The organism is Pseudomonas sp. TAA207, from assembly GCF_001529285.1.
GTDB classification, from domain to species: Bacteria; Pseudomonadota; Gammaproteobacteria; order Pseudomonadales; family Pseudomonadaceae; genus Aquipseudomonas; species Aquipseudomonas weihenstephanensis.
Genome location: NZ_LLWJ01000059.1, coordinates 1 through 57,671, shown reverse-complemented (window position 1 = coordinate 57,671; position 57,671 = coordinate 1). Strand labels below are relative to the sequence as shown.

Annotated in this window: 48 protein-coding genes, 1 tRNA gene and 2 pseudogenes (1 of these 51 running past the window's edge); 15 read left to right on the top strand and 36 right to left on the bottom strand. The window is 56.0% G+C overall.

What is annotated here, in order from left to right; translation table 11 throughout:
* The 12 genes from AP059_RS06560 to sctW all read right to left on the bottom strand — a co-directional run.
* On the bottom strand, nt 1-827 hold the 5' end (the start) of the coding sequence (locus AP059_RS06560; RefSeq protein ID WP_059762420.1) for an AvrE-family type 3 secretion system effector. The gene continues 3,388 nt to the left of window position 1, outside the view; the window shows 827 of its 4,215 coding nt (coding positions 1-827); it begins with the start codon at nt 825-827; its stop codon lies beyond the left edge, outside the window.
* Nucleotides 828-1,098: 271 nt separating this feature from the next.
* On the bottom strand, nt 1,099-2,196 hold the full coding sequence (sctU, locus tag AP059_RS06555; RefSeq protein ID WP_059762419.1) for a type III secretion system export apparatus subunit SctU: 1,098 nt from the start codon (nt 2,194-2,196) through the stop codon (nt 1,099-1,101).
* Nucleotides 2,193-2,990 (bottom strand): type III secretion system export apparatus subunit SctT, encoded by a 798-nt coding sequence (gene sctT / locus AP059_RS06550; protein ID WP_059762418.1) that lies wholly within the window; start codon nt 2,988-2,990, stop codon nt 2,193-2,195. The genes sctU and sctT overlap by 4 nt, the downstream gene beginning before the upstream one ends.
* A 9-nt stretch (nt 2,991-2,999) precedes the next feature.
* Nucleotides 3,000-3,263 carry a type III secretion system export apparatus subunit SctS gene (gene sctS, locus AP059_RS06545; protein WP_048363087.1) on the bottom strand — a complete coding sequence of 88 codons (264 nt, stop codon included), beginning with the start codon at nt 3,261-3,263 and terminating at the stop codon, nt 3,000-3,002.
* 10 nt (nt 3,264-3,273) lie between these two features.
* Nucleotides 3,274-3,927 (bottom strand): type III secretion system export apparatus subunit SctR, encoded by a 654-nt coding sequence (gene sctR / locus AP059_RS06540; protein WP_059762417.1) that lies wholly within the window; start codon nt 3,925-3,927, stop codon nt 3,274-3,276.
* A complete protein-coding gene (locus tag AP059_RS06535) occupies nt 3,924-4,934 on the bottom strand; it encodes a FliM/FliN family flagellar motor switch protein (protein WP_059762416.1) in 1,011 nt (336 codons plus the stop codon). The genes sctR and AP059_RS06535 overlap by 4 nt, the downstream gene beginning before the upstream one ends.
* Nucleotides 4,931-5,137 (bottom strand): type III secretion system HrpP C-terminal domain-containing protein, encoded by a 207-nt coding sequence (locus AP059_RS22435; protein WP_165599918.1) that lies wholly within the window; start codon nt 5,135-5,137, stop codon nt 4,931-4,933. The genes AP059_RS06535 and AP059_RS22435 overlap by 4 nt, the downstream gene beginning before the upstream one ends.
* Before the next feature lie 233 nt (nt 5,138-5,370).
* On the bottom strand, nt 5,371-5,700 hold the full coding sequence (locus tag AP059_RS06525; RefSeq protein WP_238938497.1) for a type III secretion protein: 330 nt from the start codon (nt 5,698-5,700) through the stop codon (nt 5,371-5,373).
* A gap of 85 nt (nt 5,701-5,785) precedes the next feature.
* Nucleotides 5,786-7,144, bottom strand: a complete 1,359-nt coding sequence (locus AP059_RS06520) for a FliI/YscN family ATPase (protein ID WP_059762413.1) — start codon at nt 7,142-7,144, stop codon at nt 5,786-5,788.
* The gene (locus tag AP059_RS06515) at nt 7,141-8,049 is read right to left on the bottom strand and encodes an FHA domain-containing protein (protein ID WP_059762412.1); all 909 of its coding nucleotides are present in this window, start codon (nt 8,047-8,049) and stop codon (nt 7,141-7,143) included. Before AP059_RS06515 ends, AP059_RS06520 begins: the two co-directional genes overlap by 4 nt.
* A gap of 17 nt (nt 8,050-8,066) precedes the next feature.
* Complete coding sequence (gene sctV, locus AP059_RS06510; RefSeq protein ID WP_059762411.1) at nt 8,067-10,160, bottom strand: type III secretion system export apparatus subunit SctV; 2,094 nt, start codon at nt 10,158-10,160, stop codon at nt 8,067-8,069.
* The gene (sctW, locus tag AP059_RS06505) at nt 10,157-11,269 is read right to left on the bottom strand and encodes a type III secretion system gatekeeper subunit SctW (RefSeq protein ID WP_256209744.1); all 1,113 of its coding nucleotides are present in this window, start codon (nt 11,267-11,269) and stop codon (nt 10,157-10,159) included. Before sctW ends, sctV begins: the two co-directional genes overlap by 4 nt.
* Before the next feature lie 266 nt (nt 11,270-11,535).
* Here sctW and AP059_RS06500 point away from each other — a divergent pair, with 266 nt between their 5' ends.
* Nucleotides 11,536-12,075, top strand: a complete 540-nt coding sequence (locus AP059_RS06500) for an RNA polymerase sigma factor (RefSeq protein ID WP_059762410.1) — start codon at nt 11,536-11,538, stop codon at nt 12,073-12,075.
* 80 nt (nt 12,076-12,155) lie between these two features.
* On the opposite strand, the gene AP059_RS06495 is transcribed toward AP059_RS06500, so the two are convergent.
* A complete protein-coding gene (locus AP059_RS06495; RefSeq protein ID WP_059762409.1) occupies nt 12,156-13,373 on the bottom strand; it encodes an MFS transporter in 1,218 nt (405 codons plus the stop codon).
* A gap of 173 nt (nt 13,374-13,546) precedes the next feature.
* Between AP059_RS06495 and AP059_RS06490 the strand changes: the two genes are divergently transcribed.
* The 6 genes from AP059_RS06490 (at nt 13,547) to AP059_RS06465 (ending at nt 19,966) form a co-directional block, all read left to right on the top strand.
* Nucleotides 13,547-13,623 (top strand) — tRNA-Met (locus AP059_RS06490).
* A gap of 211 nt (nt 13,624-13,834) precedes the next feature.
* Nucleotides 13,835-14,365 (top strand): fimbrial protein, encoded by a 531-nt coding sequence (locus AP059_RS06485; RefSeq protein ID WP_048363078.1) that lies wholly within the window; start codon nt 13,835-13,837, stop codon nt 14,363-14,365.
* Between the two features lie 99 nt (nt 14,366-14,464).
* Nucleotides 14,465-15,193, top strand: coding sequence for a fimbrial biogenesis chaperone (locus tag AP059_RS06480; protein WP_059762408.1), 729 nt, complete (start codon nt 14,465-14,467; stop codon nt 15,191-15,193).
* Nucleotides 15,194-15,209: 16 nt separating this feature from the next.
* Nucleotides 15,210-17,849, top strand: coding sequence for a fimbria/pilus outer membrane usher protein (locus AP059_RS06475; protein WP_059762407.1), 2,640 nt, complete (start codon nt 15,210-15,212; stop codon nt 17,847-17,849).
* 39 nt (nt 17,850-17,888) lie between these two features.
* Nucleotides 17,889-19,202 carry a fimbrial protein gene (locus AP059_RS06470; protein WP_059762406.1) on the top strand — a complete coding sequence of 438 codons (1,314 nt, stop codon included), beginning with the start codon at nt 17,889-17,891 and terminating at the stop codon, nt 19,200-19,202.
* Nucleotides 19,203-19,204: 2 nt separating this feature from the next.
* Nucleotides 19,205-19,966, top strand: coding sequence for a fimbrial biogenesis chaperone (locus tag AP059_RS06465; RefSeq protein ID WP_059762405.1), 762 nt, complete (start codon nt 19,205-19,207; stop codon nt 19,964-19,966).
* A gap of 12 nt (nt 19,967-19,978) precedes the next feature.
* On the opposite strand, the gene AP059_RS06460 is transcribed toward AP059_RS06465, so the two are convergent.
* From AP059_RS06460 to AP059_RS23020, 7 genes and pseudogenes are all read right to left on the bottom strand, one after another.
* Nucleotides 19,979-20,626: a response regulator gene (locus AP059_RS06460; protein WP_059762404.1), complete on the bottom strand. Its 648-nt coding sequence runs from the start codon at nt 20,624-20,626 to the stop codon at nt 19,979-19,981.
* Between the two features lie 70 nt (nt 20,627-20,696).
* Nucleotides 20,697-23,909 carry a hybrid sensor histidine kinase/response regulator gene (locus tag AP059_RS06455; protein WP_059762403.1) on the bottom strand — a complete coding sequence of 1,071 codons (3,213 nt, stop codon included), beginning with the start codon at nt 23,907-23,909 and terminating at the stop codon, nt 20,697-20,699.
* A gap of 116 nt (nt 23,910-24,025) precedes the next feature.
* A complete protein-coding gene (locus tag AP059_RS06450) occupies nt 24,026-25,216 on the bottom strand; it encodes an EAL domain-containing response regulator (protein WP_059762402.1) in 1,191 nt (396 codons plus the stop codon).
* Nucleotides 25,206-28,037 (bottom strand): response regulator, encoded by a 2,832-nt coding sequence (locus AP059_RS06445; RefSeq protein WP_059762401.1) that lies wholly within the window; start codon nt 28,035-28,037, stop codon nt 25,206-25,208. The genes AP059_RS06450 and AP059_RS06445 overlap by 11 nt, the downstream gene beginning before the upstream one ends.
* 92 nt (nt 28,038-28,129) lie before the next feature.
* Nucleotides 28,130-29,014, bottom strand: a complete 885-nt coding sequence (locus AP059_RS06440; RefSeq protein ID WP_059762400.1) for a Dyp-type peroxidase — start codon at nt 29,012-29,014, stop codon at nt 28,130-28,132.
* Between the two features lie 97 nt (nt 29,015-29,111).
* Nucleotides 29,112-29,543 (bottom strand): annotated as a pseudogene (locus AP059_RS23025) (methyl-accepting chemotaxis protein); the annotation flags it as partial.
* Nucleotides 29,544-29,651: 108 nt separating this feature from the next.
* Nucleotides 29,652-30,338 (bottom strand): annotated as a pseudogene (locus AP059_RS23020) (PAS domain-containing protein); the annotation flags it as partial.
* A 303-nt stretch (nt 30,339-30,641) separates the two neighbouring features.
* On the opposite strand from AP059_RS23020, the gene AP059_RS06430 reads away from it, so the two are divergent.
* Both AP059_RS06430 and AP059_RS06425 read left to right on the top strand, forming a co-directional pair.
* Complete coding sequence (locus AP059_RS06430) at nt 30,642-30,872, top strand: DUF6555 family protein (protein ID WP_059762398.1); 231 nt, start codon at nt 30,642-30,644, stop codon at nt 30,870-30,872.
* 129 nt (nt 30,873-31,001) lie between these two features.
* Entirely contained in the window at nt 31,002-32,420 is a 1,419-nt protein-coding gene (locus AP059_RS06425) for a short-chain fatty acid transporter (protein WP_059762397.1), read from the top strand.
* A gap of 54 nt (nt 32,421-32,474) precedes the next feature.
* On the opposite strand, the gene can is transcribed toward AP059_RS06425, so the two are convergent.
* Nucleotides 32,475-33,119 (bottom strand): carbonate dehydratase, encoded by a 645-nt coding sequence (gene can, locus AP059_RS06420; protein ID WP_048363065.1) that lies wholly within the window; start codon nt 33,117-33,119, stop codon nt 32,475-32,477.
* Between the two features lie 152 nt (nt 33,120-33,271).
* Between can and AP059_RS06415 the strand changes: the two genes are divergently transcribed.
* Nucleotides 33,272-33,685 (top strand): hypothetical protein, encoded by a 414-nt coding sequence (locus AP059_RS06415; RefSeq protein ID WP_059762396.1) that lies wholly within the window; start codon nt 33,272-33,274, stop codon nt 33,683-33,685.
* 57 nt (nt 33,686-33,742) lie between these two features.
* On the opposite strand, the gene rimI is transcribed toward AP059_RS06415, so the two are convergent.
* Together rimI and AP059_RS06405 are read right to left on the bottom strand one after the other, a co-directional pair.
* On the bottom strand, nt 33,743-34,195 hold the full coding sequence (gene rimI, locus AP059_RS06410; protein WP_059762395.1) for a ribosomal protein S18-alanine N-acetyltransferase: 453 nt from the start codon (nt 34,193-34,195) through the stop codon (nt 33,743-33,745).
* Nucleotides 34,188-34,970 (bottom strand): SPOR domain-containing protein, encoded by a 783-nt coding sequence (locus tag AP059_RS06405; protein ID WP_082706764.1) that lies wholly within the window; start codon nt 34,968-34,970, stop codon nt 34,188-34,190. The genes rimI and AP059_RS06405 overlap by 8 nt, the downstream gene beginning before the upstream one ends.
* Before the next feature lie 168 nt (nt 34,971-35,138).
* Here AP059_RS06405 and mksB point away from each other — a divergent pair, with 168 nt between their 5' ends.
* From mksB to AP059_RS06380, 5 genes are all read left to right on the top strand, one after another.
* Nucleotides 35,139-36,419 carry an Mks condensin complex protein MksB gene (mksB, locus tag AP059_RS06400; RefSeq protein ID WP_059762393.1) on the top strand — a complete coding sequence of 427 codons (1,281 nt, stop codon included), beginning with the start codon at nt 35,139-35,141 and terminating at the stop codon, nt 36,417-36,419.
* Nucleotides 36,409-37,071 (top strand): Mks condensin complex protein MksE, encoded by a 663-nt coding sequence (gene mksE, locus AP059_RS06395; RefSeq protein WP_059762392.1) that lies wholly within the window; start codon nt 36,409-36,411, stop codon nt 37,069-37,071. The genes mksB and mksE overlap by 11 nt, the downstream gene beginning before the upstream one ends.
* The gene (mksF, locus tag AP059_RS06390) at nt 37,068-39,908 is read left to right on the top strand and encodes an Mks condensin complex protein MksF (protein WP_059762391.1); all 2,841 of its coding nucleotides are present in this window, start codon (nt 37,068-37,070) and stop codon (nt 39,906-39,908) included. The genes mksE and mksF overlap by 4 nt, the downstream gene beginning before the upstream one ends.
* A gap of 496 nt (nt 39,909-40,404) precedes the next feature.
* Nucleotides 40,405-41,034, top strand: coding sequence for a response regulator transcription factor (locus AP059_RS06385; RefSeq protein ID WP_059762390.1), 630 nt, complete (start codon nt 40,405-40,407; stop codon nt 41,032-41,034).
* The gene (locus AP059_RS06380; protein WP_082706763.1) at nt 41,031-44,660 is read left to right on the top strand and encodes a transporter substrate-binding domain-containing protein; all 3,630 of its coding nucleotides are present in this window, start codon (nt 41,031-41,033) and stop codon (nt 44,658-44,660) included. Before AP059_RS06385 ends, AP059_RS06380 begins: the two co-directional genes overlap by 4 nt.
* 70 nt (nt 44,661-44,730) lie before the next feature.
* Here AP059_RS06380 and AP059_RS06375 read toward each other — a convergent pair whose 3' ends face one another.
* The 13 genes from AP059_RS06375 to AP059_RS06315 all read right to left on the bottom strand — a co-directional run bounded on the left by AP059_RS06375 (nt 44,731) and on the right by AP059_RS06315 (nt 57,447).
* A complete protein-coding gene (locus tag AP059_RS06375; RefSeq protein WP_059762388.1) occupies nt 44,731-45,660 on the bottom strand; it encodes a fimbrial protein in 930 nt (309 codons plus the stop codon).
* A gap of 102 nt (nt 45,661-45,762) precedes the next feature.
* Entirely contained in the window at nt 45,763-46,704 is a 942-nt protein-coding gene (locus AP059_RS06370; RefSeq protein WP_059762387.1) for a fimbrial protein, read from the bottom strand.
* Between the two features lie 68 nt (nt 46,705-46,772).
* Nucleotides 46,773-47,315, bottom strand: coding sequence for a fimbrial protein (locus AP059_RS06365; RefSeq protein WP_059762512.1), 543 nt, complete (start codon nt 47,313-47,315; stop codon nt 46,773-46,775).
* A gap of 24 nt (nt 47,316-47,339) precedes the next feature.
* On the bottom strand, nt 47,340-47,819 hold the full coding sequence (locus AP059_RS06360) for a fimbrial protein (protein ID WP_059762386.1): 480 nt from the start codon (nt 47,817-47,819) through the stop codon (nt 47,340-47,342).
* Nucleotides 47,820-47,832: 13 nt separating this feature from the next.
* Complete coding sequence (locus AP059_RS06355) at nt 47,833-48,327, bottom strand: fimbrial protein (protein ID WP_059762509.1); 495 nt, start codon at nt 48,325-48,327, stop codon at nt 47,833-47,835.
* 10 nt (nt 48,328-48,337) lie between these two features.
* Nucleotides 48,338-48,913 carry a fimbrial protein gene (locus AP059_RS06350; protein WP_059762385.1) on the bottom strand — a complete coding sequence of 192 codons (576 nt, stop codon included), beginning with the start codon at nt 48,911-48,913 and terminating at the stop codon, nt 48,338-48,340.
* 21 nt (nt 48,914-48,934) lie between these two features.
* The gene (locus AP059_RS06345; RefSeq protein ID WP_059762384.1) at nt 48,935-49,696 is read right to left on the bottom strand and encodes a fimbria/pilus periplasmic chaperone; all 762 of its coding nucleotides are present in this window, start codon (nt 49,694-49,696) and stop codon (nt 48,935-48,937) included.
* Entirely contained in the window at nt 49,693-52,263 is a 2,571-nt protein-coding gene (locus AP059_RS06340; protein WP_082706762.1) for an outer membrane usher protein, read from the bottom strand. Before AP059_RS06340 ends, AP059_RS06345 begins: the two co-directional genes overlap by 4 nt.
* Entirely contained in the window at nt 52,264-52,830 is a 567-nt protein-coding gene (locus tag AP059_RS06335; RefSeq protein ID WP_371260624.1) for a fimbrial protein, read from the bottom strand.
* A 57-nt stretch (nt 52,831-52,887) separates the two neighbouring features.
* Nucleotides 52,888-53,421, bottom strand: coding sequence for a fimbrial protein (locus AP059_RS06330; protein ID WP_059762382.1), 534 nt, complete (start codon nt 53,419-53,421; stop codon nt 52,888-52,890).
* A gap of 460 nt (nt 53,422-53,881) precedes the next feature.
* Nucleotides 53,882-56,185, bottom strand: a complete 2,304-nt coding sequence (locus AP059_RS06325; protein ID WP_059762381.1) for a PqiB family protein — start codon at nt 56,183-56,185, stop codon at nt 53,882-53,884.
* A complete protein-coding gene (locus AP059_RS06320; protein ID WP_059762380.1) occupies nt 56,178-56,801 on the bottom strand; it encodes a paraquat-inducible protein A in 624 nt (207 codons plus the stop codon). The genes AP059_RS06325 and AP059_RS06320 overlap by 8 nt, the downstream gene beginning before the upstream one ends.
* The gene (locus tag AP059_RS06315; RefSeq protein WP_059762379.1) at nt 56,788-57,447 is read right to left on the bottom strand and encodes a paraquat-inducible protein A; all 660 of its coding nucleotides are present in this window, start codon (nt 57,445-57,447) and stop codon (nt 56,788-56,790) included. The genes AP059_RS06320 and AP059_RS06315 overlap by 14 nt, the downstream gene beginning before the upstream one ends.
* Nucleotides 57,448-57,671 lie beyond the last annotated feature (224 nt).

The window sequence follows — 57,671 nt, the reverse complement described above, 5'->3', positions numbered from 1 at the left end:
GGGTTATCCGTTAATGGATTGCTATGCAGTTGCTTGTAGTTGTCAGCCACCAACGCATTAAGCTGGCCATTATCGTCATGCATGAAGCCTTTGACATGAGCGCCGCTTTTGGGCAACTCGACGGGCACCTGGTGCATCTGCAAAAGGCTTTTATCAGCACTTCGCAAATCTGCGCGAAGCAGCTCGCCGTCTTCAGTGGTGGCAAAGAGCGTATGACCTGCCAACCCGATTCGGGTCAGTGCAACAGGCTCTCCAGACTCACTGACAGGTGTCAGCCGTGCAGGAGCACCACCTGTTGCAGTGTTAGCAATTTCAAGGGACATGTCGTCTTCTGATTGCATCAGGCTCACCTGCGTGGTGCCCTCAACACTCATGTCACTGATGCCCTGCGGCACCTTCATCAACGCGCCCTCATTGGTCAAACCAAGTCGTTGGTACTGCCCCTGATCTTTGTCGGGTAACCAGGTGTCCGTTTGAGGTTCAAAGCGATGCAAACGCTGTTCTATCAAACGAAACTGATCACCTTCTTGCGTTGTGTGTACACCGCTGACTTGCCCTAAATGCGCTCTCCCCGGGTTATTTATGACCTCAGGACTGGCAGCCTGAGTGCGGCTGCTTTTGAACACAGCCGCAGCGGCCGGCGTACATGAAAGATGAAAAACATTGAGTTTTTGATCCACTAAACGTAGCCCTTGGCCTTTGTCTACCCCCGCAGAGTCTTGCATAAAGCGCTTGGGGAGCTGATTGAGTCGATCGGCCATTTCTCGGCCGGCTTGCGACCCTTGCACAACGACTTTTCCGTGTTGCAACGTTGCGTTGAACGCCATTGAGGACACGTGATAGTGACGAAACTGAGTCAATGCGACAAGTTGCTTGCTGGCTCGCCCTCGTTGAAAGAGGTCACTGCAGCATTTAACAAAACCACGAGAGGCTGGCTTTTGCGCTATGGCGTCATGGCCAGGCTTCGCTGCGCTTGACGTATTGAGCTGACTCAGATTAGGAATGATGCAATCTAAAGGACTTAAGGGCATGAGACACTCGATTGACTGGCTGATATAGCCTGAGTGACCGTTAATTAACACTCGGTTCCCTTAGCCCTTACAACCGATCAAGCTCCGGCAGCTCAAGGGTTTCACGAAGTGCCTCGGCATCCAGTTCATGCAAAGTACGATAAATCACAGCCACAGCCTGTAATGTCTCTCGACTGATGCAATGGCCCAGCTCTTCGCGATACAACGTTCGGGCCAACCATACACATTGAACAACCGGAACATCCGCAGCCTTGGCTCTGACGATCATGTCCCGCGCCTGAGCATCCGTGCCTTTGTCGATTAACACTGGCAATGGGGTGTGCGGAGGACGGTAATACAGCGCTACAGCAAAATGGGTCGGGTTCACCAGCAGCATGTCCGCGTCCTCGAGCGGCGGCGGTTTGGCCGACTCTCCCTCTTGCGACATCTCTTGGGCCAATGCCCTGCGCATCATTTTCACGTGAGGGTCGCCTTCCATATCTTTGTATTCCTTGACCACATCGACATAAGTCATGCGCATACGCTTTGCAAAAAAGTACCGTTGAAGCGATAAATCGATCATCGCCAGAACCAACAGCATCCCTAGACAAACGTGCAATAAATGCCGAAACAACACAATCAACGCATCGATGTAACCCGGTAAATCACCGTTGACCAAACCCACCAAGGCGCCCAGGGAAGGCCCGATTACCCGATAGAGCACAAAACTGATCAATACGGCTTTGAACAGCCCCATCAACATGTTCATCACCGACTGGGCCGAGAACATTTGCTTGGCCTGGTTAATCGGGTTGAGGCGGTTGAAGTCCGGCTTGAGCGTTTCGGGGGCAAAAAGAAAACCAAACTGAAACCAACTGCTGATCAGCTTCATCAAAATGGCGCCGCCCGTCATCAACAACGCCAAACCAAGAAACACCTGAGTGACCTCTGCCACGACCTCTTGTAAAGCACGGATAAAGGGCTGTCCGATCAGGGAAGCAGGCAATACCAATAATTGTTGAAGACGCTGCATGACCCCGTGAGCCGTCATCATCGCCAACTCACTCAACAACGCCAAAACCAGCAACTTGCCGACATCCTGGCTCTGTGCCACTTGCCCTTTCTTGCGTTGGTCCTGAAGCTTTTTTTGGCTCGCTTCATATTTTTTTTCGCCAGAGTCACTCATGAGGCGGGCACTGTGAACAACAACGCCAGTGAGTACTTCAAGTCATCCAGCAGCCCCATACGTCCCACAATCAAATCCTGCAGCTGGGGTAAGTAAATAATCAAAAAACATAACCCGGCCAAACTCTTGGCTGGCATCGATAACACAAAAACCTGCAATTGCGGGCTGTAAAGACTTAGCAGGGCGATGGCGAACTCAACAATCAACAGTAATGCGATAAAAGGCGCTGCGTACAACACCATATGCGTGATGGTATCTCCCAGCAGGGTTAAAAAAACTGCATACCCATCTGCTGCCAGATTCGGCACCCACAGGGTCGGTGGCCAGATCAAATAACTGTCCCATAGCACCTGAGTCAGGCTGGTCAAACCCAGTGTCACAATCAGCAGAAAAATGCTCAATTCCTTGAACATATGTCCAATGGGCGTGGCATCCGGCCCCAACGAGGGGTTGAGTTGACCACCGATCAGCGCACCTCGTTGATTATCGAGCAAAGCGCCCACTGACTCGAAAAGCCAGAAAGGCATGGACAGCAGCATGCCCAACAAAAAACCTAAAATCGCTTCTTTGAATACCAGGCCACAGAGTGCCAACAAGGTGTAATCAAACGCCATCAAATGGTGATGAACCCCCGGGACGGGCATAAGGGCGACTGAAAAAACAATGACGTGACGCGGCATACCGCGCACATGCTGAAAGCAAAAGGCCGGAACCATGTAAAAACAGGGATACAAGCGCGCCATGGCAATGGCCATGCTGGGCAGGTATTCAAGAAAGGGGATGTGTGGCGTCATGACCGCTCCCTATCCGCGCGCCGAGCGCGAAACCATGTCGAACATGAGGTTAAGGAGTTGAATCATCTCGACCCCGATCCAGCGTCCCGTCAACGCCAACGTAATGCCCACAGCCACCAGTTTGATCCCGAACGGCAGGGTTTGATCCTGTATCTGCATCAATGCCTGGACCAGGGACGTCAAGACGCCCACCACCACAGCCACAATCAGCGGAGGCGCAGACAGCAGCACCACCAACAACATGCCTTGTTTGAAAAGCAGCGTAGGGTCCATAGGGCATCTCTCACAGGTACGAAAGAAAAAGACTGTCGAGCAGGCGCGTCCACCCCGATACCAACACAAACAGCAGTAGTTTGAGTGGCAGTGAAATGGTCATGGGTGAAACCATTTGCATACCCAACGCGAGCAACAGGTTTGACACAATCAAGTCGATGACAATGAACGGGATATAAATCAAAAAACCTATCTCGAACCCGGCCTGTAATTGCGAAAGTACAAAAGAGGGCACTAACAAAATCAGGTCATCACGTTGAACATGTTGCGCCATTTCGGGGGGCCACATGCGCTTGGCACTTTCCTGAAGATGAGTCAGCACATCCGGGTCTGTGTTGCGGTTCATAAAAGCCTGCAGCGGTTTTACCGCTTGCAATCCACTTTCTTGCAGTGCTTTTACGCTGCTTAAATCAACAGGTGTCTCTTTGAGGTTTTGTGCAATTTCATACCCCACCGGAGCCATCACGAACATTGTTGCCGCGAGTGCAACGCCATACAGCGCCATGCTTGGAGGCACTTGCTGAACGCCAATGGCATTGCGGGTGATCATCAGCACAATACATATCTTCAAAAACGCTGTGCACACCACCAACAGCATGGGCATCAACGACAAACTGCCAAGAAACAGCGCCAGCAATAGGGGATCAACCCCTTGAACGGTCATTGCGAAAAAATGATGCGTGACAGTTGCAAGCCCAGGCGTCCATCCACCTCCACCAATTGCCCCAGACCAATCGGCCGATCCCCGTAATAGAGTCCCGCCATGCCGGGGCTATAACCTTCAATGTTCAATACCACGCCCGGCGCCAGCTGGCGCAGCTCTCCCAGACTCAACTTCAGTGCGCCACACCTGACGCTCAACGCCAAGGGCAGGTGTTCAAGCGACTGGTCCTCATCCAGCACTCGTTGCGCCTGTGCATTTGCATCAACGTCCGTACTTGCAAAAAAAACATCATCCACAGCCACTTCCTCGATAGAACAAATGTTCAAGCACCTGCGTGCACCTTCATCGTCAATCATCACGTGCAGCCGAAGTTTCCCAACATTCAGTTGGCCAACGCCCTCACCGTCCAATTGCGTGTTCTCCAGCAAGACAACGTCTCCCGGTTGAACGGAGCGCAGTTGCTCAACGGACACTTGCAACTGCCCCAAAATAACTGGGATCAGAAATGGAAAGCGATCTGCCACAGATGCTTTAAGGGGGTGCCAAGGGCCGGACTCATACAGCGCCAGTAACGATTCAGGCGCCATCCTCAGCCGACTGACGCTACGCGCTTGCCCCAACGCAATGCTGGCCCGACATTCAAAAGTCTGCGGTTGCACGTCGCCAATCGGCCGCACATAGCCAAAAACGGAGACCAGTTGCGTACTCATGCGCTGCTCAAATAAAGCCCAAAACCATGAGCAGGGATCATTCTCAGTATCAGCCAGCACCACAGGGCAATCGCCCATCAAACTCAGCAGAGGGCCCGCATCGCTGAATGTCATCACGCCACAACGCGTCTCTAATGAGAGCGACACGCCACACTCTGGAGCCCTCCCTGGCTCAAGCAATAGTTCGCCCACCTCACCGGCGACCTCGAACGAAAAACGCAAACCTCGCCCCAACCGGCGGTAAGCCTGGACAGTCAGGCTGTCCAGCACCGGAAGTTTGATCACCGGCGCGCTCACTGCACACGCTCCTGTATCACCAACACTCTGACCGATTGACCCAACGTGCGTGAAAGTCGCGCTTGGCAGTCTGGCTGCTGGCCGATAAGCCATTGATGGGTTGCTGATTGCTCGGCCTCCAACGAGAACGTCCACCCGGCATATTCATGGTGCGCGCGGACATTGATCCGCCCGCGCCGCGCCAGGCTAATCACAAATTGCATGGGTGTGCTAACACCTCTGGTCCAGCGAGGACCACAACGCTCACCGATGGCCTGAAGCAGATCGCACCCCGTACCAGCCCGCGTAAATGATTCACTGCAACCCCAACTTTTTTCAGTGCCCTGTTGCGCCACAAAGCGAGCGAACAGACTGCTGTCAGTCATCCGGGCAGTCGCGGGATGAGCCTCAAACGACAGTGCTTGTACGCGTAAAGAGGTTAAGTCAGGCCGTTGGGTCATTCCTCCTCCTGCGCCAGCAACGCAGACAACTCGCGGAGTTTTTCAACTTGTCGCGAACAGATGCTCGATTGCAATCGAGCCTGTTCAAGCTGTTCGTTCTCGCGTGCCTGTTGATCAAACAGTTCCTGCAAATGTGCTTTTTGCTGAGTCGTTTGTGCCGACAATTTGCGTTCATCCTCATCCCAGCTCGTCAGGGCCTGGGGCGAAAGAACCTGTCCACGGTGACGATTGAGCAACTCATTGCATTGCCGGGTTTCAACCCCTCGCACCTGCTCAACACGCTCGCGGGCCTGTTGGATGCGCCCGCTCAACACACGCTGTGCCATGTAAGCTCTTTGTAACTGCCGAGCGGCCCTGTCTGCGCGATGCTGACGCAGTTGCTGCAAAGCCTGTATTTCACACAAAAACATTTCAGGATGGGACATAGGCAGTCAGTTCACTCAGTTGGTCCAGAGTTGCCAAAAACGGCGTAGGTTCACGCAGGTCCTGGCGCAGAAAAGCATCCACTTGATGTCGGCTCTCTACAGCCATATCGGTCAGCGCATCATTGCCTGCTTGGTACTCACCCAATTTGAGCATCAGCTCGATCTGCTGATGCGCTGACAGCAGTCGCCTTAAAGCCGTCATGTTTTGCACATGGCCCGGCTCGGCAACATTGCTCAGAATCCGCGACAAACTGGCCAGCACATCAATCGCCGGGTAGTGACCGCGCTCTGCCAATTTGCGCGACAACACAATGTGGCCGTCCAGCAGAGAGCGCACTTCATCCGCAACCGGGTCATTCATGGAGTCCTGCTCAATCAGCACGGTGTAAATCGCGGTAATCACCCCTTGCTGGGTCAGCCCTGCACGTTCAACCAAGCGCGGTAACAGGCTGTATACGGAGGGCGGCAAGCCCCCTCGCCCCAAAGGTTCGCCAGCCGCCAGGCCAATTTCACGCTGGGCACGGGCAAAGCGCGTCAACGAGTCAATCAACAATAAAACTCGCTGGCCTTTACGACGAAACCCCTCCGCCAGAGCCGTCGCCGTAAAGGCGGCGCGCGCACGTTCCATACTGGAGCGATCAGACGTTGCACACACCAGAACGGCTTTGGATCGCAACTCATCATCGAGTTCATGATCAAGAAACTCGCGCAATTCACGCCCACGCTCGCCGATCAACCCGAAGACGATGACATCGCAATCAACATTGCGAGCTATCTCAGCCAGCAGAGTGGTTTTACCGCAGCCGGCGCCCGCAAAAAGCCCGACCCGCTGCCCTTCACCCAAGGTCAGCAGACCATCAATTGCGCGTATGCCTGTGGATAAGGCACGGTTGATACGAGGTCTTTCGGTGGGCAGCGGTGCTTCACACATCACAGGACCCGCGTCGGCGCTGGACGGTGTTGCAAATGCACCCCAGCCGCTACCTGTGAGTGGGCGACCAAAGCCATCCAGCACCTGCCCCAATAAACTATCTGCAACGCAAATCTGATGCGCTCCGCCCAGTCGCTTGACCGCAGCACCCACACAAATACCTTCCAGGCTCCCCAATGCACTGAGCATCGCGTCTTGTTGATCAAAACCAATAATCTCAGCCAGGATCCAGCTGTTATCAGCCGTCTGAACCTCACACAGATCGGAGATACGCGACTGCGGCAAGCGACATTGCAACAACGTGCCATTGACCCGCTGGATCCGGCCGCACACAGTCACCGGTGAAAAACGAGCCAGATAAGCCGACTGGCGTTGCTGCCAGGACTCAAGTCTTTCCTCAAAAGCCTGACTCACCAACTCACCTCATAGCGCTGGCGCCCTTCAAACAACAGACGATTATTTTCGATAACCGTCAGGCGCACCCCATCCACTTCGTCACCAAAAAACAGACGGCGCCCATCCCCTAACACCACATGGGCCTTAGGGCCGCCAATGATTTGAACAATTTTGAAAGGCAACTCACGGCTAATGAGCTGAACCTTGTTATGAATGGTTATCGAGGTATCGAATTGAAGCTGGAATCGTTTGAGCATCCGCGAGACCAGCGCTAACTGCTCAACCTGAACGTCCCCCCTCAGCGTCACTTGATGGTTTGTGGACTCCAGAATGACGTGGGCACTCAGTTCACGGTCGCTGAGCATGGAAAGCAGTTGCCGATGAACGTCGATGGCCGTCAGGAGAACGCGTTTTTCATTAACGACAGGGACCGGCACCTCCAAGGGTACGTCCTCATCGCGCGACAGAAAAAAAGAGCCGGCCAGCACCAGTACAAGCGCTGCCAATGCGCCTGCTATTGGTTTTTTTGCTGCCTTTTTCGACGTTTCTGGCACCTTGCCAGTCAGCGTATCGCCAGGTTCAAAGGGCGAATGGCTTGGCGCTTGCGGCCAACTGCTTTCGGTATGAGCAACGCAGAGACGAATGCCACCCAATGAAAACTCGGCTCCAGGAACAAGGTTTGAGATGTACGCCAAGGTAGCGCCCGCATCGTCCTGCAAAAGGCCTTCTTGAGCTTGCAACGACCAGTGCTCGCCAGTGCGCTGCAACTGCGCATGTCGAACATGAACGCCAGGATCATATAAACCCAGGTCAGCTTCTTCGCTGGCACCGATGCTCCAACACTCACCAAACAGAGGCAAAGCCGCGCCCTGATGCAAACCGCTGAGTACGCGTAGCTCGAATATCTCGCAAGACGTATCCATGCTGTACGTTAGAACGTTCAAAAATCCGCCTCGTGTTCGTCACTGTCGCCTTCAAAATCAAGACGACCCAATACTTTTACCTTTGCCGTGCCCATCAACTCAGCAAAGGACAAAACAGGTACATGGTTAAACTCATCGAACAACAAAGTCCGTATGGGGCTGCGTAAATCATGGGCAACCAACAGCACCCTTTGCTCACGCTGATAGGGTAAAAATGCCTCTTTGAGCAAGTTGATCAGCTGTGCACTGGGACCGCTTTCCAGGGCCAGAAACACACCGGTTTGAGTCTGGCGCAGCGCTTCACGAAAAATGTTTTCGGCGTTGGATGAAAACAGCCAGGCATGCAGCCCGTCGCTTTCACTGTACTGATGATAAATCTGCGACTTCAGAGCAATCCGTGCGTAGTCCGCAAGCGCATTGACCTCACGCTCATGCTGCCCATACTCATTCAACGCTTCGATAATCAGGCGCACAGCTCGCAGTGGTACACCTTCACTGGCCAAGCGTTGCAGTACGGCAGAAAAACGTGAGAGCGGCATGATGCGCTGCAACTCTTGAACCAACTCTGGCTGACTCTGCTCTAGCCAGGAGAGGATGGATTTACATTCTTGAATACCCAGAAACTGCGGCCCACTGATCATCATGGCCCGCTGCATGCGCACGACGATCAAGTCGTGTGCAGTGAACGGTTCGATCTCTTCACCAGCCAAGAACGGATCTTGCGGTTGCAGCCATAACCACTCCTGCTCATCCCGCTCTTCACTGCCTCGTGGAGCCTCAGGGCATTGGTCCAGATAGCGACTGCGCATCAGTGCGATCAACGGCGAGAAAGTCGCCTTGATCATCGGTACTTCGTGCACACAAAAGCGAAACTCATCATCGGCCAGCGAGGCGCTGTATTCGATCTCAAAGGGAGGGAGGGTTAAACCGATTGCAGTGACAATGCTGTTTCGAGCCTGGCGGATGGAATGAATCAGCTGAAGAGCGCGCTGATCGTCCTGCTGCAGAGCTGAAAATTGCAGCACATAGGGGCGCGTGGGTGTAAAACTGCGCAGGTCCTCATCCCCATTCAACTCAGGGGTGGTCTGGGGCACAGACGCAGACTCGACTGACTCACCCTTAGTGCCGCGAAACCACAGGTAAAAACCCAGCGCAAAGGTGTTCAGTGCAATAAAAATGAACACCAGGGTCGGCATACCCGGGAGTGCGGCAAAGGCCAGCATGCCAGCCGAAGCGATCATCCAGCTCTTGGGCTCACTGGTGATCTGCTGCCCTATTTGCGTACCAATGTTTGCTCTTTCTGAGTCATCATCAGGCGCAACACGGGTGATGATCATGCCGGCGGTCAATGCAATCAGCAGCGCCGGGATCTGCGCAATCAAGCCATCACCAATAGTTAATACCGAATACAGCGTAATGGCGTCCCCAGCGCTCATCCCGTGTTGAATCATCCCGGTGGAAAAACCACCCAATATATTGATAACCACAATAATCAGTCCGGCAACCGCATCGCCTTTAACAAACTTCATGGCGCCATCCATCGCACCAAACAACTGACTTTCGCGCGACAGTTGTTCGCGTTTATAGCGAGCCTGTTTACCGTCTATTAAACCGCCTCTCAAATCGCTGTCGATGGACATCTGCTTACCCGGCATCGCATCCAGACTGAAACGCGCTGCCACTTCAGCGACTCGCTCCGATCCTTTAGTAATCACCAGAAAGTTCACCAGCGTGATAATCAAAAAAATCACCAACCCGACGGCAAGGTTCCCCCCCACTACAAAGTTACCAAACGCTTCCACAATGTCGCCCGCGTCTTGTTCCAACAAGATCAGGCGCGTGGTCGCAATCGACAGCGCCAGGCGAAACATAGTGGTTAACAGCAACATCGAGGGAAAGGAGGAAAAAGCCAACGGGTTCGGTAAATAGAACGCGAGCACAATTAACAAACAAGAAATACAAATATTGACCGCAATCAGAATATCAATCAGCCAGGTGGGAAGCGGGACAATAAAAATAAAGACAATGCCGAGCACGACCATCGCCCCCAGGACTTCCCCTCCCCCGGAGACTTTGGAGAGCACTTTATTGAAGGTGCCAGCCCACGTCATTTAACGATGCTCGAGTACCCGAATGCCTGTGGTACAAGTCCTTCGGACTGAGTCTGCTCATCCATCAAGCCCATCAGAAAACGCAACGTATCCTGGCGGTTTCGCTGATCACACCATATGCCCAACGGAAGACGCTGAATCAGTGGGTAGACACGATTGAGCATGAGCAAATGACTGTCAGGGCTGGTTGCGCCCAAATCACGACCCAACGATTGGCTCTCGCGCAGGTCAATGCCCTCGCTGGCATACCCCAGCAAACGTTGTAACAGCGAAACCGCAGCCTGTTCGATTGATTTTTCGTGCCTGGGCATTTGCTCAATAAATCGGCGACAACTGTTCAATACACTGCCTAATTGCCTGCAACTTTGCAGACCCAACATAACGGCCCTTAACTTGTTGGTCGGCAACGATGGGCGCTGCGCTGCCATGTCGTCAGCCAGTGCCCGACTCATCATTTTTAACCCTACGCTGAACCCTTTGTCCCCAAACATTCCCAGCAGTGCCTGCATGATGATCGCCGGTGACTGGCGCCTTACCACATTGGCGTAATACAGCGTGCGAACTGCCTGGCGCAAAGAAGCATCATCACTGATAGTGCTCAGCCCACGCGCGATGTTCATCCCCGCTTGAACAGGCCCTGCGTGCTGCGTGTGCAGCTGATCCTGATAGCTGTGCGACAACGCAACATCAGCGTCATGACCTTCTGATTGTGCCCATGCAGTTACGTAACTCAGCACTACACTGGTCCGGGCCGGATCACCTCCGGTCAGTTCCATCAGATTGTCCAGGCTAGACCTGGACGACATCTCCTGACGGACCTGTCTGGCTACCTGGCTCAAGTTGGCCTGACCGGCATGGCCCAACTGCTCGTACAAAGCCATGAGTTGCTCGATGCCCTGAATTCTGCGCACTCGAATCTCGGCCCCCGAGGCACGCACCGTTCGCTGCGCCATTTCTTTGCTGCTGCTCTCGGTCTTTTGACTAAACAGCATGCCGACCTCTTCGGCAGAACTTTGCTGAGTGGCCTGAGGTACCGGCGGTCGAACGTTTGTCGCAGCGAGCAAAGAGCTCACTGCTCGCGAGGGGTCATGTCGCACGTCAACTTTCATAGCGTAATCGCCCATCAGAGAAGTTTCGATCTTCTGTGTGGCCAAGTACGCGTGAACAGTTCCTTATTAATGTGCCTATTTTTTAAATTGAAAAAGTTGGCGCAGGCGTACGCATGATTATGCAAATAGCGGCACAAAAATAACCGTGCCATTTATAAAAACATATATAAATCAACTTGATAAATCACTTCAAAAGATTGGCACACGCAGTGCTTAGGAGGTCTTCCTCGAAATTATTTCGAGGCCGCTTATCCTGAGGATGAATAATGAATCAGCGTAAAGATGCTTCACTCACCCGACCTGTGGACGCGCCGCAGAACGTGTTGGACATATCACCCGAGCTGCAACGAAAATTGAAGGCATTTATCCACAAACGTGTATTGAACCCCGAAGATGCAGACGACATCTTTCAATTAACCTGCCTTGAAGCATGGCGCGGTAAAGACCGATACAGTGGCCAGGCAACTATCAGCACGTGGGTGTGCGGGATTGCACAAAACTTGATCCGCAATCACTTTCGCCGCCTTTACGCAAAACCCATTCATTGCGAATTTGATGAAGCGCTGTGTACGGACATGGATAACGCTCAAGACTTGGGCGGGCAGTTCGAGATCAAGCAACGCCTTGAGCGCACCCTGATTGCCATTGACCACCTGCCCAAAGAGATGCGCAATACGCTCTATGCCTCTCTGGAAACCGGCGGTAATTACCGAGACACCGCGCTCGCCCTTGAAATCCCCATCGGCACGGTTCGCTCACGCATCTCTCGAGCGAGAGAACAACTCAAGATAGCCACCCACCGTTAAAGACGATTACCGGCGTGAAGGTACTGACTCACCACGGGACTGTTCTGCCAAGTCCCGTGGTTGTGAGTCAGGCAATGGCCTCACGCTTTTTGCGAGCGTGGCAAGAAAATAGCCAGTACACCCAACAGCGGCAGATACGAGCACAAGGTGTATACGTACTCGATGCCATGAATATCAGCCAAATGCCCGAGCAGCGCGGCACCAATCCCTCCAAAGCCAAACATCAGGCCGAAGAAAATACCTGCGATCATGCCCACGTTGCCCGGCACCAGCTCTTGGGCATACACCACAATGGCCGAGAACGCCGAGGCCAGAATAAAACCGATGACCACACTCAGCACACTGGTCCAGAACAGATCGGCATACGGCAGCAGCAAGGTGAACGGCGCCACGCCCAGAATCGAGAACCAGATCACCGCCTTGCGTCCGATACGGTCACCGATTGGCCCGCCAAAGAAGGTGCCCGCCGCCACTGCGCCCAAGAACAAAAACAAATACATTTGCGAGCTGGCGATCGACACCCCGAACTTCTCAATCAGGAAGAACGTGTAGTAACTGGTCAGGCTGGCCATGTAAAAGTATTTGGAGAACACCAACAGCCCCAGCACGACGAGTGCCGCCAATACCCGTTGTTTCGATAACCCGTGGGTCGCCTTTTGTCCGGCCTTGAGCTTGAACAGGTTCAAGTGGCTGCGATACCAGCGGCTGATGGCATACAACAATCCGACCGCGAACAGCGCAAACAAGCCAAACCAGGCGACATTGCCCTGCCCGAACGGAATGATGATCGCGGCGGCCAACAACGGCCCGAACGCAGAACCCGCATTGCCACCGACCTGGAAAGTGGACTGCGCAAAACCATAGCGCCCGCCTGAAGCCAGCCGCGCCACTCTGGAAGCCTCCGGGTGAAAGGTCGACGAACCGATGCCCACCAATGCCGCGGCCAGCAGAATCAAAGGAAAACTGCCCACCTGAGACAACATCAAAATCCCGACCAGTGTGCACACCATGCCCGCAGGCAGCAGCAACGGGTTGGGGTGTCGATCCGTGTAATACCCCACCCACGGCTGCAACAGCGACGCGGTCATCTGGAAGGTCAGGGTAATCAGGCCGATCTGAGTGAAGGTCAGGTCATATTTAGCCTTGAGCATCGGATAGATCGAAGGCAGAACGGCTTGAATCAAATCGTTGATCAGATGCGCCAATGCGACTGCGCCGATGATGCGCAGCACTAACGGGCTGGTTTGAGCGGGTGGCGAGGCTGTCGTAGTTTTTGTTTGAGCGTTGCTAAGGGCCATAAGCGTTTCCGTACATCAGGTGAATGCGCACTTGCGGGGGGCGTCAATGTGCCACTTTTTTACAACATATTTCCATTCAAACGCTGGAAAACCTTAAGCGGTTGATAGAACAGCAAATTTTTTAAGATATTTGCTTGACACATGCCCCACTCGAGGGAATAATGCGCGCCATTGGCTACATAGCTCAGTTGGTTAGAGCATAGCATTCATAATGCTGGGGTCCGGGGTTCAAGTCCCTGTGTAGCCACCAATACTAAAAATGGCTTACCGCAAGGTAAGCCATTTTTTTATGCCTGTAGAAAAGTAGCGCCTCTGAACCGCCGCCCGCGGGCTTTTAAGAATCGTCTGATTAAAGCTCTGCCCCCCGCTCGATAACCTGAACTGGCTAAACCTGCTCCTGACCGACTCCACGAAGAATGGGTTGGGCTCGAGCCTCATCTCCAGTTATCAGGATTATTACTATGAAGCGTACTGCTCTGCTCATCGCGATGACGGCATTCCCGGCGATCTCTTTCGCTGCCGCCAGCCAAAACACCATCACCTTCAAGGGCCAGGTGTCTGACCAGACATGCCAGGTGTCGGTCAACGGTAACTCCGGTAGCCCGATCGTGGTTCTGCCCACCGTTGCTTCCAGCGACCTGGACACCGCCGGTAAATTTGCAGGCGAAACGCCGTTCACCATCGCTGTGACCGGTTGCACGGCACCGACCACCGGCGACTTGAACATCAAGACCACGTTCCTGGGCGCTGACGTGAACGCCGGCGGCAACCTGGGTAACACCGGCACCGCACAAAACGTCGCCATCCAACTGCTGGATGCCACCGGCGGCAACCCGATCGCGCTGAGCGGCATGACCTCGGTTTCCGGCCTGATCTTGAAAAAAGACGAGACCGCGACCAGCCACGACTTCGCTGCGCGCTACATCAGCACGGGCGCTGCAACGGCCGGTACCGTATCGGCTTCGGCTCAGTACGCCCTCGACTACCTGTAAGCGTAACCCTCTGACCTGCCGACTTCGCACCTCGCGAAGCGGCGGGTCCGCACCTCGATTGTCCTTATCTGATCCCCAGCCTTTCGGAAGGAGTTGGCCATGACCTGCCTGAAACGCTTAGCCCTGTCCGTGGGTGTGCTGATCGGCGTCACCGTTGCCCAAAACGCGCTGGCCAGTGTGGTCATGAGCGGCACACGGGTGATCTACCCCGCCAGCATTCGCGAAAAAGCCCTGCAACTCACCAGTCACGATGCATATCCCAATCTGGTGCAGATCTGGGTGGACAAAGGCGACCCGGCGTCCACGCCGCAAACCGCTGATGCGCCGTTCATCGCCAGCCCACAGATTTTTCGGATGAACCCCAAGGCCGGGCAAATCGTGCGCCTGGTGTACACCGGTAAAGACTTGCCGCAAGACCGCGAGTCAGTGTTTTACATCAACTTCATGCAGATGCCAGCCCTCAAGGCCCACGACATGGACGCCAACAAGCTGATGCTCACCGTGAGCAGCCGGATGAAGGTGTTCTATCGCCCTGAAAGCATCGCAGGCAACCCGCAAGACATCACCAAATCAATGACATTCAAGCTGCAAGGCAGCGGTTCAAACCTGAGCGTGAGCGCCGAAAACAACAGCGGTTATCACGCGGTGATCCGTGAGGCCAACCTGCTGGTCGGCGGCAAACCGGTCAACGTGGCCAAAGCCGTGATGATCGCCCCCTACTCCAACGCTCAATGGCCGGTTAAAGGGGCCAACGCTGGCAACCAATTGCGCTTGACGCTGGTGAACGATTACGGCGCTGACGTCACCACTGACTTGCCGCTCCACTAGCCCTGGGAAAATGCACATGACCGTGGCTCATTTCACCCCTTGCCGGATCCGCAACCGCGCACCCCATAGCCGTTGGCTGTGGGCAATGCTGCTGGTGTCGTCGACGATCCTGTGCAGCGGATTGAGCGCGGGCACCGCCCAAGCCGAGACCGAAACCAGCAGCAGTAACGACGACTATCAGTTTGACGACAACATGATGTTTGGCGGCGGCTCGCTGTCGCGCTTCAACAAAATCAACGCCGTCGACCCCGGCCAATACACCGTCGACCTGTACCTCAATGATCGTTTCGTCGAACGCGTACCCGTGCAGTTTGTGGCCGGGGCACAGGGCGATGTGCAACCGTGCTTGGCGCGCGCGTTGCTGGAAGGCGCAGGCGTGTTGGCCAGCGCCATTACCGACACGCAAGGCAGCGAATGCCAATTGCTCAGCGACACGGTAAAAGACGCCAGCAGCCATTTTGACTTCGCCCAACTGCGCCTCGACATCAGCATGCCGCAAAGTTTGATGCTGCACGTACCGCGCGGTTATGTCTCACCGCAAAACCTCGACGCGGGCAGCACCATCGGTTTTATCAACTACAGCGCCAACCAATACCACGTCAGTCGCAGCGCCAGTCACGCCCAAGACACCGACTCCAGCTATCTGGCGCTCAACAGCGGCCTGAACCTGGGCATGTGGCGCCTGCGCCAGCAAGCGTCCCTGCGCTACGACTCGCAACACGGCAGCGACTGGAATGCCACGCGCACTTACGTGCAACGCGCATTGCCAAGCCTGCGCAGCGAACTGACCGCGGGTGAAGGCTACACCTCGGGGCGCTTCTTCTCCGGGCTTGGCTTTCGCGGGGTGCAAATCACCTCAGACGAACGCATGTTGCCCGAGTCGGTACGTGGCTATGCGCCGACCGTACGCGGGATCGCCAAGACCAACGCCAAGGTCACCGTGCGCCAAAACGGCAATGACATTTACGAAGCCACCGTCGCGCCGGGGCCGTTTGAAATCAACGACCTCTACGCCACCAACTACAACGGCGACCTCGAAGTCTCGGTACAAGAAGCGGACGGCAGCATCAGCCGATTCAGCGTGCCGTTCTCGGCCGTACCCGAATCGCTGCGCCCCGGCACCTCGCGCTACAGCGCCGCCGTGGGCAAGACCAGTGACGTGGGCGATAACGACCTGTTCAGCGAGTTCACCTACCAGCGCGGCCTGACCAACACCGTCACCGCCAACACCGGTTTGCGGGTGGCGGACGGTTATCAGGCTCTGGTATTTGGCGGCGTGTACGCCAACTGGCTGGGCGCGTTTGGCCTGGACGCCACCTACTCACGCGCCGACATGCCACAAGAGGGCCTGGTCGATGGCTGGATGGCGCGCTTGTCGTACAGCCGCACCTTCGCGCCGACCAACACCACCTTGTCGATTGCCGGGTACCGCTACTCCACCGCTGGTTATCGCGATCTGGGCGACGTACTCGGCGTGCGTGAATCGTTGCGCAAAGGGGAAGAATGGGACTCGGCCAGCTACCTGCAACGCTCGCGATTTGAAGTGTCGGTCAACCAGAGCCTGGCCGAGTATGGATCGATTTACGTGTCCGGTTCGACTCAGGATTACCGCAACGGCCGTGAACGCGACACGCAGTTGCAATTGGGCTATGCCAACACCCTGAAAAACTCGGTGAGCCTCAACCTGTCGGTCTCACGCCAGTCCACGGGGAGCTTCGAAAACACCCGTTACGGCGGCTACGACGGTCACAACAACGGCAACAACGTCAACGGCGGCAGTTGGAACCCTTCTTCGCCCGGCTCGACTGAAACCGTCACTTTGCTCTCGGTGTCATTCCCGCTGGGCAGCCCGTCGAAGAGCAACACGCCGACCTTGAGCAGCTCGGTCAGCCACAGCTCGACCTACGGCAATGTGTATCAAACCTCGTTGTCCGGCACCGCAGGCGCAGAACAAACCCTGAGCTACGGGATGGACGTGTCTCACGACGCCGAGCAAAAACAGAACACCTGGAGTGGCAACCTGCAAAAACGTTTGCCCAAGACCAGCCTCGCCCTCAGCGCCTCCAAGGGCGAAGACTACTGGCAAGCTTCCGGCAGCGCCCGCGGTGCCGTGGCGATTCACAGCGGTGGCGTAACCTTTGGACCGTATTTGGGTGACACCTTCGCCCTGGTGGAAGCCAAAGGCGCCAGCGGCGCAAAAGTCATGAACAGCCAGGGCACGACCATTGATGGCTCAGGGTACGCACTGGTGCCCGCGCTTACGCCGTACCGCTACAACACCGTGGCCATCACCCCGGAAGGCATGAACCAAAAAACCGAACTCGACGACGGTCAGCGCCGCATTGCGCCGTATGCCGGTGCAGCGGTCAAAATCCAGTTCAAAACCCGTAGCGGCAACGCCCTGCTGGTCAAGGCCCTGTTGGCCAATAATCAGGCCGTCCCTATGGGTGCGGACGTGCTCGACGACAGTGGCAGCGTGATCGGTATGGTCGGTCAAGGCAGCCAGGCTTACTTGCGCAGCGAGAAGCCTGAAGGCGCATTGACCCTGCGCTGGGGTGATCGGCCGCAAGAGCAATGCGTTCTGCATTACGACGTGTCGGATCGCGATCTGGAGCAGCCATTGCTGCGCGTGACCAGCGAATGCCGTGCGCTCTGATTTCCCCCTTTATTCACACCCTGAAAATCGAGGCCTTTTATGTTCACTCTACGCCCACGATTGAATCAGTTATTGCTACTGGCGCTGACACTCGCCGCGCTGCCCGCTGCACACGCCACCTGTACCCGCGTCTACAACGGCATTAACGTGCTTGACCCTTACTCGGCGCAAATCAGCTTTGGCCGGGTCAACCTCACCAGCACCTACCTGCAACCGGTCGGGACGCCGCTGGGCACCACCATCGTCGACAGCGCCACCGCCACGGGGCTAAACAGCGAGACCGTGCTCTGGCAATGCGACCTGGCGGACAAAGATGAGCTGTATGAAGTGTTTGCCACCAACGGCGACGACCGGGTCGGCGGCTACTGGGAAATCGGCAACGGTGCCGGTACGTCCACCAATGACGGGTTGCCCGGCTACTACGCCACGTACTTTCCGTATGTCGGCCTCAAATTGACGCACCTCAATTCCGGCAAAGTGTTCACCCGCTATTGGCAGCAAAGCAAGATCACCCAATACGACGTGGTCGGCAACAAGCTGCAAATCAAACCCAAGCACCTGAGCATGGTGCAAGCCGACCTGGCGCGCGTGTCCAGCCTGCCACCCACATACGGCAGCGGCAGTAACTACTGCGGCGGTCAAGCGGCGGCGAGCGGCAGCGGCAATTACAGCTACACCTGCACCCAACCCAATGGCTATGTGCAATTTCAGGGGCCGGGCTACAAATCCGACACCGTAGGCGCTGACTCCAACACCAGCTACTACTTCTGGGGCCAGTACAACGGTATTGGCTTTGGCATGCGCAGCGCCGCGTCGATCAGCTACACCGCCACCTGCGTGGCGCGCAACGTCACGCCGCTGGTGATGTTCATGCCCGTCACGGCTCAGGAACTGAATGACAACATGACCCGCGAAAGTGATTTCAGCATCGAGATTGAATGCAGCGATCAGGCGGTGTCCGGGGTTAATACCAACCAGACGGCAATGGGCGTGCAAGTGTCTGCCGCCGCGTATGCCAAGGCCGCGGAACTGGGGTTACTGACCGGGTCCCAAGGCGTCACGCATCTGGTTTCCAACGGGTACGGCACAGATCCCTCCATTGCTACCGGGGTTGGCATTGCCTTGAGCAACAACGGCAAGCAAATGAACTTCCTGGGCACGGGTGTGGCGGGCGGCGGTAACGCGAGTGGCTGGTACCCGGTCAAAGACGGCGCCAGCGCCAATGGCAGCGCCGCCTCGGGCTACACCACATATACCCAGACCCTCACCGCCATTCTCAAAACCCTGCCGGGGCGTAAAGCCACACCGGGCAAGGTGAATGCCACCGCTTACGTCCTCGTCAAGGTGCAGTAAACATGACTAAAAAAATAACACTCACCCTCACCCGGCTATTAATGCTCGCCCTGTTGTGTGTGTTCATTCTCCCCGCACAGGCGGGCGTCATGGCGTCACGCACGCGGGTCATTTATGAAGAGGGGCAAAATCAGCGCTCGCTGATGCTGGCCAATATCAATCCGTATCCGGTGGTGGTGCAAACCTGGGTCAACGACGGCGAAGACCAGCAGGCACCGGAAAAAAGCACCTCACCAATGATCGCGCTGCCGTCTGTGTTTCGTATGCAACCGGGGGCGGTGCAAGGCTTGCGCATTATTTATAACGGCGATCAATTGCCCAAAGACCGCGAATCGGTATTTTGGCTCAACCTCTATGAGATTGCCCCCAAGTCCACCACCACACCTGCACCGCAAGCAGCCGTGGCACTGGCCATGAACACCCAGATGAAAATCTTTTACCGCCCTAAAAACCTCCCGAGCACGGCCGAAGACATGCCCAAGGTGCTGACGTTCACCCTGGAACAACAAGGCGAGCAATGGGTGCTGGTGCTGCGTAACCCGACCCCTTATCACGCCTCGATGGCGTCTTTGCGCCTGGTCGACAACGACAAGCAGATGGCCGTGCCGCAAACCCTGGACATGATGGCGCCACCGTATGGCGAAAAGCGCTATCGCATGGCCCCTGGCAGCCAGATCAACCCCAAAGGGCTGAAAGTGAGCTTTACCTGGGTGGATGATGGCGGTCACTTTCACACCGCCACCGCCCCCGTGCTCAATCCCTAAACCTGCGGCGGTTCAAATCAGGTTCATGCTGATGCAGAAGGTCAGCAAGGCGTGATCGTTTTCCACGTCCAGCTTGCGCATGGCTGAAACCTTCTGCGAACTCACGGTCTTCACACTGCGATTAAGCGAGTGAGCGATATCGCGCACGTTCATCCCCGATGCAAAGCGGCGCAGCACCTCAAACTCCTTGACCGACAGACTGGCGATTCGCGCCTGCACGGCATCTGAACGCTCCACGACACTGGGGGCCCCCTGGCCGGCTTTGCTGTGCCACTTCTCTCCGTTTGCCAGCGCGCTGAGCGCCAGCGGGATCTCATTGAGGTCGCCGTTTTTCAAAATAATCCCGCCGACCCCCAAGTCATACAGACGCGACAGAATCAAGTTGTTGGTGAGCATGGTCAGCACCAGGATCTTGACCTGCGGAAAATGCCGGATCAGGTACTCGATGAGCTTGACCCCGTCGCCATAGGTTTCATCCCCCGGCATGCTGTAATCAGTCACCACAATGTCTGGCTGCAAGCGCTGCAACTGCTCAATCAGCTCTGTGGAGGTCTGAGCCTGGCCCACGATTTCATAACGCTCATCACGCTCGATCAGCTCGCTAACGCCCATCAACACAATGGGGTGGTCATCTGCTAATACCACTTTTATTTTTGGCACAGGTACATCCCTGTCAAAAGAACGACTTCATCAAGAGCCGCTCAATCGGTGGAGTGGGAAAGCGAAAATATCAGACCGCAGCTACAGCCCGCTTGATGCGCGCCAACAGCACCTCGATCTGATTGTGCAAAGACTCATCCAAAACATGACCTTCTAGGCGGTGCTCAAGTTCACCGCAGGCCTGGGCCAACTCACGCGCCTGAACCACCGCCAGCGCGCCCCGGATGCAATGCAGGCGAGCTTTGAGCGCATCACTGTCACGCTCGCTCAACGCTTGCTGCGCGGTTTTTATGTCGGCGCCCATGGTGTTGACGAACAAGTCGCGCATTCGTGCAGAGACCACGATCACTGTTTCGCCAGGCTCATGGTCATTGCGCGGTACGGTAGCAAGCTCATGCGGCACCTCACCCGGGACGACGTCACACACACGCGCCAGTTCAGCCCACAACGTTTGCAAGGTCATGGGTTTGACCATATGTGCACTCATGCCCACCGCACGGCAACGCTCGCCTTCTTCTCGCATGGCGTTCGCGGTCACACCAATGATGGGGACATGAGCGTCTTGTTGGCGGATGGCACTGGCCAATTCATAACCGTTCATGATCGGCATATTGACGTCAGTCAGCACTGCATCAAATGCATCCGGCGCCCATAAACTGAGCGCCTCCTGCCCGTGGGAGGCCAGCACCACGCGACAACCCAGCTCTTCAAGTTGCTCTTTGAGAATCGTCTGGTTTATCGGATTGTCTTCGGCCACCAGCACCCGCAATGCGAGTTTTTCGCGCCTCGACGAAGCTTGGCCGGGCGCAGCAGCATCGCGCCCCTGTTGCGCCAACATCACGGCACGGCCTATTGCGCGAATCATGTGCACACCCACCTGCCAGCCATCCGCCATGTGTTCCGGCTGACCCGCCCCGGACAGCCCCGTTACGCGCGGGCCGTGCCACTCCAACACCGAATGACGACTCGGCAGCAGGTCCACCAGCACCCCACCGGGCGAGGTGTTGATCGCAGCGCCGGGCGCGACCAGCGCATGGCCACCCCAGCGGTTAAGCCAGTCACAGGTGGTTTGCGCCAGCTCAATGGCCGGTGCCCGCACATACACCGGGGTCGGTCGCAGATGCAGGTCGCTGACCGCCGGCAAGGCCCCCTCAAGGATCGGCATCTCCAGCATCAAGCTGAAACTGCTGCCCAGTCCCGGTTCACTGACCACACGCAACTGGCCGTCCATCAACTGCGTCAGACGCATACAAATTGACAGCCCCAACCCCGTGCCGCCAGCTGAGTGGCCGTTAAACACCTGGTAAAACGGTTCGAACAAACGCTGCTGCTGGGCCTCGGAAATACCTACGCCGGTGTCCGTCACCTGCCACTGCAACGTCACGTTGTGCGCATCCCGGCTTAATACCTTGAGGCGCAGTACCACGCGACCATAGTCGGTGAACTTGATCGCGTTATTGAGCAGGTTGTTGAGAATCTGGCGGATGCGCGACTGATCACCGCTCAACTGGTCGGGCACATCGGCATCGATGCAGGCATAGATTTGCAAGCCCTTGCTTTCGGCGGAGGCCGCGTACGCGTCCACCACGTCCTCGGCCATGTCCAGCGGGCAAAAACGCCCCGTCTCCAGTGCCATTTGCCCGGACTCGATCTTGGACACATCAAGAATGTCGCTGATCAATTGCAGCAAGGTCGACGAGGAACGCGAGATGGTATTGAGGTACACCCGCTGACGGCCGTCCAATGGCGTCAACTCCAGCAACTCAAGGGTGCCGAGTACGCCATACAACGGGGTGCGGATTTCGTGACTCATGGTCGCCAAAAAGGTGGTCTTGGCATGACTGGCCTCTTCGGCCTGATGCTTGGCGCGGATCAGCGCAGCGGCGTCGTCCTTGTGCCCGGTCACATCATTAAAAGCACACACGATGACATCCTGTTCCTGGTAGCGCGTGCTGCTGAAGCTGACGTGCAAATAGCGCCCGCCCACTTCTACGCAGGCCTCTCCCATGTCCGCGTGCTGCTTGCGAATCAGTCGCGAAATGTACTGCGAATTGCCCAACCATTCTTGCGCCCGCTTGTTGGCCAACAACATGTGGTTATCGGACTGGCGTACCACGCATAAGCCAGTGGGCGCCGTGTCGATCACTGCGCGGCTGAATATTTCACTTTCAATCACCCGCCGATGTGCGCGTTCAGCCGGGCGTACCACACGCAGCCGGTACCAGCGATTGACCAACCAGCCCACGTACACACTGAACAGCGCGATACCCAAAATGCTCAACAGTTGCCATTTTGCATAATGAATAAAGCTGTCGTAGCTGATCCGGTATAGCGCCGTCCAGCGATCCTCACCCTCACTGGAGACTTTCATTTCCAGCCCGTGGGAGGTAAAGCGCATGCCATCGGGCCGCGTGTTGTTGTCGTTCACACTTCCCAGCAACACGGCACCCGTTGGCGCGATCAGCGTCAGGTCGTCAAACTTCGGGGTGCTCCCACTCGAAGGGGTTTGGGCCAGGCGCCGTACATTGATCAGTGCCGCCAGCAGCACCTCTCGGTCAGTCCCCGCCACATCCAGAAACTTGGAGGGCAAGTTGATTTTTATGAAGGCAAACACCTTGGCATTGCCTTCACTGACACTGCCGGTATTGGACCAGTACACCTGCCCCTCTTGCAGCTCATCCTTGCGCGCCTTGAACAGGTGCAGCAGGCCGCGGCTGGTGTCCAGATACGACTCAAGGCTGAGAATCGCTACATGTCCGCGACGAGCGCCGATGGCGGGTACGGCAAGGGTGAACTCATGATTGGGCGGCAATAGAAACAATTGCGGCGAGGGGTATACCGACCCCGACCAAAAACCGCTGTAGAAGTTGGACAAGTGCATGCCCAGCGAAAACGCCGACTGGCTAATCGTCTGGCTCGCATCGCTTTGCGCCAGGTTGAACGGTGTCGAAAACGAGAACTCCTTGCCCTCATAGATGTTCATCCCGGCACCTTGAAACACCAGAGCGCTTTGCAGCGGGGTGATGTTCTTGTCCAGTACATCCTGAGCATCTTTGACCGCACTGTTAACGTTGTTCAAAAACAGGCGGTTTTCATTCAGGCTCTCCACCAGCAATGAAAAGTGATAATCGACCTTGTTCACTTCCACTTCCAGCAAGCGCTGCAACGCCCAGGCGCAGGTGCCCACCAGCACCACCGCGACGCCCACCAAAATCAAGACGCCACGGTTCAAGCGCATGGAACTCAATGCGAGTTTGCCCAGTGAGGTGTTGTCGGCGGTCATGTGACTTCCTGTTTTTGGCGTGATGGCCCAACGGGCTCAGGCTCGTAGCGTAGACGAGCGGATGGCGGCGGATAAAGGCGGTCCATTTTCAGGCCAGACGCGGCCTCTTGCCGGGGTCAGTGCAGCCGCGGCGGAGCATCCTCATGCAGCAGGTGCCCGAAGTGGCCTGATGATACGGCACGCGATATCAGAAAACCCTGCACCCGGTCACAGTTGAGCTTGCGCAGCAGGGCCAGCTCTTCCTGACTCTCGACCCCTTCGGCGACCACCTCCAGACCCAACTGGCGACCCAAGGCCACAATACTGGCCAACGCCGAGGCCAGGTTTTCATTTTCGACACAGCCATGCACCAGCGCACGGTCGATTTTCAGTTCGGTGAACGGTGTCGACACCAAATTGAAATACGAGCTGAAACCCTGCCCAAAGTCGTCCTGGGCCAGCCCAAAACCTTTCATGCGCAACCGGCAGGCGCCAGCGTAATACTTGCTGATGTCCTGCGTGGTGGAGCACTCCATCAACTCAAAGGCGAGCTTGGCCGGTATCCCGCCTTCGGCGCGCACGTAATCATGCAAGGCGTCGGCCAGGTCATCGTCATCGAGCAAATGGGTGGGCAAGTTGATCGACACGGGAATGTCATAGCCCTGGCTGGCCCAACTGCTCTGGGCGGCAATGGTTTGCTTGATAAACAGCAGCAACAGCTCTTTTTCCAACCCATGCCCCACCAACGACGGCAAAAAGTCAGCGGGCATCAACAATCCCAGCTCAGGATGAACCCAGCGCGCCAGGGCCTCGGCAGCCACGATGTGGCCGTCATGAAGTGATTTTTTGGGCTGGAACCACGCTTGCAACGCACCACTTGCCATTGCCGCGCGCAGGGCTTCACGCTCCAGCACCAACGGCTCGCGCTTAAGGGGTTGATCGCTGGTGAGTAATTTGTCCAGTGTGGTCATCAAGGTACGGACCGCCGCGGGGACCACGGGTTTGGACAATTGCCCTACCACCGTCAACCCCATGCTTTGCGCCACCAGGCTGGCACTGACAATCATGCGCCGCGAGGCCGCGCTCATGATCGCCAGTGCCGGTTTGTGCGGCAAAGATGCCAGGCGCTGGATCAGTTGCACGCCGTCCATGCCTGGCATCAATAAATCGGTGAGCACCAGATCAAAAGGCTGCTTTTGCAGCCACTCAAACGCTTCATTGCCGTCACGGGCCGCTTCGACCCGAATATTGCCCAAGTCACGAAACAGGTTGAGCAAGTATTCATGCTGAAAAGGATGGTCCTCGACGATCAGAACGCTATACGGCATGCGGCTTGCTCCGGGTTTGCTCAAGGCAAGTAAATAAGGCGCTGAGGCCAAACGGTTTGACCAGGCATTCATTCATCCCCACCGCCAGGCAACGGGCACGCTCTTCGTGCTGCGCGTTGGCGGTGGCCCCAATGATGGGCACGCTGCTATCGAGCTGGCGCAATTGTGCGGCCAGTTCGTAACCATTCATACGCGGCATGTTGACGTCCGTCAGCACCCGGTCAAAGGTCGACTGTTGCCACAGTGCCAGCGCCTCCAGGCCGTCCGAGGCCAGGTCGACCGTGCAGCCCAGCTCTTCAAGCTGGTCTTTGAGAATCAACTGGCTGATGGCGTTGTCTTCCACCACCAATACGTGCAAACCCAAGGGTTTGAAAACACTGGTTGCCAGGCCAGCAGGCCGCGCATACGGGCTTAGCCCTTGCGCCTGACTGACCGCGCGACGCAAATCCTGCAAGTAGCTCAAGTTGACATGCCACTGCGGCGCTTCGTGTTCAGGCTGGGCAAAGCACACATTGCCGCAGGCCACGACCACCGGTCCCGGCCATTCCAGCTCATGGTTATGTGTGCAATCACCGGGGTGAATTTCAACCAGCACCGCGTTGCGGTCGCTGATGTCCATACCGGGGCGCAGCACTTGCGCCCTGGCGCCCCAGCGGCGTAACCAGCCACTGATGTTCTCGGCCATTTCCGGCATCGACGACAGCACAAACACGGTTTCAGGCAGCAACTCAACGGGCGTCGTGATCCGTGATGCATTGCCCTGTTCGAGCGGCAAGCTCAAGGTAAAACTGCTACCCAGCCCCGGCTCGCTGACCACGCGCATGCTGCCGCTCATCAGGTACATCAGGCGCTGACAGATCGACAAGCCCAACCCCGTGCCCGTAATCACGTTGGCACGGGTGCCGGTCTGATAAAACGGGTCGAACAAAAATGGCTGGTCCTGCTGAGCAATGCCCTGCCCGGTGTCCGTGACCTGCCACAGCACCGTCACCCGTTCATCGTTTCGGCTTTCAACCTTGACCCGCACAACGATTTGCCCACTTTCGGTGAACTTGACCGCATTGCTCAGCAAGTTGTTCAGGATCTGACGGATACGCGGGCCATCGCCGATCAGTTGCTCGGGCAACTGCGGATCAATGTGGGCATACAGTTGCAAACCTTTGCTTTGCGCGGCAGCCGAATAGCCATTGACCACGTCCTGGATCAAGTCCAGTGGCGCAAACTCATTGACCTCCAGCACCAACTGACCAGCCTCGATCTTTGACACATCCAGCACGTCGCAAATCAATTGGAGCAAGGTTGATGAGGAGTTCTGGATGGCGTGCAGGTACTCCTTTTGTCGCGGATTCAACTGGGTGCGGCTCAATAACTCAAGGGTGCCCAAGGCACCATAGAGCGGGGTGCGGATCTCATGGCTCATGGTGGCAAGAAACAAGGTTTTGGCTTCATTGGCCTTGTCGGCTTCGCGCTTGGCCTGCTCCAGCGCCAGCTCGACGTCCTTGTGCGCGCTAATATCGCTGAACGCACACAGCAACACGTCCTCACCTTTGTAACGGGTGGCCACACAGCTGATGTGTAAATGCCGACCCGCCACCGAAAACTCGTCGACACGGTGCAGGCCGTCACCGTTGTACGCCTGATCGATCCAGTCATGGCACAACGCGTCGCGCTCACGGCCACGTCCCAGCCATTGCTGGGCCAGGGTGTTTTCCAGCACCACTGCGCCGTTGGCACGCCGTAATACGCACAGGGCCACCGGCGCGGTCTGGATCACTGCGCGACTGAACGCCTCACTCTCTATCAACGCCTGCTTGCGATTAATCGCCGGGTTAATCAATTGCCGCTCAATGCGCCGCACCAACAGGCCCAGCGCCAGCGCGCAGCCCACGGCCAGCAACAGCGCAATCAGCAACGGCTCACGCATGGCCAGCAGCAAATGGCCGAACTCCATCGAATACACCACGTTCAGGTCGGCGTACCCCAACTGGTTGCGCATGATCAGGTAGTCCGGCCACACGCCTTCGCCGGTAAAGCCAAAGTGCTTGTCACCGGCAAAACTTTTCAGGGCCTGGCGTAAACCGGGGTTCAAGGCGCTGGCAAAAATCTCTTCGCCCTGGGCATTGAGCACCACAAAATCACCCGCATGCTTGCGGTCCATCGCGGCGGAAATATCAGCCCCTTCTATTTCCAGCCCCAACCAGCCCGACGCGGGATCACGCTTGTCGAGCAACGTGAACAGGTACAACGCGCTGTTTTCAGTGAGCACCAGGTTGGGTGTGGCGTTGAACCAGTGCTCCCCCGCAACCGAAGCCTGCGAGTGTTCGAGCGCTTTGAGCTGGCGCAACACGTCCTGATCCACTGCCACCGGGTTAAGTGTTGTCTGAGTCAAGCGTTCGGCCTGCACGACACTGCCCGCCCTGACGTACAGCAGATTGATTTTTTTACGGCGCAGGTAATCCAGTTCGCGAGAGGTCTGCCACAGGCTCCAGGAGTGGGCGCCCTCACCCAGCACCAACTGGAATTCGTCACTGTCTTCTTCAGGTTCCAGCACCGCCGGTTTGCTGTTGCGCACCGCCGACAAACTGAGGTTTTTGAGAAGAATTTCATGGCCCGTAAAAAAACGCTGGGCCTCAAGAATGGCACCGCTCATGTAACCGCGACGCTGGGAGATTTCACGGTCAAAGCTGGAATTGAGGTAAACGTAAAGCCCGCCGAACAACGAAAGCAACAACGCGACGAAAAAAGAACGCAGTAAGGTACGCGCTGCGATTGAGGTCGAGAACGAGGCATCTAACGGACGGAAAAACTGTTTGAGCTTCATGCCGCCAGACTAGGGATCTGGCAGCCTTTGAAACATCAGACAAACCTTAAAAAAACGGTTCAGCCAACACACTGTATGCGTGCAAATAAAACTCAGGCAGGGATGACTGCGCTGAAATCCAGGCGCCCGTCCTTGAGCGGCGGGCACCAGTAATAGCCGCCATTGAGCGGTCGGCTGTAACGGTACAGGCCGTCAATAATGCCGTCTTCCAGGCCGCTCATGCGGCGCAGTTGCACTTCAAAGGCGTTCAAGGTGCGACCGAAGGCGACAAACATCAGACCCGACTTACCGTTCTCGGTCCATGGCATGGAACGGCGCACGATAAAGGCTTCAGGGCTGAAGCTCTCTTGCGCAGTACGTTTGACGTGGGCGGATGCGGGGGCGTCGTCCAGTTCTTCGTTGTCGCTCATGCGACGGCCCATGATGTTGTCCTGCTCCTCGCTCGGCAGTGCCGCGAAACCGTTCAGGTCATGCTGCCACTGTTGAATGGCCACAAAACTGCCGCCATCGAGCCCCGGTCCTGCGTTGGCAACGATGGCGGCGTCGACGGCGGCCTCGTCCACCGGGTTTTCAGTGCCGTCTTCGTAGCCGGTCAAGTCGCGGTCGGTCCCGTAGCGAAAGCCTTCGGTGACTTGCAGCAGGTTGAATGCAGAGGCCAGCGCGGTTTCTATCTTTTGGCTGCGGTGCAGCAGCTCGCCACGGTCATCGCCCAGCAGCCACAGCCACAGCGCATGCTGGGTTGACGGGTTTTCGACCATGGCATTGAGCGCCGGGAACACGCGCAAGCCCTGAACTTTAGCGCCCAAAGCCATTACCAGCGGCGAACCAAAACCCGCCACCACGCTTTTGCCGTCCACCCACTGCGACAGAACGTCAAGTGCGGCCGGCAAGGCTTCTACTGACTTGAGGGCGAAAAACATATAACGCGCTTGCGAAGGGATCGGCTTAGTCAGAATGCTCGACTGGTAGAGACTCATAGAAACTCCTTTGGAAAGCGCAGAGTTTACGCCTACCCGTACTTTTTCCGTCACCCGGAGCTTACTTTTCTTGAGTGCAACCCCGGCATATCAATGTTTAAGACGAGAGTTGGTTAGCAAACTGCCCGACCGCGCTCACCACTTTTTGCGCACCGTCCTGAATCTCAACAATCACCGTGCCCGCTTCCGCCGCCAGCGCCAGCCCTTCTTCAGCCTGTAACTTGCCATCGGCCATCAAGGCCACGGCGTCGCGGGCCATGTCCTGATTCTGGCGCACCACATTAATGATTTCTTCGGTGGCTTTGCTGGTACGAGACGCCAACTGCCGCACTTCGTCGGCGACCACAGCAAACCCACGCCCCTGCTCACCGGCACGCGCGGCCTCGATGGCGGCGTTGAGTGCCAGCAAGTTAGTTTGCTCGGCAATGCCACTGATGGTTTTGACGATGGTGCCAATCACTTGCGATTGATCATTCAAGGCCTCAATGCCGTCCCCGGCCTGCTGCATGTGTTTGGCCAGGTCACGCATCACATCCACGGCCTGGGTCACGACTTTGGTACCGCGCTGGGCACTCTCATCGGTTTGCAAAGACGTGCTGTAGGCAATGCCGGCGGCCTCGGACACCGCTTGTTCCTGATGAATTTGATCGGTAATGACCGTGGCGAACTTGACCACTTTGTACAGCGTGTTATTGGCGTCACGTACCGGGTTGTACGACGCTTCGAGCCACACGTCGCGGCCGTGACTGTCAATGCGCTGAAAGCGACCGGCGACAAACTCACCCGCGTTCAGGCGCTTCCAGAACGCTTGATACTCGGCGCTGCCTTGCTCCTGCGGGGTACAGAACATGCGGTGATGCTTGCCTTGAATCTGCGCCAGCGAGTAGCCCATGCCATTGAGAAAGCGGTCATTGGCGGTCAGCACTTCGCCATTGAGGTTGAACTCAATCACAGCGGTGGAGCGCAGCAATGCGCTCATCAGGTTTTCGTGGTCGCGGGACGCTTCGATGGTGCGCGTCAGGTCGCTGGAAAAAATCGAAATGCGCAACACGCGGCCACTGGAATCAAGAATCGGCTGCACGATCGAGCGTAGCCAGGCTTCTTGCCCATTGCCGCGCAGCAACCGTATGGTGCCGCTGAAATGCTCACTGCGCGTCATGGCCGTTTTGAAACGACGCAAGTGCTCGTGGTTTTTCAGGTGCGCAGGGACCAGGTCGTCAATGTGCCGCCCAATCAGCGCGCTATTGGCGTAAAGCATTTCGTGGGTGAAATTGTGATTTGCGGTCTCAATGCGTCCATCTGCCCCCAACGAGAGCACCAGCATTTCGCTGTCCAGGCTCTCTTTAACTTGTTGCAAGCTGGACAGTTCTTCACGAAGAGCCGCTAGCTCTTGCTTCAAGCGTTTGTTAAACATGGGATACCCGGGGCAATGATGGTCTGCGTGAAACAGAATCGGCTAGGAGTGACTTTTCTGAAGTCCGAAACACGACCGTTGATCAAAAATACTTTACGTACGAAACCTGGCCGATCCACCCCCTTAAACCGGTGTGCATGACACCGACAATTGAAGTGAATTTTTTGAGATGCACGCAATCCCAAATACATCACAGGGAGCCATTGTTAAGCCATGAACTCATCCAAACTTTTCGTTATTGATTACACGCTGCACGGCACACCGAAATCTTTCATCATCCGCCAGACCAGCCTGAACGACGCCACGGCATGGTATTGGGCCGGTTGCGACGCGGGGGTCGAACGTATCGCGCGCCGTGATCGTGATGCTGCGAAAAAACTCAGCCGCGCCGACATGGAAAAAAAAGGCGTCACCAACGTGACATGGCGCTCGGCCTCCACCTAAGCCTGCGCGCGTGCCCATCGGCAATACCTCAGGATTGATTTATGGTGTGCTCAGTCGCCGCCTATGCCTTGAAGCTTCAAAGGCTGGGTGCAGGCGTCACCATAATCATAAGAAATTGAGGTATGTCCCATGGCCGCTGAGATTGAAGCCAGCCGTTATGCCCGCTTTGCCCTGCGCTGTTCCAATTGGGCCGAACGCTGGTTCCCCGATTCATGGGTGTTTGCCGCCGTTGCGGTGATCACAGTGGCGCTGGCCACGATGGTAATGGGGGCCAAACCCACAGACGCGGCGATGGCGTTTGGCGATGGTTTCTGGAGCCTGATCCCCTTCACCATGCAAATGGCCTTCGTGGTCATCGGTGGCTACGTAGTCGCCAGCTCACCGCCCGCCGTCAAACTGATCGACAAACTGGCGCAAGTACCCAAGAACGGACGCCAGGCCGTGTGCTGGGTGGCGTTGATTTCGATGGTCGCCTCCTTGCTCAATTGGGGCTTGTCACTGGTCTTTGGGGGCTTGCTGGTGCGGGCACTGGCGCGCCGTACGAACTTGCGCATGGACTACCGCGCGGCTGGCGCGGCCGCGTACCTGGGCCTTGGCGCGGTGTGGGCCTTGGGGTTGTCGTCTTCGGCGGCGCAGTTGCAGGCCAACCCGGGCAGTTTGCCGCCGTCTATTCTGGCGATTACCGGGGTCATCCCGTTCACTGAAACCATCTTTCTGTGGCAGTCCGGCGTGTTACTGGCGGCGCTGGTGGTGGTGTCGTTGATCGTGGCATACGCCACGGCACCCGGCCCGGAGTCGGCGCGCGATGCCGCAGCGTGCGGCATCGACCCCAGTTTCAGCCTGCCCAAGCTGCCTGAACGCACCCGACCGGGCGAATGGCTGGAATACAGCCCGCTGCTGACCCTATTGCTGGTGCTGCTGGCGGCAGGCTGGTTGTTTCACGAGTTCTCGACCAAGCCGGCGATCAGCGCTATTTCGGGGCTTAACACTTACAACTTTTTGTTCTTGATGCTCGGCGCGCTGCTGCATTGGCGACCGCGCAGTTTTCTGAATGCCGTCGCCAGCGCCGTGCCGACCACAACCGGGGTGATGATTCAGTTTCCGCTGTACGGCTCGATTGCCGCATTGATGACCGTGGTCAAAGGCAGCGACGGACAAACCCTGGCGCATCACATCTCGACGTTTTTCGTGCAAATCGCGTCTCACGACACCTATGCCGTATTGATGGGCGTGTACTCGGCGGTGCTGGGGTTCTTCATCCCGTCGGGTGGCGGCAAGTGGATCATCGAAGCGCCGTACGTGATGCAAGTGGCCAATGACCTGGGTTATCACTTGGGCTGGGCGGTACAGATCTACAACGCGGCTGAAGCGCTGCCCAACTTGATTAACCCGTTTTATATGTTGCCGCTATTGGGTGTGCTGGGGTTGAAGGCTCGGGACTTGATCGGGTTTTCGTTCGTGCAGTTGTTGGTGCATGCGCCCCTGGTGCTGTTTTTACTGTGGGCGTTGGGAACGACGCTGACGTATGTACCACCTGTGATGCCGTAAAAGCCCTGCGCCCAACCCACTCCCTTTGAGGGAGGGTTGGGCTCAGAGTGCTGTTTAGACCGGTTTTACCGGACGCAAGCGGTATTGTGGCGGTAACTGGTCCAGGCCGCTGATGGTGGTGTTCAGGCTTTTCCAGCGACCGTCCTTGATCCCGTAAATACAGCCATGAACCGACAGGCTCTGCCCGCGGTGCCAGGCGTTTTGCACAATGTTGGTATGCCCCACGTTGGCCACCTGTTGAATCACGTTGAGTTCGCACAGGCGGTCAACCCGTTCTTCTTCGGTGGGCAGCAGCGCCAGCGCTTCGCGGTTTTCGTAATACAGGTCGCGAATCGAGCGTAACCAGCCGTCAATCAGGCCCAGTTGCTGGTCCTGCATCGAGGCGCGGACACCGCCGCAACCGTAGTGGCCGGTGACCAGGATGTGTTTGACCTTCAAAACATCGACCGCGTATTGAATCACTGACAAGCAGTTGAGGTCGGTGTGCAGCACCACATTGGCGACGTTGCGGTGTACAAACAGATCGCCGGGCAGCATGCCGACGATCTCGTTGGCCGGTACGCGTGCGTCCGAACAACCAATCCATAGGTATTCCGGCGCTTGCTGGCGAGCCAGCTTGGCGAAAAATTCGGGATCTTGCTGCTTGATCGCATCCGCCCAGCGTGCGTTGTTATCAATCAGATCTTGTAGTTCGTTCATACGGTAAGGCCTCAAGAGTTGATGCGCAGCTTTGACAGCCGACCGGCGGTCGGGGTCACGTGGGCAAATGCCAAATCCAGTGGGCAATCAGGTGGAATCTTCAAGCTTAGCTACAGTCCACCGTATCAGGCCCCACAGTATGAGGATTTACCATGACCGATTCACGCCGCCCATTCGGGGCGCAAGAGCCGTCAGAAATCGACGATACCGAAGACCGCATGGGCTCGGTTGAGCCGCTGGATTTCGACGATGACGAAGACACGCATGAGCCTTTGACTGATTTGCTGAGCGATGAAGAATACGAGCGCCATGTGGCCGCCCATCGTCCCCGTAACAAAGAACTGAGTGGCGCCGCACTGCCTGGCCGGGACTCAAACCCGGATGATCTGGACGCCGACATGCTCACCCCTGAAGACGGCGCACGCGATGCCCAGGAAGCCGCGCAAGCCCGTGGCGGCGCGGCCGATTGGGATTTAAGCGTGGTGGATGAAGACGAGATCGGCGCAGGCCGTGGGCTGGATGAGGCCGAACTGGCCGATATTGACCCGGTGGGGCGTAAAGATTAAAAGCCCCTCCCCCCCAAGCCTCTCCCAAAAGGCGAGGCCTGGGTGGGGGTCAAACGGTCAGTCCACCAATGTACAGGCCATGACCACCGCATCTTCGCGACTGCCCACTGCCGGGTAATAGTCGCGGCGGCGGCCGATCTCGTTAAAGCCATAGCGCTCGTACAACTTGAAGGCCGCGGTATTGCTGTCGCGCAGTTCGAGGAAGCACTCACGGGCTTCATGCCGATAGGCAATCGACATCAAGTGTTCCAGCAGTTTAAGCCCCAGGCCACGGCCCTGACTTTCGGGTTTGACCGTGATGTTGAGCAAATGCGCTTCGTCCAGAATGATCTGCACCACGCCGTGGCCCACTTGCTGCTCGCCTTCAAACATCAGCCAGATGTGATATTTGCCCAACCCATCGAGAAAGATGCCTCGGGTCCACGGGTGGCTGAATGCCGCGTATTCAATTTTCAGTACGGCATCGAGGTCCGCCTCGGTCATCGGGCGGAACGTTACAGCGTCACTCATTGATAGGTTTCCAGCGCGCCATCAGCCGGCGCATGGCTTGCCACACATCCGCTTTGCGGTGTGGCTCATCCATTAACAGTTCAAGGCCCGGCAGCGCCCATGCGCAGCCCAACCCTTCAATTTCAAGTTCGCGATTAAACGACTCGGCGTTGACCTCACCGGCGAAACGTACCGCAGGCAATCCGATCAACCATAAGCAGGCGCACTCGGCGTCTTCAAGCCGCGCCATCAGAAAGCCCTGGACGAATTCACGGGCCGCATCCGGCCCTTGATCGACGTTGCCACGGCGCAGCAAAGGCCAGCGTATCGGCTCGCCAATGATTTGCGGGCTATCGGGCAAGCCCGCAGCACGCAGCATGTCTTTGAGCAACAAATAGGCTGGATCGCGGCTTTGGAACGCCCCTCCTGTGGGTAACTCCACCAACACCAGGCAACGCCCTGCGCGCAGTAACTGCAAGGCAAAACGCGGGGGCGGCACGGGCGCCGCTTTGGCCACCACAGGCGCGACGTCGGCTTCGACCACCGGTTTGCTCGCCGCACGCACGGTGACCGAAGGCCGTGGCACTTCGATCTTTGGCCGCTCGGCAGGTGCGCTCGGTGCGACCACCACCTTGGCCTTGGCCACAGGCTGCGCAATCACGGGCGCTACAGGCACCTCATCAAGCACCAGCAGTTCTGGCCGCGACGGGGCGGCAAACGGCAATTCAGTGCGCGGTAACCAACTGACCACTTGCATGGCGGTCAAGTAAGCGCGGCGGCGGGACTCATTCAACAAGGGTCGGCCATCTGTGGATAACAAAAGAGCGGGGATTCTACCGCCCTTCTGCCCTTCACGCCTGCTGTTGATCGCCCAATGGTTGCTGGGCCATCCGGCAGCAGATCGCCAAGTAAAGATGTGCGCAGTACAATCGCTGCCTTTCATTGCCAATCGACCGGCCCTCCCATGATCGAACCCAAGCGCGTTTTACGTGCCCTCGCCGAGCACTGGGCACTCCTTGAGCCTTTGTGTGAACACTTCGACCAAGGCACCTTGAGCCTCAGCGAGCTGCGTCTGCAATTGGCAGCGCATCAGGTGGACAGCACACCGCAAGACATCACCCAGGTGCTCGACAGCTGGATCCGGCTCGACATTCTGGTGCCGGTCGCCAAAAGCCCGAACCGCTTTGAGCTGAACGCGCAAATCCATGACTTCCTGGCCTATTTGCGGCGTGAACACCGCCTCGGCCTGTGCCTGGAGATCGAAGCCTACCTGCGCCATCTGGAGCGCCTGGCGGGTTATATCCAGGATGCGTTCGATATCCGCGACGGCAACGATCTGGCGCGCCAGCTGCGTCTGCTCGATATGCGGGTACGCGATGTGCTGAAAAAACTGGCCAACGATGAACAGGCGCTGGTGGCTGTGGCAGAGCGTGCCAAGACCAGCGACCGGCAGATCCCGTTGCGCCAGCGTTACGCCGAAGTGCTGGCGACGTGGGATGAATACGTCGAGCCGATGATTCAGTTAGTCAATGCCGACGGGGCCTTCGAACAAGGCGTGCGCAAGGTCGAAAATGTGCTGCTGCGCATGCTCAGTGAACAGCAACGTCTTGGCCACTTGGTCGATGACGACATGCTGCTGCGCACCCATGCGCGCATCCTCGAAATGCAAACCAGTGCGCAATTGACGCTGCGCCACGCCCGCGAACTGCTGCTGCCGCTGCGTGAAGAGGCCCGCCGCCACAACGCCGTCACCCGTGGCGCGGCACTGGCCCTGGCGGCTATTCGGCGCAAAGGGCTGGACGCGGTGCCGCAAGCAGCGATGCCGATGTTCACTCGCCCGCAAAGCACCTTTTTGGGCAGCGCCAGCCAGGTCGAGGCCTACGTGTATGCGCTCGCGCGCTTTGAACCCAAACCCGCCCGGTTCCCCAAAGCGCACAAAACCCACAAGGTGGGCGAGGCCCCTAAAGCACCGCGCACGGTCAAGGAAATGCTCGACCGTTGCAGTGACGCGCTGCCCATGCCGGACTTGATGAGCTGGTTGCTGGCCCAAGAGCCCAACGGCGACACCGACGAATTGCTGTATTGGTTCTCGCGCTTGTCGCGCGAGAAACGCTTCGTGCGCGAACGTCTTGAGCGTCGCGAGTATCACACCCACGAACATTTGGTCAGCCTGCGCTCCTTCGCCCTGCTTTCACGCAGCGAAGATGCAGCCGAGCCTACTGCGAGCCCTCTCCATGCATCTTGATCTGTCTGAACTGTCCCAACTGGCACCGATTTTTCGTGAATTGTTCAAGGGCTACCACGTCAGCCGACGCGACCCGGAGCTGTACGCGCAGTTGTCGAACTTCCAGGATCAGTACCGTGCCCTGTTCAAGGCGCTGGGCTTTGAGCTGGTGTGTGATACCCGCGGTTTTTATTACTTCGTGCCCGACACCGCCACAGCGCAGGTCAACAAGACCGCGCAGCGTCTGGCGCTGTTCACGTTCATCATCGTCGAGCATTTGGCCGATCAGGGCCGCGACCCGATTGCCGTGCTCGATGGCGGTAGCCTGGGCCGCGACGAACTGCCCGCGCTGCTGGAAAAATACCGCGACCTGTTTGTACAAGCCGAAGTCACGACCCAGGACGAGCTGGAAGAAAAGATCATGCGCCGCATGACGCAACTGGGCTTCGCCAACGAAGAGAACGGGGTTTATCGCTTCTTGCCGCCGATGCACCGTTTTCTCGATGTGTGCCTGTCGGTGCAACAGGACCGCGACCTGGCGGCCAGCCTGCACAGCATCTTGCCGTTACCCACGCCCGTGTTGGCAGGGGACGACCCTGAGGTCGAGGACGAAGACGAAGAAGCCGCCTTGGCGCGGGCCATTGCCGCCGAGCAACAGGAGATGGACGCATGAGCCAGGAACGCTACGGAATACGCCGCTTTGCCTTGTTGAACACTGCCGGTTACAGCTTGGGCCTGTTCCCGCTGGAACATCCGTTGTCGGTGTACGGGGCCAACAACCTCGGCAAGTCGGCGTCGATCAACGCTTTGCAGTTCCCGATTCTGGCACGCATGTCGGACATGAGCTTCGGCAAATACAGCCTTGAACAATCGCGGCGTTTTTACTTCGCCTCCGACACCAGCTATATCCTCGTTGAGGTGTCCCTGCCCCACGGCCCGCATGTGATTGGTGTGGTCGGGCGCGGCCCCGGAGGCGGTTTCGGCCATCAGTTTTTCGCCTACGCCGGCAAGCTGGACCTGGCCCATTACCAAAAAGACGACACCTGCCTGCGGCAAAAAGAGTTGTTCAGCAACCTTGAGCGCAACGGCCTGAAAGCCTACGAACTCAAGCCTGACGAACTGCGGCGCTTGCTGGTCGGCGGTCACACCTCGATCCCGCTCGACCTCACCCTGATCCCGCTGCGCTCCACCAGCGAACAGAGCCTCAAAACTTTCCGCGCGCTGTTTATCAACCTGCTGCACATGCGCGAAATCACGGCAGCCAAGCTCAAGCAACTGTTCCTCGATGCCTTTGAGCACAGCCTGCGCTCGGGCAGTGTCGATTACATCGCCGCCTGTGAAGAAGCGTTCCGCGATGTACGGCGCATGGAGCAGGATTACAACGCACTGGTCGGCGCCGGGCCACTGGTCGAGTCATTGGCTGGCGGTGTGCGCCAGCGCGACCTGCTACGCGGCAAGCTGCATCGCCTGTCACCGGTGCTTGATTCATTGCTCGGCACTTGGCAGGACTATGCCGGGGCGCGCAAAGAGGAGCTGCTGATTCAGTCCGAGCACTACCGCGGCGAGCAAGACGCACTGCAAAACGATCAGCGCAGCAGCACCCAGGAACTGATGCGCCTGGAGCGCGAAATCACCGGCATCCAGCGCTGGCTGGGCGAGCTGTCGGTGCTCAAGCACCGCTTCGCGCTGGTGGACGATGTGAAAGTACTCGAACAACAGTTGCTCGCCGCCAAAGACGCGCACGACGAACTGGCGGGCGCGCTCGCGCAATCGCGTCAGTTCAGCGCCGAAGACCTGGACGAGCGGGTTCGCGATCTGGAAAAACGCCTGAAGTCAGTCAAGCAGCAACTCGATCACGCCGACAACAACAGCTACGCCCGTCTGCGCGAAGAATTTTCGCAGCAGGACGTTGAGCGCCTGATGCGGTTGTTCAACAGCGCTCTGTTCAGCCTGCCGCTGGGCGAGCACGGGATTGCGCTGGACGACAGCGACGCGTGGGTCAAATCGCTGGAAATGATCCTGGAGGGGTTCAAAGGCGAACGCTTTGAAGCACCGGGGCTGTCCATCGACCTCAGCCATATCGAACCGCCTGCCTTGCAAGCACTGGCAGACCGGGCCGCACTGCGCGATCAAAAAGAGCGTCTGGACAAAGAACTCAAGCAACTGAAAACCCAACAGGCCGTGACCTCGGACCGCGCGGCGAGCAAGCACGAAGCCGAGTCGCTGTACCAGCAAGTGCTGGACGCGCAAAAGGCGCTGGAAGACTTGCGCCGCTGCCAGACGCTGAGTGCCGAAGAAGGCGAAAAACTGGAGCAACTGGCTCAAGCTGAAGCGGCGCAAGATGAATTGAAGCGCTCCAGCGATGCGTTCACCGAACGCGTGCAGCAACTGTCGGCCAAGCTGCAACTGGTCGGGCGCCAGCTCGGCGACATGGAAGCCAAGCAGCGCACGCTGGATGACAGCCTGCGCCGCCGCCAACTGTTGCCCGCCGACCTGCCTTTCGGCACCCCGTTCATGGACCCGATCGACGACTCGATGGACAACTTGCTGCCATTGCTCAACGACTATCAGGACACGTGGCAAGGGCTGTTGCGCTGCGACGGCCAGATCGAAGCGCTGTATGCACAAGTGCGCTTGAAAGGGGTGGCCAAGTTCGACAGCGAAGACGATATGGAGCGCCGACTGCAACTGCTGATCAACGCGTACGCGCACCGCACTGAAGAAGCCCTGACCCTGGGCAAAGCGCGGCGCGCAGCCGTCACTGATATCGCCCGTACCCTGCGCAACATTCGCAGCGACTACGACAGCCTTGAGCACCAACTGGCGCTGTTCAACCGCGAGATCAACAAACGCCAGGTATCGAACCTGCAAAGCTTTCGCATTGTGCTGGCGCCCAACAAGGAAGCGCTCAAGCACATCGATCAAATTATCCACAGCGCCGGGCAATACGAAGAGGGTGAAACATTGTCGGTGTTCGACCTCAGCCAAAGCGCCGAGCAAGACAACAAGAACGAAGAAGCCAAGGAATACCTGGCCCGTCTGGTGGCCGCCAACCATAACCAGTTGGGCCTCAAGGACCTGTTTGAACTGGCATTCGAGATCACCAAGGTCAATGGCCAGCCGGTGATTCATACCGACATCGACGGGGCGGCGTCCAACGGCACCACCATGACGATCAAGGCGCTGACCAACATGTATTTGTTGCTGCACTTGATGGACCGTGACCTGGCCGGGCGCATTCGTTTGCCGTACTACCTCGATGAAGCGGCAGACATTGATGAAAAGAACCAGACCGCGCTGCTCGAAACCAGTTTGCAATTGGGCTTTGTGCCGATTCTGGCCAGCGTCAAGCCGCAAGTGTGCGCCCATGTGGCCATCGACCTTGAGGGTGGCAGCGGGCCTAACGGGATTTATATCGATGAGGATGACTGGAAATACATTCGCCGCCATGACGAGGTGAAACCTGCGCTGGCCGCGGTTGCACAACAGCCAGCGCTGGACGAGGTCTGATGCACCCAGGTTGTACACCACAAGGCCGCGATCACTGATCGCGGCCTTTTTTTTGTTCAACAGGCGAGTAAGACGTAAAGTCGATCACACTCGAAGTTATCCACAACCGCAGATATCGAAACGTCTACAAATATGTCTTACATCAGAAACTAAAATATATTTTTATTTTCAGAAAATTCCTACCAATCTTCCAACAAACAAACAGCACACTGCTAAATGCTTTAACGCCGCAGTGCTTGGCACTCTAACAACACTGCTTATCCGGGTTTTAGATGCTTTTTCGGTGACCACTGTGGTATCTCATACCTATTTCATCTACCTCAGGCACTTCAGAAAGCCGTAACCTTTACACGTTGCGTGACTTAAAAAGAGATATGTTTATCCAACTAGTGACTCACTACACTCTTTCAGATCCGAAAATGCTTTTCTATCAACATGTTGGGATAGCTAAAGTCAGCAGCCTACAAAGTATTCTTAAAAAGTTGTAGGAGATATCATGCGTAAGGCCCTAATTGTAGACGACCATCCTTTTATTCGACGCATTGTCAGGTTGGTATTAGAGAAAGCCAATTTCCAGGTAGCGGCAGAAACAGATAATGGGGCAACCGCTCTGGACTTGGCGCGATCGCATGTTCCGCATCTAATTGTTCTTGATCTATCAATGCCCAAGCTGGATGGGCTGGAAGTGTTGAAGCGCCTGCACATACTCGGTTTACCCATAAAAGTATTGGTCCTCACCTCCAAGGGGTCTGCATTTTTTGCTGATCGCTGTATCCGTGCAGGCGCCATCGGTTTTATTGAAAAAACCGAAGATGTGGACGCGTTAACTCACGCTATCCATCGCGTGATGAGTGGCGGCATTTATTTAAATGACATTAACGCCAATGTCGCCACTGCGGGGAACGACAACCAAAGCGATCAACAACTGATCAAGACACTGTCTGATCGAGAACTGAGAACGCTGCAATATTTAGTATCAGGTTTATCCAACAAAAAAATATCTGAAACCATGCTGTTAAGCGAAAAAACCGTCAGCACCTATAAAACCCGCGTCCTCAACAAGCTCAATATCAAGTCTGTGGTCTATTTGGCTGAGTTCGCAAAACGCAACAATCTGGTCGAATGAGCACATTGTCACGTCGACAATACCTGCCCTTGTTCTTCTCGTTATGTATGACGTCGACGGGTTGTGCAGGCTCCGTCGACTTGCAACTGCTGGCTCGTTCGCACATAGATATTGCGCCTCTGGGCCTGAGCGAGGGCGACAAACAATGGTTAATGAGCAAGGGTTCGCTGACGCTGGGCACCTCAGCACCAGACTATGCGCCCTTTGATATTTCAACCGGCAGCGATTATTTCGAAGGATTGACGGCCGACTATGCTGGGTTGCTGAGCCAGCTGCTACACATCCCGTTCAAGGTGCGCCGGTATGATTCTCGCGCCGAGGTCATTGAGGCGTTAAAAAAAAGTGACATTGATTTACTGGGAACGGCCAATGCCTATGAGATGACCGATCCCGCGCTGGCATTCTCCTCACCGTATGCACTTGATACGCCTGTGCTGGTCACGCGCGCGGGCAACAATCTGCAAAACGCTGCGCAACCAAAAGGGCTGCGGCTGGCCATGCTGTATCACTACCAGCCACTTGAAGAGGTCAAAACGGTATATCCGCATGCGGATGTGCAGCTATACGCCTCAACCCTGAGTGCTATTGGCGCGGTCGCTTTTGGTCAGGCGGACATGTACCTGGGGGATGCCATCAGCACCAATTACCTGATCAATAAAAACTATTTGAACAACGTTTATCTCAAAGACTTCTCCCCTATTGAGGGGCATCCTTTTTCTTTTGCAGTCCATCACCCCAATCCGCGTTTACTGCGAATAATCGATGCCGCGCTGGCTCGCATTCCCCCGGACGAAAGTTATGCAATTTTAAGCCGCTGGGGGGGTAGCGGCATGAGATTCGAGGGGCGCGACCCGTTGCACTTTTCGCCGTCAGAGCAGCTCTGGATCACTCAGCATCCCCGGCTGAAAGTGGCGATCACCGAAGATTTTTTGCCCTTTAACTTTTTTGATGATCGTGGCGTTTTCAGCGGGCTGGCGGCCGACCTGCTGGCCAAGATCAGTGCGCGTACAGGGCTGAAATTCGATTTGGTACGCAGCAATTCCGTGGCGCAATTGACGGACATGATCAAGCAGGGTGATGCCGACCTGACCCCCGCCTTCACCCCCAGTAACAGCCGAGAAAATACCCTGCGTTTTACCAAGCCCTATCTCACCACCCCTTTTGTATTGGTCACACCTGTAAAGCCGGGGAGCGCGCTGACACTGGATATGCTGGAAGGTAAGCGAGTGGCGTTGGTGATCGACAACACGACGCACCCTTACCTGAAACAATACTTCCCGGGCGTGAAACTGATTGCGGCCACTAACTCCGCGCAAGCCTTGGCGATGGTTGCCAGGGGCGAAGTTGAAGGGGCAGTCAACTCATTGATCAGTGCACGTTATTTGATCAAACAGCACTACAGCGGCCAATTAAGAATTCGTAGCACCGTGGGCATTACGCCTGCCCAGTTTTCGTTGGCGGTCGGTGCGAATGCGCCAGCGCTGTACTCAATTTTAGGCAAGGCGCTGACCAGTATTTCCCCGGAAGAAATGGATGTGCTGACCAAACGCTGGCAAAGCGCAGTCGTGCTGGACAGTCGATATTGGGAGCGTCACCGCTCAACGTTTCTAAAAGTCTCGATGATTCTGGCAAGCATCTTGGTACTGGGGGTTGTGTGGATCGCTTACCTGCGCGGGCTCATTCAGAAACGCGATCACGCTGAGCGCGCATTAAGTGATCAACTGGCGTTCATGCGCACCTTGATCGACGGCACGCCCCACCCTATTTATGTGCGTGACCGTGAAGGACGTTTGTTGATTTGCAATGAAGTGTATCTAGAAACCTTTGGCGTCAGTCGCGAAGCCGTCATAGGCAAAAGCCTGCTTGAACTGTCGTTTAGCCCCAAACAGCAAAGCACGGCCTACCACAATGACTATATGAGCGTGATGCAAGACGCTCGCCCACTGCTACGCGACCACCCGCTGACACTGCCTGACGGTCGGGTGCTGACGATTTATCACTGGGTGCTGCCTTATCGGGGGAGCGACGGTGCGGTGGCAGGCATGATCGGCGGCTGGATCGACATCAGTGAACGCGCCCAACTGTTTGAGCAGTTAAAAGAAGCTAAAAATCACGCCGATCAGGCCAATCTGGCAAAAAGTGATTTTCTGACCACCATGAGTCACGAAATCCGCACGCCGATGAACGCCGTAATCGGGATGCTTGAACTGGCTTTGAAAAAAGCCGAACAAGGCGTTGCCGATAAAGAGTCGATCAACGTGGCGTCTGAAGCGGCACATGGGTTGCTTGAACTGATTGGTGAAATCCTGGATATCGCGCAAATTGAATCCGGGCGCATGTCACTCAATCAGCAACGCACACACTTGATGGCATTGGTCCAGTCCACCGTTCGGGTATTCGAGGGCATGGCCCAACAAAAAGGGCTGTTGATGAGCGTTGAGCTTGACCCAAAAATCAGCACCGACGTATTGATCGACCCGCTGCGTTTCAGGCAGGTTCTGTCCAACCTGCTCAGCAATGCGATCAAGTTCACAGAGGCCGGACAAGTGCGTTTGAGTGTTCGCGCCAAGCGTTCTGATGATGGTGAAAGGCTTCACCTCTCTGTGCAGGTTGAAGACACGGGCATCGGTATTTCAAACGACGATCAACAACGTTTATTCAGTTGTTTTTCCCAGGTCAACCCGCAGCAGCAAACACCGGGCGGATCGGGACTGGGGCTGATGATCAGCCGTCAGTTGTGCGCCATGATGGGCGGCACGCTGACGTTGGAGAGCACGCTGGGCAAAGGGACGTGCATCAACATGCAACTGGAGATCGTGACGTTGCTGTCACAGATGCCGGTTGCACCTGTCGCCAGTGTGGCGGGCTGTCAAACTCGACCTTTAAAAGTATTAGTGGTTGACGATTACCCCCCCAATCGCAGGTTGCTGACTCAACAGTTGGGGTATCTGGGGCATACCGCGATTGAGGCCACAGACGGTGCGCAAGGGTTGAAAGCCTGGCGGGCAGAACGCTTTGACATGATCATGACCGACTGTTCGATGCCGGTCATGGATGGTTACGAACTGGCCCGCACCGTACGTGCAGAGGAGGCAGCCACTGGCGCCAGCGCCATTTTAATCGTGGGATTTACCGCCAATGCCCAGATCGGGGAGGCCGAGCGCTGCTTGGCAGCGGGAATGAATGATTGCCTGTTCAAACCCATCAGTTTGCAAAGCCTGGAAGCCCGACTAATGTCGGCGAATCGGATCAACGTCGATCCGCATAGCGAACATTATGTTTCGCCCTCAAGCCAACTGATTGATCTGCAAGCCCTCGAACAACTCACCGGCGGGGACGCCAATACCCTGAAAAGTCTGCTTGAGCCTTTGATCGATAGCCTCGAAGACGATATGGCGTGCCTGTTAAAAGCATTCACCAAAAACGATTTACCGGGCCTCAGTGATATTGCCCATAAGGTCAAAAGCGGGGCAAGAATGATCAAGGCAAAGCATTTGGCGCGCTGCTGTGAAAGCCTGGAACAGGCATGCTTGAGCCCCGAGTGGAGCCAGTTGGCACAACGCGTCGATGAACAATACGAAGCAATGGCGCAAGTGATGGAAGTGATTGAGGTGTATCGGGTTTGAGCATGGCCCGTGCGTACTGAACATTCTCGTCGCACGGTATCCATCAGCGCAGGTCTGCATCCCTTGGGGCTTAAGGTATGCCCATGACTAACGTGCCGCTCCCGGAAAAAGCACCGGTGGCTGGAACGCTGCCGGGTCGACGGGTGAGCGCGAACGTCACATCGTCCCCGCCCGAACTGTTGACGATGTTGGTTGAGAAGGCACTGCCGGGGCTTACTTGCCCTGCCCCTCGCAGCATTCCCGTGCCCAGGTTCGGATTGCTCGTACTCAGCACACCGGCGTCAAACGAGGCAGGAATGCCCTGTAGCGTAATGGTGATAGGCATCGTAATGCCGGGATCTGGGCAAGAGTAGTTCAAGCGGATGTTGGTACGTATTGGCGTACTACTGGCCGCTTCGCCAATGAGTGTACGGTCGACGGTGTTGAAGTTGACGTCGATGGGACGATTGCCGTTGATCGTGCAGGTGGACGGTTCAGTTATAAAGTCATTGCCTGCATACAGCAGCACATCCACATCATGGTCAGTATGAAAGCCGTCTTGACGAAGCTGGAAGGTGGCGAACCAATCCCCCGCACGAATATTAATAGGTTTGCCCGGAGAGCCTCGGGTCAGGATGTACATGAAGGTCTCAAGATTGCGCCCCCTTCCGTCATTAGGCATCGTGGCCAGCAGGACATTTCCCGTCACGGGGCTGGGGTAGTCCCTGCCACGTATGCGCAACCCCACCGTGTAGTTACCAAAATAAGGAGACAGTAAGGCCCCCGGCTTTGTGTACAAACGGTCCGTGCTTGAGGCAGGCCACCCATCCGGTGTGTAACGGCACTCCATAATGTAACCATCAAGATCAATTCGCCCCGTACTGGGGTGATCAATCAAAGGCACGGTGAGCGGAAACCAGCCGCCGGCCACACTCTCCCAAGGACCATTGTTCACTCGGCATTGTGAAGCCGACACGGACTGCATGAGCAGCAACAGCACTGTACCGATTATAAGTTTCATTGTTTTCTCACTTGTATTGACTCAAGAAGACAGTCTTTAAGCGTTAGGCGGTTCGCTTGAGCGCGCATCCTTGAACACGTATTTATTCAACATGATGTTGTTTCAGGGCACGCCCATCACTAGCGTACCGCTCGCGTTAAAAGCCCCCGCGGCCGGAGTGCTACCCGATTGCCGTATGAGTGCGAAGACCACATCGTCGCCGCCCGAACTATTATTGATCATGCTGTTAAATGATTGCTCTGGCCCAATCAACACCCCGGCACGTAACAGTCCAGCCCCTAAATTGATGTTACTCATGCCCAGCACATTGGCATTGAAGGAGGACGCCGTACCTTTGAGCGTTATTTTGATTGGCAAGGTGACCCCCGGGTCGGGACACGAGTAATTCAACCGTACCGGCATGCGGATCGGTGTACTGCTAACACTCTCACCAATCTGGGTGCTGTCCACTGTACTGAAATTGATATCAATGGATTGATTGTTATTGATGGTGCACGTCGACGGTTCAACGACGAAGTTGTTATCGGCATATAGATAAACCCTCACCACGGGCTCAACCGGGTTGCCCGTATTGTTGGTTTGTTTTAAAACCATCGTGCCTAGAAGGTCCCCGCGGCGAATATCAATCGGGCTGCCGGGCGATCCTTGAGTGAGGATGTACATATACGTGCGCAAGTCGACACCCCGCCCATTGTTCGACATCGTGGCAAGGTGAATGCGAGGGCCTACCGGTATCGGGTAATCAACATTGTTAATGCGCAATCCCATCCTGTAGTTCAAGAACTTCGGCCCGGGGACTAACGCATTCGTGTAGGTGTGCCAATAATCTTTGACCGTTGCCGGAAAACCATCCGGGGTATAACGACACTCCATCAGATACCCATCCAGTAAAATCCGCCCCGAACCGGGGTGCGTCAGCACGGGGGCGTAAATATAAAGGGAGTTATAGGTCACGTCTTGCCAAAGCCCGCCATTCACTCGGCATTGCGAAGCCATAGCGGTATGCATGAACAACAACAGCAAGAGGCCGGTCAGGTAATTCATATTGAAGTGTTCTCTTCACACGAGAGCGTCGGTGCACCCCGCGCGGCAGGAGGGTAAGAGTTAAACCGTTAGGGGTAATCCAGGGTAAACGTGGAGATCGCACTAAATACACCAGCGCTAATCGATTGATCCGCCAAGGCTTGGGGTTCACCCCTTATATAAGCTTTGAAAGCAATTACGTTGTGACCGTCACTGAGCGCTTGTTCATCGCTGACCACATTCAAAGGCAACGGTTGGTCGGCCGGTGTTTCAAGCCCTATCGCAATACCCTTCGCAACGCTGCCGCCGTCCAGCGCCAACAGCCCGGGAAGTTCAATATTTTCCACACCACTGAACGTCGTAGTGACCGAATCAGCAGTACTCGAATCGCAGTCTTCAAGATGGATTTCGAAAAGCCTGCCCACCGTGCGAGTGTTTGTGTAGAGGTCGCGGCTTGAGACCTCTCCCATCTCAACCGCCAACGCCTCATCACCTGGACGAAGGGTGCAGGCCTCAGCCACCAAATTGCCTTTGAATATAAGGTTATCCGCGGCCTGCCCTTGGCTTGGCGTCAGTAAAAACCCTGCCAGTAAAAAAAATAATCTGCCCACCTGAAAACCGTTGGCTTGCATTGCACTTCTCATAACCACCCTTCCTTACTGAAACTCAGCCAACAATGTGGCCGAAGCCGTAAACCCGCCCGTGGCGAGCAGCACGCCTGGCCGCTTGATCGGTACGGCTTCCAGCACTGGCGGAGTTGTAGGGTTGATGATCAGAAGCGTGTTTAGGTTCAGGGGCGTGCCGTCTTGCAAGAGTTGAACGCCCAGATCAGCGACGCTGGTTTGCACGGCGGATGATTCGAAAGACGTGGCGACCCCCTTGACCGTCAATACCATTTCCCATGGCAAGGTTCCCGACGAGCACGTAATCGTGTAGCTCACCGGTCGGCGATAGTTAATGCCATCAACCTTGCTAATACCGACATCCATGAAGTCGGTTTCTATCAAGCCGCCGCTGTTGATCGTGCACGGCGGCGGTTCGACCAATGTGCCGTCGAACGTAAGGTTCGCCACTGCATTGCTGCCAAGCCCCATGGAACACAGTGCGAGCAGAGCAGGCTGGAGCCAGAGTCTCATGTGTTTTTCCTTGTCATTGCAATGCAACCACGACCGTTGCCGACGCCGAAAAAGCACCGGCGCTGAGCACGCTGCCAATCCTTTTCACGGGCACCGCCTCCATGCGCGGTAAGGTCGGGTAGGTGAAGTTCACCGTGTTGTTGAGGGGCCAGAGCGCACCATTGATGAAGAGTTTGATGCCCAGATCTGCGTTGTTGGTACTCAGAGACGTGCTGTCGAAGCCTGCCCCGGTGCCTTGCAGTTTCAGGGTCATGCCATTTGAGGGCAGGCCCGTACAGGTGACCGTATAAGGCACCTGGCGGCGATAATTCACACCGTCGATTCGGGTCGTCATAAGGGCATTACCAAACGGAACATTGAGCGTGTTCCCGCCATTAATGATGCAAGTCGGAGGCGCAATGATGACCCCGCGGATCGCCAGAGAGACCTGTGCCAGAGCCGCTTCGCTGATGGCTAAAAGCAGCAGAGTGCACACACATAAGGTTCTGGCATTGACGGCTTTAGCCATGGTTGCACCCTCACTCATAATTGAGCCTGAAATCCACCACGGCCCTGAACGCGCCATTGCTCAGCGCTGCCGGGGTACGGGTGGGCTGGACATACCACGTCAAGGTGTCACTGCCGTGGGCCAAAAATAAAGGTTCGCCTCTAGACCCCAAACGCACATCCCGGCCCATTGAGTCGCTTAGGCGCAGCCCTAACCCGGAGATGCCGCGTACCTGGACCAGGCGGGAGTCATCCGCATCGGCAGGCGCCAGAAATGCAACCGACACCACCGGGTGATAAGCACTCCAGACCAGCTTGCCCGTCCGTTCATTGGTGATACTGCCCGCTGCCCGTCGACAATCAAAAAATCGCAAATGGAACGCAATGGGCGTCGCCCCATCACCGGGTTGTTGCAATTGACTGCGCGGGATATTACCCAGCTCCACGGTCTGATACGCCGAGGACATTTCCACCATGCAGGCGGAATGGTGCAGGGAACCTGAAATGTCCAGTAATCCGCCCATACCGTCCTCATCCGCAGCCTGGGTGCCGGGCGTCAGTAGCACACACAACAGGCAAACGAGGGTCTTTGTACTGTCAGGTTTCATAAGCGCCTCCTGTAGCGTGCATTACTCATCCCCCGGTGAGGCCGCCAGGTTCACCGTGCAGGTATCACCCGAACAGCTGAAAGCGAGCGTCGGACGACCGCCGTAGTCATTCACATAAGTCATATACGGTGTAACGCCGAGTGCTTTGGCACTGGAGGACAAGGTGAGCGACCCTTTGGGCGGCACCATTAACGGCTCAAAACCTTCGGCTGTCTTGGCATCTTTGCTGCGTCGGGCATCGACGAGCGTGACGTAATACGGGGTTGGATTATTCACCCGGTATTGATCCCCAACCCGCGTAAGAGTCAGCTTTTGCTGCCAGGGATTGGACAGCTGCTGCTGGCTGGGAACGATCGCGGCTGGCCGATAAAACAGCTTGATCCGGGTTTGCAGGGCAATTTGAAGCGTGTTGGCCTTGTCTGTACGGGGCGGAATTTCACGCAGGTTGAAGTAGTAGACGCTCTCCCGGTCCTGGGGAAGCATTTTAGCGGCGGGCAATGCCTGAACTTTTACCTGGCTCTGCTTACCCGGCTCCAGGCGTTGAACAGGAGGAAGCACCGTCAGCGGGGTGCTGATCTTGTTACCTTGTTCATCCTCGATCCAACCTTGAGCCAGATAAGGGAGCTGTGTGTTGTTGTTGGTGATGCTCATGCTGACAGCGTCTTTACTGCCATCAAAAATGACCCGGGTTCGATCAAGGCCAATGGCCGCTTTGGCGTTGTTAAGCAGGCACAACGCAACCAGCGCAAGTGCCAACGGCGTGAAACGCGATGTAGGCGTCATAAGTGTTTGTTCTCCGTGTCGTTGTCAGTCAAGGGGGTGAGTGCAGGCGACTTGTCATTCGCACTTGCGCCTTCGCAAAGCAGGTTCAGCGCAGACACCAAACCATCGGCTGGCACGCTCGCAGGTAACATCAGGGTGCAGCGTTCAGTACCGCCCCAACTGACGGTCATCTGTTTGCCAGGCTCAATACCACTCAGGTAAACACTTCCGTCCTCGTTGACGATGCCCGTGTCCTGCTGCCTCTGATTTTTCACTGTGGCGCCAAACGGAGGCGTACTGCCATCAAGTAGCCGGATCACCGCCATGGCTTTCTCGCCTGAGATCACATCCAGTGAGCGGTAGCCAATAGCCCCTTCAGTCAAGGTCAGTTGGGTCACGGATTGAGTCGCTTCGGCATTGGCTGGCAAGTTTTCCAGATCAACGCTCGCCGCCGTACGGTGATAACTGCTGATGTCTGAAATAACGGTTTTACCAAACGCGTTACTGCGACTCGCCGCACCATATCCACGGATCGGGATATCGGGCACACCGGCGGTGTCGACCATCAAACGCGTGCCGCCCATACTGCCGCTTCGATGCAAAGCCCCCCCTTTGGCGGTGAGGGTGCCGCCGCCGCGCGCAGAAAGACTGAGGCTGGTGTAGTCGTTTTCTTGTGCGCTGGCGCTGAAGTCCAGGTTGGCGCGATCACCCACATGGCTCAGGTATCCGCTGACCGAGTTATCACTGGCCGAGAGTTGATAGCTATTGCGCTCATCGAGTCGATCACTGAATCGCGCTGAATAGCTGTTTTTGTCCATCGTTCTGCTGGCGCTCGTCGATAACGTCCCCGATCTGCCCAACGGCAGGCTGAGCGACAGGTACATCCCGGTACTGCTTTGTGCTCCGCTGCGTTGATCGCGCTCCTGATTGCGGAACAGATTCATCGACAGGCTCATATTCTTGATCGTGCCCATATTGAAATAACGCGCCAACGATAAATTCCATCGCTCGCTAGCCGGACGGTCCCAATAAGACTGGTTGCTGTAGTTGAGATAAACAGAGACTCCCGCGTCACGGAACTGCTTATTGAATGTTGCGGTATAGAGCGACTTACTGCCTCCCACGGGGCCGCCGTACTGACTCGCATCCAAATATTCACTTATGCTCAGGTAGTTTTTCTCGGAGAAGCGGTAACCGGCAAAAGTGATTTGGCTGTCAAATTCCTCAAATCGCTTCGAATAACTCAAGCGGTAAGAAGCACCCGACAAGGTTTCATCCGACAGGGATGTTTGAGCACGCGTGGCATCAAATGACAGCGCTCCAAATGCAAGCAAGTCACGTCCTACACCCAGGGAAAATGCTTTGTAATTGTTGTCTGTGATTGCACCGCCATACAGAGACCAGCCATTGCTCACCCCCCACGAGAACTCACCCGTGGCGAAAGCATTGCCTTGCCCTCCCTTATGCAGGTCTGATGGCCGGCCACCTGCCACTTTGTAACGAACAGTACCGGGGCGTGTCAGGTAGGGAATACTTGCCGATTCAACCTGGAAAGTGGTGACGGTGCCGTCTTGCTCTTCAACGCGAACATCCAGAGAACCGCTGACGGCATCATTGAGGTCTTGAATGCGAAACGGTCCGGCTGCCACGAGCGTTTCGTAGAGCACACGGCCCTGCTGGCTGATGACGACTTTAGCGTTGGTCAAGGCCACACCTGACACTTCAGGCGCATAGCCGCGCAAGTTGGGAGGCAACTGCGTGTCGTCTGAATTCAGCGAAGCACCGACAAACCGAAAGCTGTCGAAAATATCTGAATACAGGTAGTTTTCACCCAATGTCAGGCGCGACTGGATAGAAGGTAATGCGCGATATGCGTAAAAACGGCTCCATTCCAGTTTTTGTGTATTGCCAGTATCAGCGCTGTCAGCCCGGCCTTGCCAGTCGGCGCGAAAACGCCAGGGGCCAGCATTAGCACCCACGGTGCCGTTACCGCTGAAATTGTTGCGTACCGATTCGTCTCGCTGATGGATGTTCTGCGCTGTGATGTTGTAATCAAGCAGCAGACCCGGAACGCCTTCATCCCAACGCGACGGAGGGTCCCAATTGGGAGCGCTGTATTCAAAGTAAGCCTGAGGCAGCGAAATGTGCAGCGTGGAGCTGCTCAAATCACCCGAAACTTCCATTCCGGGCAAGCTGCGGGTGTCTAGACACTCACCACTTTTCCACCAGGTCAGTTGAGCTGAATACTCTTTTTTCAAGCCCATTTGCCCCACCAACTCTGGGGTCAAGCAAGCCAGGCTGTCTTTCGGGTCCTGTTCGGAGGTGTGAAACGCCACCGACTGCTCAGGGAGTGTGTCGCTGTTAAGCTGCACAGCCATCGGATAAGTCCCCGGCAGGATAAAACCACTGCGCGAGAATTGAGACAGGTCAAAATTGCTACGATCATGCAGATCAAGAATATCGGTGTTGAACTGGATATCCCCAGCAGCCAATACCCCACTGCTTATCGACAGGAGTCCTGCGAGCAAACCGGGTTGAAGTCTTGGCTTGCCTATCAAAGGGTTTAATAACGCGCACAGCCCATACATTCAGTAATACTCCAGCCTGAAACGCACCGCAGCACGATGAGTTCCGACAGCTATTGGCTGATCATTGCCAACCAGTTGAAGCACGTAATTGAGCACCATGTCCTCTCCCGCCAAGGGCATCAGGTCCATGGGCACTCCCGGGATACTTTCCTGACCGTTTACATCCGTTATGTGCAAAGCCACACCCTGCGAAGATCCCAAGGCAGCAAAAGAGCGCCCCTCACGATCAGTCAAACCTTCAAAGGTCACCCGTACATGTTCCGAATCCGGTAAGTATTGACCTGGACGATCAGGATCAGGGCGGGTCAGCGAACACTGGATCAAGCGCAATGAAAAAGGATGTGGATCGCTCTCTCCCTCGCGAACTAATCGCCCGACAGGGACGGGCGTCATATCAATTACTTGATAAGCGCTGTTAGCATCCAGAGCACATGCGGAATCAAGTATTTGCCCACCTAACGTGACGACACCACTGCCTTGTTGGCGTGGCTCGGCAAATACCGACAGACAGGAAGTTAGAAACATGGCAAGCACGCAACTAAACGCTGACGCCGTAAACACTTTCACATTGATTCCCCCTCCTGTTTTGTCCTGCCGCCGACTACACGGCGGCAGGACTAACATTTATTGGTAAGCCAAGGAGAAGTTCGTCACGGCGCTAAACTCACCCGGCGTAATGTCGCCCGTTGCCTGACCTTTCAAGAAGGCGCCAAAAGACAGTTGGTTATTACCGTCCTGAAGGAGTTGCGGCTTGGTTGCTGTGCCCAGTACCACCGCGGTGCCACTGCCATCAACCATCATGACGCCAGCGCCTTTGGCAGTCCCGACGATGCCCAACGCACCGGGAACATCGGCTGATTCAGCACCGGTGAAAGTCGTGGTGACCGTTTTATCGGTCAGGCTGGTTACGTTGCAGCCCACCAGTTTGATGTAGAAATCTTGAGGCGTTGCAGTGCCCCCCCCGGTCAGTGCCGACTTTGCAACTTGGCCCAGCCCGATGGTTTGATCCACACTTTCGGGGTCAATGGAGCAGGCGGCTTCGATAATCGCCCCTTTAAACGTAACAGTGCCTTGGCCTGCGCCTGCCGCATGAACAACAGAGGCAGAACCTGCCAGAAAGACCATGGAAGCCAACGCAGTTTTTATTGCAATGTTCATCTAAATTGTTCCTATGTAAGTCAATTAAAAATACGTTGCTTTAATTACTCACACGTTTACGTGACCGTGGACACTTGAAAAACACCTTGCACCCGAGCAAGGTGTTTAAACACGCACCCGTTCACAACGGCGCTCATCACTCAAGGACAAATGAATGCCCCGTGATTATGCGAACACCGAAACAACGCACAATTAAAAGCAATCGTTAATTTCAGCATTGTTTTATCAAAGGCTTAAATATCGCCACGCACTGAGCACAAAGACTTATATACGCAGAGCAACTCTCTACCCTTGATGAAACAGTGAAGAATCTAACTGTTTATTTTCAATTCGCTTGTAGGAATTTACTGAACATTAAAAAATCGTTCCGGCGTGTCATACAGGCCACGGGAGCGTGGTGGTGAAAAATGAATAAAAAAAAACCGCGATCAGTGATCGCGGTTTTAAAGGCTATGGGGGGTTACTTGCCGAGTGGTATTTTCGGCGCCCATTGAAGCCATTCATCTTCAAAGGCATCGAACAACGGGAAGGTTTGCTCCGGCCGGGCCTGATTGCCCATTTTGCCGTCATCCGGCGTTGCAAATGCGATACCGCCTTGGATCAGGGTCTCAAGTGATTCGGTGCGCACTGTCGCGCCTTTAAACAAGCCAAAGTCGACACCAAAACCACTGGTATTCCAAAAGCGGCTGCCGCTGCGCACCAGAGGTGCGTAACGTGGCTCGATCAGGATGTGCACCAGCACTCGGTCCGCCGTATTGCCCAGCTCATATCCGGTTACCTTGCCCACGGTAACTTCGCGGTAGGTCACCGGTACACCTTCTTTCAGCGATCCGCGGCGCGCAGCACTCAGCACCAAACTAAGCCCGGCCTGAGGCAGAGCAGCATCAGGCGCGCGATCCAGTGCTACGAAGCTGGTTTGCTGGCCTCGGTCTTTGGCCGCAGGCTGCACCTCAAGGTATTGACCCGTGACGAGGGTTTCCAGGTTGGCCGTTTTCATCAAACCCAGTTCCGGTTTAACCACCCAAAACTGTGAGCCGACCCGTGCAATGCGATCAGGAACTTCGGTAATACGTGCCTGAAGCAAGACAGATTGCAGATCATCACTCAGATCAACGCTTTCAACTTTGCCGACTGTCAGTCCTTTGAAACGAATGGGTGAACCGCTGCTTAAGCCGTCAGCACGGTCTACTTTGATCGTGATGGGCACGCCTTGCTCCATGGCCGCATCGCGATCAGTAAACAAGCGGAAACGTGGAATGCGCTTTTGCAAAGGGGCCGTCGCTTTCGGCGTTTCGAAGGCAATGCCTCCTGCCATCAGGCTTTGCAGGGATTCGCTTTTAACCTGAATGCCGCCCGTTAATCCGCCTGTCAGGGTTATGCCACTGGCATTCCAGAATCGCGTAGAGGCATTCACCAGATTTTCATATTCTTTTTCAATGTGAACGCCAATGATCAGTTGCTTCTTGGTGCGAGAGAACTGATAGCTCTGAACCGATCCGACTTTAACCTGTTTGTAGAGAATCGGACTGCCCACATCCAGCGATCCCAAGTTGTCAGTGAAAAGCACCATGTGCAGACCTGGCGAACGTAAATCCAACGGCGGCGCTTTAGGACGGGCAATGAACTCGCGCTCAGGTGTGCTGCCCTTATCGCCAGGACGTATGGCAATGTAGTTGCCTTTGACCAACGCTTCCAGACCGGTAATGCCCGCCAGTGATATAGAGGGTTTGACGACCCAGAATTGAGTGCCTTCTACCAAGTAGTCTTCGGCCAACGGGTCCAGCGCCAATTCAGCGCTTGCGCTGGTTAGATCTGGATCAACCTTTAAGCCTTTGAGACTACCGACTTGAATGCCTTTGTACATGACCGGCGTACGGCCTGCCTGTAAACCTTCGAAGTCGCTGAGTTTAACTTTGACCTTGATCCCGGCCTGCGCCGCATCAAAGTCCTCATACAAGCGGAACGGCAAGCTTGAGTCGGTCGGCGGGCTGTCTTTACGATTCTCCGGTGTCGCAAAAGCAATGCCGCCAGCGACGATGCTGGCCAACGACTCACTTCGCAGCTTTACACCGGACAGATTGGCGTCAATGCTGATGCCGCTGGCATTCCAGAAACGTGTGTGTTTACGCACCAGGTTGGCATAAGTCGGCTCAATGAAAACTTTGACCTCAACAGTGCTCTGGTCTTCAGACAACACATAACTCTTGATTTGACCGACCTGGATTTGTTTGTAGAACACCGGACTACCGCGGTTCAGTGAACCTAAACGATCTGCCTTGAGCGTGAGGTGCAACCCAGGCTTTGCGTCAGACAGCGGCGGCTCTTGCGAAAGAGCTTTGAACTTGCGCGTAGGCCCGCCATCCGCCGGGCTAACAGCGATGTAGTTACCGGACACCAGGGTTTCGAGGCCAGTAATGCCTGCCAATGTCACGCTCGGTTTGACCAACCAGAAGCGGGTGTTGGTTTTCAGATACTGCTCAACATCCTTGTCCATTTCGACTGTGGCGATGACGCCTTTACTAGGGCCTTCTTCATCCAGCGCCAAGGTCTTTACCTTGCCTACTGGCATGCCCTTATAGACCACTTCGGTTTTATTGGCGACGATCCCTTCCCCACTTTCGAAACGAACCTGGATGTTGATCCCGGTTTCGCTGTAAGCACGCCAGCCCAGCCAGCCGCCAATAATCAGCGCGATGAGGGGAAGAATCCAGATGGCCGACCAGTTAGAGGCCGGGCGGGTTTTAGCGGTAGGTAAATCACTCATGGTCGTCGTCCGACTCCGTGTTATCCCAAATTAGTCGGGGATCGAAAGTTACAGCGGCAAGCATTGTTAGTATCACCACACTGGCAAACGCCACAGCGCCCAGGTTGGCCTCGACACTGGCTATACGGCCAAAGTTAACCACTGCTACCAAGATGGCAATCACGAAAATATCCAACATCGACCAGCGGCCAATGAATTCGATAAATCGATACATGATGATGCGTTGCCGGGCGGATAAAGGCTGGCGGCGCTGAACAGAGAACAGCAGCAAAGCAATACCCACCAATTTAAAGGTTGGCACCAGAATACTGGCAATAAATACCACGGCAGCAATCGGGATCATGCCGTGCTGCACCAACTCGATAACGCCGGCCATGATGGTACTGGGCGAACCCTGCCCTAACGAACTGATCGTCATGATGGGCAATAAGTTGGCGGGTATATAAAGAATGGCTGACGTCAGCAACAGTGCCCACGTTCGCATCAGGCTGTCGGGACGACGCGCGTGTACTAAGGCGCCGCATCGAGTGCATGTTTGTTCATCTGTTTGAGGGTCTTGCCGGTTCAGTTCGTGGCACTCGGTACAGATCAAGATCCCGGCATCAATCGCACGCATGAGCATCCTCCCCTGAGAGGGCCTGCCATATCTGGTGAGGTGACATGACGACCTCCAGCCAGACTTGAACCAGTAACAGGCTGACGAAGCAGGTCAGGCCAAGTCCAAGGCTGAGTTCCGCCAGGTCGGCCAACTTCACAATCGCCACCAGCACCCCCATCAAGTAGACCTCAAGCATGCCCCAATCTTTCAGGTGGTGATAAATACGGTAAATAAGCAGGCCATATTCGCGTCCTATGTTCCAACGAATACTGAGTAACACAGCGAGCTGGCAGAGTAGCTTGAGCAGTGGGATGCCCATGCTGCACAGGAACACGACAACAGCGATACCTTGCATACCCGTATCGAACAACCCGACTACGCCGCTCCAGACGGTATCTTGTGAGACTTGGCCCAAAAGATTGAGTTGCATGATGGGCAGAAAGTTCGCAGGCACGTAGAGCAGCAGAGCCGCAATCACCAGCGCGAGACTGCGCTCAACCACATTATGACGATGGGCATAAAGCTCATATCCGCAGCGCGGGCATTGAGCTTTCTCGCCGAGGGCAAGATGCGGCTTGCGCATCAAAAGATCACACTCATGGCAGGCCACTAACTCGTCCAGCGGTAAATCTGACACCCTGCGGGCGTCAACCGGATCTGGCATATAAGGAGTCTCTGGCTTTGAAATGACTGCGCCCATTCTAGTGTGCGGAGCATGAAATGACTGCGTCTATTTGTAGGACTTTAGGTGAAGCACGCCGCAGTTGTACCCGGCATGGCTGGTCAGTGACCTGAGATCACGTTGCAGGCTGAGCCGATAATCATTGTTTTTCGAGCGCACAAACAAAATCCCCATCTGCGTGAGCAGACAGGGATTCTGGAATTTAA

Coding starts and splice junctions, on each gene's coding strand:
- mksB (WP_059762393.1), top strand. CDS start 35,139: ATGATCGAACCCAAGCGCGTTTTACGTGCCCTCGCCGAGCACTGGGCA.
- mksF (WP_059762391.1), top strand. CDS start 37,068: ATGAGCCAGGAACGCTACGGAATACGCCGCTTTGCCTTGTTGAACACT.
- AP059_RS06465 (WP_059762405.1), top strand. CDS start 19,205: ATGACTAAAAAAATAACACTCACCCTCACCCGGCTATTAATGCTCGCC.
- AP059_RS06425 (WP_059762397.1), top strand. CDS start 31,002: ATGGCCGCTGAGATTGAAGCCAGCCGTTATGCCCGCTTTGCCCTGCGC.
- AP059_RS06365 (WP_059762512.1), bottom strand. CDS start 47,315: ATGCAAGCCAACGGTTTTCAGGTGGGCAGATTATTTTTTTTACTGGCA.
- AP059_RS06330 (WP_059762382.1), bottom strand. CDS start 53,421: ATGAACATTGCAATAAAAACTGCGTTGGCTTCCATGGTCTTTCTGGCA.
- sctV (WP_059762411.1), bottom strand. CDS start 10,160: ATGACGTGGGCTGGCACCTTCAATAAAGTGCTCTCCAAAGTCTCCGGG.
- sctS (WP_048363087.1), bottom strand. CDS start 3,263: ATGGACCCTACGCTGCTTTTCAAACAAGGCATGTTGTTGGTGGTGCTG.
- AP059_RS06325 (WP_059762381.1), bottom strand. CDS start 56,185: ATGAGTGATTTACCTACCGCTAAAACCCGCCCGGCCTCTAACTGGTCG.
- can (WP_048363065.1), bottom strand. CDS start 33,119: ATGAACGAACTACAAGATCTGATTGATAACAACGCACGCTGGGCGGAT.
- AP059_RS06430 (WP_059762398.1), top strand. CDS start 30,642: ATGAACTCATCCAAACTTTTCGTTATTGATTACACGCTGCACGGCACA.
- AP059_RS06515 (WP_059762412.1), bottom strand. CDS start 8,049: ATGGATACGTCTTGCGAGATATTCGAGCTACGCGTACTCAGCGGTTTG.
- AP059_RS06440 (WP_059762400.1), bottom strand. CDS start 29,014: ATGAGTCTCTACCAGTCGAGCATTCTGACTAAGCCGATCCCTTCGCAA.
- AP059_RS06525 (WP_238938497.1), bottom strand. CDS start 5,700: ATGGCACAGCGTGTGTTGAGCGGGCGCATCCAACAGGCCCGCGAGCGT.
- AP059_RS06445 (WP_059762401.1), bottom strand. CDS start 28,037: ATGAAGCTCAAACAGTTTTTCCGTCCGTTAGATGCCTCGTTCTCGACC.
- sctT (WP_059762418.1), bottom strand. CDS start 2,990: ATGACGCCACACATCCCCTTTCTTGAATACCTGCCCAGCATGGCCATT.
- rimI (WP_059762395.1), bottom strand. CDS start 34,195: ATGAGTGACGCTGTAACGTTCCGCCCGATGACCGAGGCGGACCTCGAT.
- AP059_RS06495 (WP_059762409.1), bottom strand. CDS start 13,373: ATGGCCCTTAGCAACGCTCAAACAAAAACTACGACAGCCTCGCCACCC.
- AP059_RS06475 (WP_059762407.1), top strand. CDS start 15,210: ATGACCGTGGCTCATTTCACCCCTTGCCGGATCCGCAACCGCGCACCC.
- AP059_RS06350 (WP_059762385.1), bottom strand. CDS start 48,913: ATGAAACCTGACAGTACAAAGACCCTCGTTTGCCTGTTGTGTGTGCTA.
- AP059_RS06455 (WP_059762403.1), bottom strand. CDS start 23,909: ATGACCGCCGACAACACCTCACTGGGCAAACTCGCATTGAGTTCCATG.
- AP059_RS06320 (WP_059762380.1), bottom strand. CDS start 56,801: ATGCGTGCGATTGATGCCGGGATCTTGATCTGTACCGAGTGCCACGAA.
- AP059_RS06385 (WP_059762390.1), top strand. CDS start 40,405: ATGCGTAAGGCCCTAATTGTAGACGACCATCCTTTTATTCGACGCATT.
- AP059_RS06370 (WP_059762387.1), bottom strand. CDS start 46,704: ATGAATTACCTGACCGGCCTCTTGCTGTTGTTGTTCATGCATACCGCT.
- AP059_RS06480 (WP_059762408.1), top strand. CDS start 14,465: ATGACCTGCCTGAAACGCTTAGCCCTGTCCGTGGGTGTGCTGATCGGC.
- AP059_RS06355 (WP_059762509.1), bottom strand. CDS start 48,327: ATGGCTAAAGCCGTCAATGCCAGAACCTTATGTGTGTGCACTCTGCTG.
- sctR (WP_059762417.1), bottom strand. CDS start 3,927: ATGACCGTTCAAGGGGTTGATCCCCTATTGCTGGCGCTGTTTCTTGGC.
- mksE (WP_059762392.1), top strand. CDS start 36,409: ATGCATCTTGATCTGTCTGAACTGTCCCAACTGGCACCGATTTTTCGT.
- AP059_RS06450 (WP_059762402.1), bottom strand. CDS start 25,216: ATGCCGTATAGCGTTCTGATCGTCGAGGACCATCCTTTTCAGCATGAA.
- sctW (WP_256209744.1), bottom strand. CDS start 11,269: ATGAAAGTTGACGTGCGACATGACCCCTCGCGAGCAGTGAGCTCTTTG.
- AP059_RS06380 (WP_082706763.1), top strand. CDS start 41,031: ATGAGCACATTGTCACGTCGACAATACCTGCCCTTGTTCTTCTCGTTA.
- AP059_RS06500 (WP_059762410.1), top strand. CDS start 11,536: ATGAATCAGCGTAAAGATGCTTCACTCACCCGACCTGTGGACGCGCCG.
- AP059_RS22435 (WP_165599918.1), bottom strand. CDS start 5,137: ATGCAATTTGTGATTAGCCTGGCGCGGCGCGGGCGGATCAATGTCCGC.
- AP059_RS06360 (WP_059762386.1), bottom strand. CDS start 47,819: ATGAGACTCTGGCTCCAGCCTGCTCTGCTCGCACTGTGTTCCATGGGG.
- AP059_RS06375 (WP_059762388.1), bottom strand. CDS start 45,660: ATGAAACTTATAATCGGTACAGTGCTGTTGCTGCTCATGCAGTCCGTG.
- AP059_RS06340 (WP_082706762.1), bottom strand. CDS start 52,263: ATGTATGGGCTGTGCGCGTTATTAAACCCTTTGATAGGCAAGCCAAGA.
- AP059_RS06485 (WP_048363078.1), top strand. CDS start 13,835: ATGAAGCGTACTGCTCTGCTCATCGCGATGACGGCATTCCCGGCGATC.
- AP059_RS06470 (WP_059762406.1), top strand. CDS start 17,889: ATGTTCACTCTACGCCCACGATTGAATCAGTTATTGCTACTGGCGCTG.
- sctU (WP_059762419.1), bottom strand. CDS start 2,196: ATGAGTGACTCTGGCGAAAAAAAATATGAAGCGAGCCAAAAAAAGCTT.
- AP059_RS06315 (WP_059762379.1), bottom strand. CDS start 57,447: ATGCCAGATCCGGTTGACGCCCGCAGGGTGTCAGATTTACCGCTGGAC.
- AP059_RS06345 (WP_059762384.1), bottom strand. CDS start 49,696: ATGACGCCTACATCGCGTTTCACGCCGTTGGCACTTGCGCTGGTTGCG.
- AP059_RS06415 (WP_059762396.1), top strand. CDS start 33,272: ATGACCGATTCACGCCGCCCATTCGGGGCGCAAGAGCCGTCAGAAATC.